Raw genomic sequence first — 57,671 nt, 5'->3', positions numbered from 1 at the left:
TAAACTCCAGATGGCCACCGTGCTGAAAAACAGCGCTGGCCGGGGAAAATAGGACTTAAACATAGACACTCCGCTGTTATCAGATCCCTTTATACCGTTTAGGGGCCTTAACTGTCTGTAGGCTGTTGTATCAGACCATGACAATGTCGCGCCTGCGGTGTAAAGCCGCTGCGCAAAATGTTAATTATTTTGTGCGATTTTGTGTCCTTACGCTAAATCTTTGTCAGCAACGGTGTTACACTGCGGCGCAATGTTACCGGTAACGGTGGCGCTGTATCCTTAAGCCCGCACATAAAAATCATTACAACGCAATCAGTTAACCTTTCATGCCACATTATATGCGGCACTGAGGCAATGTCATGTCAGAACACAAAAATGGTCACACACGCAGGGATTTTCTGCTGAGAACCATCACCCTGGCGCCAGCCATGGCGGTGGGTTCCACGGCGATGGGTGCACTGGTTGCGCCAATGGCTGCCGGAGCAGCAGAACAAAGTGGCGGGCCACAAAAAGCCCGCGACTATCAGCCGACCTGGTTTACGGCTGAAGAGTTCGCCTTTATCACCGCTGCGGTGGCACGTTTGATCCCCAACGATGAACGCGGTCCTGGCGCACTGGAAGCCGGGGTACCGGAGTTTATCGATCGCCAGATGAACACCCCGTACGCCCTCGGCAGCAACTGGTACATGCAGGGGCCGTTCAATCCCGATCTGCCGAAAGAACTGGGTTATCAGCTGCCGCTGGTGCCGCAGCAGATCTACCGCCTGGGCCTCGCTGATGCTGATAGCTGGAGCAAAAAGCAGCACGGCAAAGTGTTTGCTGAGCTGAGCGGCGAACAGCAGGATGCCCTGCTGAGCGACTTCGAAAGCGGTAAAGCGGAGTTCACCCAACTCCCGGCCAAAACCTTCTTCTCCTTCCTGCTGCAAAACACCCGCGAGGGTTACTTCAGCGATCCGATCCACGGTGGCAATCAGGGCATGGTGGGCTGGAAGCTGATTGGCTTCCCCGGCGCACGCGCTGATTACATGGATTGGGTGGAACGCGGTGAACGCTATCCGTTCCCGTCAGTGGATATTCGCGGGGAGAGGGCGTAACCGTGGCAAATGAATTGAAGAAAGTGGATGCGGTGGTAGTGGGTTTCGGCTGGGCGGGAGCCATCATGGCAAAAGAGCTGACCGAAGCCGGGCTGAATGTGGTGGCGCTGGAGCGCGGTCCGCATCGTGACACCTACCCGGATGGCGCGTATCCGCAATCCATTGATGAACTGACCTACAACATCCGTAAAAAGCTGTTCCAGGATCTGTCAAAAAGCACCGTCACCATTCGTCACGACGCGTCACAGACGGCGGTGCCTTATCGTCAGCTGGCGGCGTTTCTGCCCGGCACCGGCACCGGCGGCGCGGGTCTGCACTGGTCGGGCGTACATTTCCGTGTCGATCCGGTCGAGCTGAATCTGCGCAGTCATTATGAAGCGCGTTACGGCAAAAACTTTATCCCGGAAGGCATGACGATTCAGGATTTCGGCGTCAGCTATAACGAACTGGAACCCTTCTTCGATCAGGCGGAGAAAGTCTTTGGTACCTCGGGCAGTGCCTGGACCATCAAAGGCAAGATGATCGGCAAGGAGAAAGGCGGCAACTTTTACGCGCCGGACCGCTCCAGCGATTTCCCGCTGCCCGCACAGAAGCGTACTTACTCGGCGCAGCTGTTTGCCCAGGCGGCAGAGTCGGTGGGCTATCACCCGTACGATATGCCATCGGCCAACACCTCAGGTCCGTACACCAACACCTACGGTGCACAGATGGGCCCGTGCAACTTCTGCGGCTATTGCAGCGGTTACGCCTGCTACATGTATTCCAAAGCCTCGCCTAACGTGAACATCCTGCCCGCGCTGCGTCAGGAGCCGAAGTTTGAGCTGCGTAACAACGCCTATGTGTTGCGCGTCAATCTGACCGGCGACAAAAAACGCGCCACCGGCGTGACCTATCTCGATGGTCAGGGCCGTGAAGTGGTGCAGCCTGCGGATCTGGTGATCCTGTCGGCGTTCCAGTTCCACAACGTGCATTTGATGCTGCTGTCCGGTATCGGCCAGCCGTATAACCCGATCACTAACGAAGGTGTGGTCGGCCGTAACTTCGCTTATCAGAACATCTCGACGCTGAAAGCGCTGTTCGACAAAAACACCACCACCAACCCGTTTATCGGTGCGGGTGGCGCTGGGGTAGCGGTGGATGATTTCAACGCCGATAACTTCGACCACGGTCCGTACGGTTTTGTCGGTGGCTCGCCATTCTGGGTGAACCAGGCGGGTACCAAACCGGTTTCCGGTCTGCCGACCCCCAAAGGCACACCGAACTGGGGCAGCCAGTGGAAAGCGGCGGTAGCAGATACCTACAACCACCATATTTCGATGGATGCCCACGGTGCGCACCAGTCATACCGCGCTAACTACCTCGATCTCGATCCGAACTACAAAAATGTCTACGGCCAGCCGCTGCTGCGTATGACCTTTGACTGGCAGGACAACGACATCAAGATGGCGCAGTTCATGGTCGGCAAGATGCGCAAAATCACCGAGGCCATGAATCCGAAGATGATCATCGGCGGCGCTAAGGGACCAGGCACCCACTTCGATACCACCGTGTATCAAACCACGCATATGAGCGGCGGGGCGATCATGGGTGAAGATCCGAAAACCAGCGCAGTGAACCGTTATTTGCAGAGCTGGGATGTGCCGAACGTGTTTGTGCCGGGGGCGTCTGCGTTCCCGCAGGGTCTGGGCTACAACCCGACCGGCATGGTGGCGGCACTGACCTACTGGTCGGCGAAAGCCATCCGTGAACAGTATCTGAAGAACCCTGGTCCACTGGTGCAGGCATAAGGAAAACGGCGATGATGAAAAGCATTCTGGCCCTGGTTTTGGGCACGCTGTCGTTCGCCGCGCTGGCGGACGATCAGGCAAATGATGCCCTGGTAAAACGGGGTGAATATCTGGCGCGCGCCGGTGACTGCGTGGCCTGCCACAGCGTCAAAGGTGGGCAGCCTTTTGCCGGTGGTTTGCCGATGGCGACGCCAATTGGCACCATCTATTCCACCAACATCACCCCGGATAAAACCACCGGGATTGGCGACTACAGCTACGACGACTTTCAGAAAGCAGTGCGTCATGGCGTGGCGAAAAACGGTGACACGCTGTATCCGGCGATGCCGTATCCGTCTTACGCGGTGGTGAGCGACGAGGACATGAAGGCGCTGTACGCGTACTTTATGCACGGCGTGGCACCGGTGGCGCAGGCCAACAAAGATAGCGATATTCCGTGGCCGCTGTCGATGCGCTGGCCGCTGGCAATCTGGCGCGGCATGTTTGCGCCGGACGTGAAAGCGTTCCAGCCTGCTGCCCAGGAAGATCCAGTGCTGGCACGGGGTCGTTATCTGGTGGAAGGTCTGGGTCACTGTGGCGCCTGCCATACGCCGCGCAGTATCACCATGCAGGAGAAAGCGCTCAGCAATGATGGCGCGCATGATTACCTCTCCGGCAGCAGCGCACCGATTGATGGCTGGACCGCAAGCAACCTGCGTGGCGACAACCGTGACGGCCTGGGACGCTGGAGCGAGGACGATCTGCGCCAGTTCCTGCGCTATGGCCGTAACGATCACACCGCCGCGTTCGGTGGTATGACCGATGTGGTGGAGCACAGCCTGCAACACCTGAGCGATGACGATATCACGGCAATTGCCCGTTACCTGAAGTCGCTGGGGGCGAAAGACGCCAGCCAGACGGTGTTTACCCAGGATGACACGGTGGCGAAGGCGCTGTGGAAAGGTGATGACAGCCAGACTGGCGCGTCGGTGTATGTCGATAGCTGTGCTGCCTGCCATAAAACCGACGGCAGCGGTTATCAGCGCTTCTTCCCAGCGCTGCGTGGCAACCCGGTGGTGCTGGCAGACGATCCGACGTCGCTGATCCACATCGTGCTGACTGGCGGAACGCTGCCAGGCGTGCAGGGTGCACCTACGGCGATCACCATGCCGGCATTCGGCTGGCGTCTGAATGATCAGCAGGTGGCAGATGTGGTGAACTTTATTCGCGGCAGCTGGGGCAACGGTGCTAAAGCCACGGTGACGGCGAAAGATGTCGCCTCCTTACGTAAGGATGAAACCGTGCAGGCGCATCAGGGCAACGCGGATATTAAGGTGCTGGAACAGCAGTGATAAAACAGGGGCCAGATAATGGCCCCTGTTTTTGCACCTGTAGCGGCGCAATTTATTGCGCTGTTTTTTGCCGACACCACGCCATTGCTAAAATCTGCGCGATAAATCGCGCCGCTACAGATGATCGCACCTGGCGTAGCGGCGCAATTTATTGCGCAAAATCAGGCACTAAATATTCTCCAAATCAATGCCACGCGTCTTCGGACCGTAAATCCCCACCGACAGCATCACCATCAACATACTCAGCACGATAAAGGCAATCACCCCCTGGCTACCGGCATATTGCAGAATCAGGCCGATGAGAATGCTGCTGAACGCCGTTGACAGGCGGCTGAACGAATAACAAAAACCAACGGCGCGCGCACGAATGTGCGTCGGGAAAATCTCGGTCTGATACGCGTGGTAGCTGAAGGTCAGCCAGGCGTTGCTGTAGGTAATCAGGAAGCCACAGATAATCATCAGCACCGGGCTGGTCATAAAGGCGAACAGCGTGCCGAACACCACCGTCATCAGCGATGACAGAACGATCTGCCACTTGTTCTCGATCTTATCGGCGTAGCGGCTGCAAATCAGCGAACCCAGCGGGTAGGCCAGCGTAATGAAAAACGCGTACAGCAGGCTATGCGTCACCGTTGCACCTTTACCTGACAGCAGGGCGGGCAGCCAGTTACCAAAACCGAAGAAACCAATCGCCTGGAAGAAGTTCATCACCACCAGCATCAGGGTGCGTTTGCGATATGCCGGTGCCCAGATCTCGCTGAAGCGGCCTTTTTTCGGCAGCTGTGCGGCGGCGTCGCGGTCGGAAAAGTCTTCGCCCGGCGCGATACCGCAGCGTTTTTCCATCTCGCTCAGGACGCGATGCGCCTCCTGATGACGGCCTTGCTGCGCCAGCCAGCGTGCCGATTCCGGCAGGTTCTTACGAATAAACCAGATCACCAGCGAGCAGAGCGCACCGGCAATCACCACCCAGCGCCAGCCTTCAAGGCCGAGGATGGTTTGCGGCACCAGCCACCAGGACATCAGCGCCACAGCGGGCACTGACAGAAACTGAATAAAAAACGAGAAGGCAAAAGCGCGGCTACGCAGATGAGTCGGCACCCACTCGGAAAGATAGGTATCAATGGTTACCAGCTCGATACCGAGGCCAATTCCCACCAGAAAGCGGCACAGGATAATCATCTCGGCACTTTGCTGAAACGCCATCAGTAACGAGAACACGCCGTACCACGCCAGCGCGCACATAAAGGTCAGGCGACGACCAAAACGGTCCGCATAGGGAGCCAACAGGCTGGCACCGACAAACAAGCCAAGAAAGGTGGCGGAGGCAAAAGCGGCCTGATCGGCAATGCCGAACACGCCCGCGCTGCCGGTGTGGAACACACCCGCCGCCAGTAGCCCGGAACTGATATAGCCGGTTTCAAACAGATCGTAGAGTTCAAAAAAACCGCCCAGTGCCAGCAGCGTGATAAAACGCCACAGGCCAGCGGAAGAAGGAAGCGCGTCGATGCGCCCGGCTAAGGTACGGCGATCCGCAGCGATAATATCGCCAGCCACCCCGGTTGTGCAGGCAGTTGTCATTGTTGTATGAACCTCGGTATGACGGTGTTTGCAAAACTCACCAACGGCAGAGATTGGTTTTAAAAATAATTAACCGTTAGCAAGCGAAGGAACAGCAGAATAATCAATTACGGCGGGGATGCCGAGAGGTGAAGCGGTGAGATTTTAGCAATGTACGTTGCAATTCGCGTAAGTGTGATCGCCGTCCCTGGCGATGCGGTTAATGCAGGTTGGGATAAACCCCCGGGCCGATGGGTAAACCGAGCGCGTACCAGGCAACCAGCAGCACAATCCAGGTGACAAAGAACACCACCGGATAGGGGAAGATCAGCACATAATAGGTGCCAAGTTGCGCATCTTTCTGGTATCGCTGGAGGAAACCGAGGAACAATGGCAGGAACGGCGACATCGGTGCCAGCGGCAGCACCGACGAGTCAGCGATACGGAAGATCATCTGGGCAAACGCCGGATGGAAGCCGAGCAGCATAAACATCGGCACAAATACCGGGGCGAGAATCGACCAGATAGCGGAGCCGCTGGCGATAAACATGCACAGAAATGCCGAGAGGAACATCAGGCCGAGAAACGCCGGTGCGCCGCTGATGCCTGCACTCTCCAGCATATCGGTCAGACCAATCGCCATAAACTTGCCCATGTTGCTCCAGTTGAAGAAGGCCACGAACTGCGACAGCGGGAACACCATCACAATAAAGCCCGCCATACTCTTCATCGGATCAACCAGCAGCTGCGGAATGTCATCCGGGCGACGAATTTGCTTCGTCACTGCGCCATAGGCAATTGCCACCACAAAGAAGAACAGGATGATGATCGGCACAATGCCCTGAATAAACGGCGACGGGATGATGCCACCGGTTTTCGGGTTGCGCAGCGGCGCATGCTCCGGCACCACCAGCAGTGCCATCAGCGCGATAAACACCAGTGCGGCGATACCTGCGGCTTTCAGACCGCGGTTTTCCTGCACGGTGAGCGGTGGCAGGCGATCCTGATGGCCGCCGTTCCAGGCGGGCAGGCGCGGCTCGATAAACTTATCAGTCAGCAGCGCACCGGCAATGGTCAGCACCACCACGGAGGTCGCCATAAAGAACCAGTTATCGATCACGCTAACGTGTACCGTGTCGCTCACCGCTTTCGCCGCTTCGGTGCTGATACCTGACAGCAACACATCGGTAGTGACAATCAGCAGATTAGCGGTAAACCCGGATGCTACACCGGCAATCGCCGCCAGCAGACCCGCCACCGGATGACGTCCCACGGCGAGGAAGATCAGCGCGCCGAGCGGTGGCATCACCACCAGCGCCGCATCAGAGGAGATGTGGCTGAAGAAGGCGATAAACAGCACCATATAGCTGGCGTAGCGACGGCTGACGCGGGATGCCATCTTCACCATCAGCGATTGCAGCAGGCCGACTTTTTCCGCCAGACCGGCACCAATCACCAGCGCCAGAATCGATCCCAGCGGCGTGAAGCTGCTGAAGTTTTTGATGATGTTGGGCAGAATCCACTGTAACCCGGCGACGCTCAGCAGGTTATTCACCCGCACCAGCTCGCCATTGGTCGGATTCTTCACCGCCACGTCAAAACTGCTGAGAATGGCGGTGGCGACCATCAGTACCACGATTAAATACACGAACAGTAAAAAAGGGTTTGGGACTTTATTCCCGACCCGCTCAATCCAGCCAAACAGCTTCCCTGGGCTGCGATTCTCCGTGGTGGCTTCCATCGGCATTTCCTCGTCTCGTTATGTTGTGTTTGCGTATAACTTTTATTTTTTTATTGGCTACAGCATCCCGCGCCTGCGTGGGCGCGGGTTTATTATCAGGACGTCAGCTTTGAGGGCTGCACGCCGGGTGGAATCGGACACTGATACGGTTGTTCGCTGCGCACGCGGGTAAACTCCTCGCGGCAGCGTGCCAGGGCGTCGCTATCGTTGAGCAGGGTGAGGGCGGTGGCGGCCAGCACTTTCGCCGCCAGGCACATCCCTTTATGGGCGATGGCGGTGCGGCCCTGTGCCACCAGCTGCCAGGTATGCAGCGGCGTGCCGAAGGCAAAGCAGGGGGTGAAGCACTGCGCGGTCGGCGTCACCCAGCTGACATCGCCGACATCGGTGGAGCCATACAGCAACTCACGCGTCACCGCATAAGGGGCCACTTCATCCATCAGCACTTTATCACCCAGCGCTTCAGTCCAGGCCACGCCGGCCTCACCGCCGGTACGCGCCGCATTCAGCCGCGCATTGCGCAGATCGTCTTTGGATAGCGTAGCGCGGATCTGTGCGGCAAATGCGCGCTCCTCCGCGCTGTATTCTGGCAGGCCAAACTGGCGCAGATAACCGTCCATCACCGCTTCGAGCGCGCGGTTGGGGACATAGTTGGAACAGGCTTTATCGAAACGCACCGTCATTTGCGTGTCGGTCATCAGCGCGGCACCTTTGGCGATATTGATAACCCGTTGATAAATATCCTGTGCCTGGTCGAGCTGCGGGGCGCGAATCAGATACAACACTTCGGCATCGGCCTGCACCACGTTGGGCGACACGCCGCCAGCGTTGGTCACCGCATAATGAAGGCGCGCTTCCTGCACGATATGTTCGCGCAGAAAGTTGGCCCCGGTGTTCATCAGCGTTACGGCATCGAGGGCACTGCGTCCCAGATGCGGTGAATTCGCCGCGTGCGCCGCCACCCCTTTGAAGTGGAAAGCCGCCTGGATATTGGCGAGGGTGCTGAGGTTAAACATGCCGCTAAAACCTTCCGGGTGCCAGGTCACGGCGGCATCGACATCATCAAACAACCCTTCGCGCACCATATAGGTTTTGCCGGAACCGCCTTCTTCGCCGGGGCAGCCGTAAAAACGCAGCGTGCCGTGCTGACCCTGCTGTGCCCACCAGGCTTTGATGGCAAACGCTGCCGCGAGGCCCGCGGTGCCCAGCAGGTTATGACCACAACCATGGCCGTTACCGTTTTCCACCAGCGGCTGCGGCTCGGCGCAGGCGGCTTGCTGGCTCAGCCCGGCCAGAGCATCAAACTCGCCGAGAATGGCGATCACCGGCTTACCGCTGCCGATGCTGGCGATAAAGGCGGTGTCGATACCGCCGACGCCACGCTCAACGGCGAAACCCTCCTGCTCCAGCGCGTCGGCCAGCAGGGCGGAAGACTTCGTCTCTTCGAAGCGGGTTTCTGGCACATCCCAGATGGCGTCGCTGATGGCGCTGAAACGTGCCTGATGCTGGTTAATATAGTTATCGATAAAGTCGTGATGACTCATTGCTGGCCCCCGAACTGCGCCTGATTGAGCGCCAGTGTCGCCAGGGTTTGTACCGCCGTTGCCATAATCGCTTCGTCGAAATCAAACTTCGCGTTGTGATGGCCTGCTGCCAGCTCACAACCAAAAATCACATAGGATGCCTGGCCGCCGCGCTGCTGTACGCGCTCCAGCATATAGGTGGCATCTTCGGAACCGGCTGCCTGTTGTTTGGTATCGACGACCGAGTTGAACAGGCCCAGCGCGTTGGCCTGCTGGTGGATAAATGCCACCCACGGCTGGCTTGGCGTGCAGCTGCGCGCGCCCCCCATCAGTTTTACCTCAGATTCAACGCCGTACATCGCCGCTGCCCCGGCAATCACGCGCAGCGCCTGCTGATAAATATCGTCGTTCACCTGGTTGCTGACACCACGCGTTTCCACCTTCATCAGCGCGGTATCGGCCACCACGTTGCGCCCGGTGCCCGCCTGCAATACGCCAACGTTAACGCGCGCCACGCCACCGCTATGCTGCGGCAGATTATGCAGTGCCAGCGTTGCCTGGGCGGCCGCCAGTAACGCGTTGCGGCCCTCTTCAGGACGGCCACCGGCATGGGCACCGACACCGGTAAACTGCACATCAAGCTTGGTGGTGGCGAGGAAGCTGTCGCTGCCGCAAACGATTTCGCCGGCGGGCACGCCAGTGCCGAGGTGGATAGCAGTAAACAGATCCACATCATCAACCACGCCCGCCGCCACCATGGCTTTTGCGCCGCGCACGCCTTCTTCAGCAGGCTGGAAAATCAGTTTGATGGTGCCGCTCAGTTGATCTTTCATCGCCATCAATACTCTGGCGAGGCCGAGGCCAATGGTAGTGTGACCGTCGTGACCACAGGCGTGCATCATGCCCGCATTGCAGGAGGCAAAACCTTCGCGTTGTGGCAGATGATCCGCCGCGCTGCTTTCATTCAAATCAAGCGCGTCCATATCGACGCGAAATCCCATCACCGGACCCGGGCGACCGGTTTCCAGCGTGGCAACAATGCCGCAAAAACCGCCGGAGAAGTGGCTGAGCCACTGCGGTAATGCGCCCTGTTCCAGTGCGCGCGCTTCCTGTGCCGCCAGCACTGCGTCAGAGGGCAGTCCCATGCGTGCATCGGCATCAATCACTTCCCGGCCCAGTTTCAGCGGATAACCCAGACGATGTAGTTCCTCGGCCACCAGGGTGGCGGTTCGAAATTCCAGCCAGCCTGATTCGGCAAACTGGTGCAGGTCGCGTCGCCAGGTTTGCATCTGTGGCACCAGTGCGCTGACGTGGTCGGAAAGGGTTTTCATCGGCATATCCTTCATGTTGGTTTTTTATGCATTCTCCCGAATCTACACAATGGTATTGGCGCGCATAAGATGGGAATATCTTATGCCTGATAAACAACAGTTATCACCGGGTCACTATGTCCGCTAATTTAAAACTGCATCAGCTGCGCGCCTTTGTCGATGTGGCCCGCCAGGGGAGCATCCGCGCCGCCAGCCGTCTGTCAGGGGTTTCACAGCCTGCACTGACCAAGGCGATCCAGGAACTGGAGTTATCACTCGGCGCGCGTTTATTTGAGCGGCGGCATCAGGGCGTGACCCTGACCGATATCGGTGATAACTTTTTCCGTCATGCCAGCCTGGTGCTGGAGGAGCTGCGCGTGGCGCAGGAAGATATTCAGCAGCGGCTAGGTCTGGCGGGCGGCAGGGTGAACATTGGTGTCGGCGGCAGCATTGCGCGCACCGTGATGCCGCAGGTGATTAACCATTTTCACCGTGAATATCCGCTGGTGAAAGTGCGTATCGTGGAAGGACAGCTGGTGGCGATGGTGCACGAGCTGCGCCAGGGCGCGCTGGATTTCACCATCAATACCTATGATCAAAGCCACCTCGACCAGGAGCTGACCTTCGAAAGGTTAATGGAGCGTGATTATCAGGTGGTGGTACGTAAAGGGCATCCGATGGCCCATGCGCGCTCGCTGGCGGAATTGCAGCATTGCGACTGGACCATGCCAACGCCGCAGGGAAGTTATTATCGTCTGCTGCACGATATGTTCGGTGAGCGTGGCATGGCACCGAAAATCGTGGTCACCTGCGAAACCTTTATGGCCTGTACCAGCCTGGTGGCAAAGACCGATTTTGTCAGCATCATCTCACGCGATGTGATTGAAGATCCGACACACGGCGGCCAACTGCTGGCGCTGGAGCTGGACGATCCGCTGCCCAAAGCAACCTTCTACCTGATTCAGCGCAAGGACACCGCGCTGACGCCGATGAGCGCCTATATGGCGCAGCTGTTCCGCCGCTATTGTCAACAAAGGTAAGAGTGCGGCCCGGCTCGCGTCCTGTTTTCCTGCCACGCACTACACTTGGCATCGGGCGTTTATTGTGGAGAACAGACCATGCAAATTACCCCTTATTTGTTTTATGACGGCCGCTGCGAAGAGGCCATCGCATTTTACCTTGACGCTACTGACGGCGAATTGTTGTTTAAAATGACCTTTGGCGATATGCCGGAGAGCGAATCAATGGAGGGTTGCCCGTCCGGGATGACGTTTCCCCCGGAGCACATCATGCATGCGCATCTGCGCATCGGACAGGGCGAAATCATGCTAAGCGACGGCAATCGCGAGACGCATTACAGCGGGTTTGCGGTGAGCCTTTCCACCCCGGATGAAGTGCAGGGCAAACGCTGGTTCGATGCGTTGTCGGCTGGGGGACAGGTGACAAAAAACTGGGAGCCAACGTTCTGGGCGAACGGCTTTGGCATGTTTACCGATAAGTTCGGCGTGCCCTGGATGGTCAATGCGTATAAACCGCGAATTTAAAAGCATTAACCCCGTCACGGCGCGATGAATCGCGCCGTGACGGGAAATGAACTGACTTAGAAGTTATAACCCACTACCAGGTAGTAACCCCAGCCGGTAGATTTCACTTCAAACGGACCGTTGCCGAAGTTCAGCTCCTGGCCATCCGCCCATTGCCCGCCGTTATGGAACCAACGCGCCACGGTTGAAACGTGCCAGTGGTCATAATTCAGCGACAGGATATGGCTGGAGGCAATTGAGTTGCTGGTACGTGATGGTCCGGTCTCGTCGCGCAGATCAGAACCCCAGTCAAAGTTGGTGAAGCCGATGTAGCTCAGCTTACCGCCCCACAGGTCGGTAATCGGCACAAAGTATTTCACTTTGAAGCGATAGCCATCCCAGCTGTTTTCGTTCGCCGCACCATAGTTCTGCCACTGATATTTGGCGTACACGTTCAGCGACAGACCAACGTCAGAGTGGGTATCGATATCGGTACCCAGACCCATATACCAGGTGTTCTGACGCTGTGACGCGTTACGACCCATGTCATAGATGTAGTTGTTGGCGAAGTACCACTCTTTAAACGGACCAAAAGCCAGGCTGGTGCCGGTCAGTTTATCGATAGAGAAACGTGGCTCAATTTCCATGAACATCGGCGAACCGTGGTCGAAAATGCCGTTGGCATTGCTGTTGCCCAGACCGAAGAAGTTGGTCAGGTCAAGGTAGCCGTAGAAATCAAACCAGTCCTTTTTCGCAAAGGCTTCGTATTCCAGATACACGTCATTATTAAACTGTGGTCCGAAACGGGTGTGGTAACTGCCCACTACGTTAACGCTCTGATGCCACCAATCTGAAAGGTATTGCGGGTTGCTGTCTGCCGCTTGTGTCGCGCCGGTCCAGCTGCTGGCCAGTAAGGCCCCTGCTATCAATGCTTTATATTTCATTATTGTTAACCACATGCTCGTGATCGCGATAAAAGTGCGCGATCGGTGTCAGTCGATCCCAGGGGTGGGCGGTAAATTGTTTAAGCCGGTCTGAGCCGCCGGTTTCTAAAGCTCGCGTAGGGTGCCTGTATCAGTCGGATAGAAAATAGATTTTGATCACGTTTGTCAAAAAGTGTTGCAATTCCATTCACCAAAAATGTGAGTTATGTCACATTATTGTCATGAAACGAACGGAACCCCGCAACCGTTTACGTTGTCGCGAAGTGTCGTGAAATGCTGATGGGGGAACGGATGTAGCGACGCGATTTATCACGCATCTTTTTGCCAGGATGGGCACGGTAACAAAAAAACAGCGCGATAAATCGCGCCGTTACGGGAAGGCGAGGGGGGTTACGGTAAGGTCACACGCACCTGCAAGCCGCAGATCTTGCCCTGCGGATTCAGGCAGTTCGACAGTGCCACCTGCATACGATGTTTTTGCGCCACGCTGCGCACAATCGACAGACCCAGGCCGCTGCCCTGTGCCTGCACATCGGGCGAGCGGGTGAAGCGGTCAAACGCGCGTTCGATAAAGGCTTCCGGCATACCGGGACCGTTATCGACGATATCCACCACGGTATGGTTGCCGACGCGATGCAGCAACACATCCACCAGGCTACCTTCGGGGGTGTGCAGCATGGCATTGCCGATCAGGTTATCGAACAGGCTGCGTAAATCGGAGCGGCTGGCCTGGATACGATAATGGGCGGTGCCGTTAAAGCCGATATCAATACCCCGCTTATCCGCCACCACCATTAGCTGTTCGATGCTCTCTTTCAGCAGGTCTTCCAGCTCAATATTCTCGATCGTCACCACCACCGACTGATCTTCCTGGCGGGAGATATTCAGCAGCTGCGTCACCAGATGGCGCGTGCGCGTGACGCCCGCTTCCAGTTGATCAAACTGGCGGCTGGCCTCACCCGGCTGGATATGCTGACGCAGGTTTTCCAGTTGCAGCGTCACCGCCGTCACCGGGGTGCGCAGCTCATGGGCGGCATCTTCAAGGAACTGGCGCTGTGACGACCAGGCAGCACGCAGTTTATCAAGCAGAGAATTGTAGGCATCGACCAGCGGCAGGATCTCGTCTGGCAGGCCATCCTGCGGTACGCTGTCGGGATGCAGCATCTCCTGTGCGGCAATCTGACGGGATGCCACGCGTAAATCACGCGTAATGGCGCGCACCACCAGCCAGATCACCAGCAGGGAGAGCGGCATCATTAAAATCAGTGGGATGATGGCCGACATGGCGCGCTTCACCATCACGCTTTTCATATAGCCGATGTTGTAGAGCACCTGAATGTTGGCGATATCGCTGCCCGGTTCGCCAGGACGATTAAACACCCGCCAGTTGCAATCCTCACAATCGCCGATTTTTACATCGTTCCAGCCCTTTTTATTTTGCAACGGCGCGCGCAGCTCCGGCCATGAACTGGCACGCAGCTCGTTATTGGCATCCCACAGTTGCACCACGTAGGCGCTTTTCAGTTTGTCGGCGTTGAGCATCAGTGGCATCAGCGCTGGAATGCGTTTGCTGCTGGCCCAGGCATCGGCAATTTTCGCCAGCTGATCGTCTTTCATCGTACCGATCATGTCGCCGTAGCAGCTGTAAAAATAAGAGGTCACGCCGCCGATCATCGCTAAATGCATCAGCAGCAGGGTGGTGAGCAGTTTATTACGCAGCGAGCGCATAAAAGTGAAGGGTTTCATATTGCAGGAACTCGCCAGCCAAGACCGCGCACGTTGCGAATCACTTCGTTATCCAGCTTACGACGCATGCCGTGAATCAATACATCAACGGCGTTGCTGGTAACTTCTTCACCCCAGCCGTAGATGCGGTTTTCCAGTTGTTCGCGCGACAGAATCGCCCCCGGGCGCTCCAGCAACGCATAGAGCAGGGCATATTCACGAGCGGTAAGTTGCTCACGCTGGCCTTTGTACAGCACTTCACGCGTCATCATATCGAGCTGCACGTCGCCACTGCCTAACAGGGAATCCGCCGCACCGTGGCGGCGTCGGGTAATCGCTCGCATTCGCGCCAGCACCTCTTGCAGATCAAAGGGTTTCAACAGGTAATCATCGGCACCACTGTCGAGGCCCTGGATGCGTTGCGCGACGGTATCACGTGCGGTCAGCACCAGCACCGGCGTCATATCACCGCGCGTGCGTGCGCGACGCAGCACATGGATACCATCTTCGCGTGGCAAACCGAGATCCAGCAGTACGCAGCTGTAGCCGCCTTCGGCCCAGGCGTTGCTGGCAAAGACGCCATCCCGCACCCAATCCACCGACCAGCCAGCCGCCTCCAGCGCCTGCTGTAGGTTAGCGCCAATCATTTCATCATCTTCAACCAGCAGCACGCGCATGGTATGAGGTCCTCTAAAATCAATACAAACAGTGTAGCGCTGCAAAATTAGCGCAGAATTACACCCGTTTTCCCCCTTGCTAATTCTGCGCTAATTTTCTGCTAATTAAGGGATAAATTTAACGCGCTAAAGTGGCTTCACTGGACATCACGTCGTATCTGGAGGAGCCATGAATCAGAGTCAATTTATCCGCAGTTTGCTGGACTGGATAGAAGACAACTTAGGACACGATTTACATCTGGATGAAGTAGCACGCCGTTCGGGTTATTCCCGCTGGCACCTGCAACGTCTGTTTCGTCAGCACACCGGATTTTCACTGGCCGAGTACATTCGCCAGCGCCGGTTGACGGAGTCGGCGCTGACGCTGCTTAACAGTGATGAGGCGATCCTGCAGGTGGCGATGAGCTACGGCTTTGACACCCAGCAGGCGTATACCCGCACCTTTAAAAACTACTTCCGCGTGACACCGGGCCAGCTGCGTCGTCAGCGCCGCGTGGAACCGGATCGTCTGCTGTTTCCGCTGGCGGTGGCCAGTTGAGTCGCTAGCCTGATTTCCCGTTGTTACGTCGTCGCGGGAAATCAGGTGCTATTGTGCACCAATCCTTTTAAGCTGCTGTTTTCCCCTCCTCTGTCGGTTATGGACAATGGACAACAGCGACAATCTCACCGCCATGATGCTGTTTGCGCGCGTGGTGGAACGGCAAAGTTTCAGCGAAGCTGCCCGCACTCTCGGCGTTTCAAAATCCTATGTCAGCCGCGAAATCGCCCGGCTGGAAATCCGCCTCGGGATCAAATTGTTGCAGCGTACCACGCGTAAGGTGGCGCTGACGGAACTGGGGCAGGCGTACTACCCGTTTTGTACCCGCTTACTCGACGAGATGCATCGTGCTGATGCTTTTGTGCAGCAGGTCCACCAGCTGCCCGCCGGTAACGTGCGTTTACAGGCCCCGGTGACGTTCGGTTGCCAATGCGTGGTGCCAACGCTGAATCGCTTTATCCGCCGTCATATTCATATTAACGTCGACCTGGAACTGACGGACCGCATCAACGAGGACCCGCAAAGCAGCGCCGATGTGGCGATTGTGATCCGTCAGCGTGCCCCGGAAGTGCCTGACTATCGTGAGTTGAATACCATCGACTGGGGATTGTATGCGGCACCGGATTACCTGACGGCGCATCCGCCTATCGACCATCCCGAACGCTTAACTCGCCATGATCTGCTATTGTTTCACGGCCCGGCCCATACGGCAGCTCTGCCGTTCCGGCGCGATAAACAGCGTCTGGCGCTGGATGTGCGCAGCCGTTTTCGCGCCAATAACAGTATGGCGTTGTTGAATGCGGCGCTGGCCGGAACCGGTATCGCCTACCTGCCCGCCTATATGACCCAGGAGTCGCTGGCGCGGGGTGAGATTGTGCAAGTGCTGCCGGAGTGGCAGATGGATCGCCTGCACAGTTACCTGCTGCTAAAAAACCAGCCCGAGCCATCTTCGCCCGTCACCCTGTTGTGCGATGCGTTAATCACCGCATTAGGCGATGGCTGATTGTTGCTTTTTGGCAACAATAGCAACCTGCGTGGCAAATATTCCCGCCTGTCTGTTATCGATGCTGAACCGCTGTTAGCCTGAGTATCAGTTCAAAACAGGGATATCATCATGCAGCAACCTCCAACGGCGTTAGCGCCTGAGCAGCAACACTGGAAGCGCAATCTGTTCGTTTGCGTACTCGGCTCCTTCAGCACCATTGTGGCGATGACGCTGCTGCTGCCGTTTCTGCCGTTATATGTGCAGCAGCTCGGTGTGCAGGAACCGGCAGCGATTGCGCGCTGGTCGGGAGTGGCTTACGGCGCAACCTTTTTCAGCGCCGCGCTCACCGCGCCGCTGTGGGGCAAACTGGCGGATCGCTATGGTCGCAAGCTGATGCTGATCCGCGCCAGCCTCGGGATGGCGATTGCCATGTCGCTGATTGGCATGGCAACCGCACCCTGGCAACTGGTGGCGCTGCGTTTGCTGGCAGGGCTGTTGGGAGGCTATGCCTCGGGATCGACCATTCTGGTGGCAGCGCAAACGCCAAAAGAGCAGACCGGCTGGGCGCTCGGCGTGCTGTCTTCCGGCATTATGGCAGGCAATGTGGTGGGGCCGTTGCTGGGCGGGGTGCTGCCGCCATTGATTGGTATTCGTCACACCTTCTGGCTGACCGGCGCGGTGATTTTTCTCGCTTTCCTTGCCACCACCTTTTTACTGAAAGAAGCACCTCGTCAGGCTAAAAAGGCCGCGCAAAGCAGCAGTATCGAGGAGAAACCGGTAAATCTGCCGGTGGTACGGTTGATGTGGTTGTCGGGGATGTTGCTGATTTTCGCCAATATGTCGATTGAACCGATTATCACGCTGTATGTCGGGCAGTTTGTCACTGGCGATCACGCGATTACCGTCACGGCGGGCCTGGTGATGGCGGCGGCGGCACTGGGCAGCATTCTTTCTGCTCCACGCCTTGGACGGCTGGCGGATCGCATCGGTCATGGCCGGGTGCTGGTGTATGGCCTGATTGCCTGTGCGTTGCTGCTGATTCCGCAAGCCTTTATCACCGCGGCCTGGCAATTGGTTGTGTTGCGTTTCCTGATGGGGATGGCGCTGGGTGGGTTGATGCCGTGCGTAACTGCCCTGATTCGCCACAATGTCCCGCAGGCACAAGTGGGAAAAATGCTGGGATATTCGACTTCAGCGCAGTATGTCGGTCAGGTGAGTGGGCCGTTATTTGGCGGTTTTGTCGGCGGGGCTTTTGGTATGCGCCCGGTGTTTTTGGCGACCTGCGTGATTATGGCGTTGTGCGCCTTATTGAATGCGCGGGTGTTGCGGAGGAATTGATCCGTAGCGGCGCGATTTATCGCGCGGTTTTTTTTAAAAAAAAGGCGGACCGAAGTCCGCCTGATTTACTTATAGCTATTTCTCATCCGGCAGTGCATAGGCAATAACATAATCGCCCAGCTTGGTACCAAACGAACCGTGACCACCTGCAGCGATAACAACGTACTGCTTGCCATCCACTTCATAGGTCATCGGCGTTGCCTGACCGCCAGCTGGCAGACGTGCCTGCCACAGCATTTCACCGGTATTGGTGCTGAAGGCACGCAGGTAGTTATCTGCGGTCGCACCGATGAAGAACACGTTACCGGCTGTGGTGATCGGACCGCCGAGCATCGGCATACCCATCTTGAACGGCAGCGGAACCGGTGCGCTATCGCGAACCGTACCAATGCGTTTTTTCCACACGGTTTCGTTGGTTTTCAGGTCAACAGCTGAGACATAGCCCCATGCCGGTTGTTTACACGGCAGACCAAACGGTGACAGGAACGCGTTCAGTTCCACGCCATACGGCACGCCGTACTGTGGCTGAACACCGCTTTCGGTACCCGAACCGCCTTCCGCACCTTTCGGTGGCTCGATCGGGTTGCCCGGACCGCGCGGAATCAGTTTGGAAACGAACGGCAGGGCCATCGGGTTAGCGATAGCGATCTGACGATGCGGATCGACCGCAATGCCACCCCATTCGAACATACCGAGGTTACCCGGGAACACCAGCGTACCCTGCTCAGACGGCGGCGTGAACGGACCGTCATAGCGCAGGCGCTTGAAGATCACGCGGCACACCAGCTGGTCGTACATGGTCGCGCCCCACATATCCTTATCAGTCAGATTCTGCTTCGGACGGAAGGTCAGTTCTGAGTAAGGCTGGGTCGGTGATACGTGGTCACCTTTAGCAGCACCCTGCGGAACCGGAGTTTCCGGGGCAGGCACGACAGGTTTACCGGTGCGGCGATCCAGTACAAAGATGTTACCGGTTTTCGCCGGAGCATAAATCACCGGTACGGTGTTGCCATCTTTGTCAGTGATATCGGCCAGCGTCGGCTGAGACGGCAGGTCCATATCCCACAGATCGTGATGCACAGTCTGATACGACCACACCAGCTTACCGGTGGTGGCGTTCAGCGCCAGTACGCTACTCGCATAGCGCTCCTGGTCTGGCGTACGGTTGCCACCCCAGATATCCGGAGTTGACACGCCCATCGGCAGGTAAACGATATCCAGTTTCGGATCGTACACCGCCGGTGCCCAGGAGTTCGGCGAGTTCATGGTAAAGGTGTGTTCATCGTCAGGAATCGCGTTAGGATCTTTCGCGCCCGGATCGAAGACCCACAGCAGTTTACCGGTGTTGACGTCAAAGCCACGAATGACCCCTGACGGCTCACGGGTGGAGTAGTTATCCGTCACCGCACCGGCAATAATGATGGTGGTATCGGTGATGATCGGTGGTGAAGTCGGCTCATACTGGCCCGGCGTCAGCACTGGCTGTTTGTGTTGCAGATCCAGCTCGCCGTTGTTGCCAAAAGAGGCACAACGCTCGCCAGTTTCTGCATCCAGCGCGAACAGACGACCGTCGTTTACCGGCAGGTAAATACGGCGTGAGCACAGCGCAGGCTGGGTGTTGGACGCATCAGCAGCGGCCGGAACTTCGTGGTAAGACACGCCACGGCAGGTTACGTGCTGGAAAGTCGGGTTAGGCTTAAGGCCCGGATCGAATTTCCACTTCTGCTTACCGGTTTTCGCATCCAGTGCAAACAGGATTTGGTGCGGTGAGCAGAGATACAGCGTGTCGCGGATTTTAATCGGGGTCACTTCATCAGTGATTTCACCCGGATCGTTCGGGGTCTTCAGGTCGCCAGTCTGGAACTGCCAGGCTACCTGCAGATTTTTCACGTTATCCGCATCGATTTGCTTAAGCGGTGAGAAGCGGGTGCCTTGCTGATCACGCGCATACGCTGGCCAGTCGCCATCGGCGATGTTGCTCAGCGGCTGTGCCTGAGGTGCGTTGGCCGCCGCGTCCGGCAGGGTGCCATTCAGCTCCTGCGGATCGTGGAAGACGGCCCACGCCAGCACCAGGGCGCTGGCGATCAGGGCAATACCCATCGCGCTCAGTGCACCTTTACTGGCGTTGTTGAGTTTGCGATAGACAAACGGCAACACCAGCCAGATACCAAAAATCACCAGTACGTCGGTACGCGGTGCCAGCGCCCAGAAGTCGAAACCGACTTCCCACACGCCCCACACCAGCGTGGCCAGCAGCAGCAGGGCATACAACACCAATGCTGAACTGCTACGACGCCACAACAAAATAGCGGTGATTAACATAACCACACCGCCAATTACGTAGTACCAGGAACCTCCAATGGCGGCTAACCAAATGCCACCAACCAGCATAAACGCCCCTGTCAGCAGTGCGAACAGCACTGTCAGGAAGCGAATTACGCCAAAAGATGAGGAAGCTTTCCCCATAATATTGACCTCTTTTTTCGCCATAAATCTAAAAGGAAACAACGCGTTGCGTAGTTTCCCCATATAAGGTACGAGGTGATGAAAATGTTTGCTGTTGAACTCTTCCGTTAAGTCAGATGATCCTTGTGCGTTAAATTTTATCTTAAAAACGTTAACAGGTTTGACTTTTTTAGTGCTTTAAAGCACTGGAATGGTAGTAGTGCGACATTTTATGAGGAGATTCTGGGAATAGGCCCGGGGATATCGGGCCGTAAGGGGAAAATGCGCTATTTTGTGTAACCGTTTACACTTCGAATAAATTGCTGCTGGTTCGCTGTTCCTGCCAGCCGCTGATATGCAATCGAGTATAGCTTTCTTCAGGCAAAACCAGACGTGAAGAACGTAATATCACCTCTGCTTCTCTTTCGCGGAAGGAAGAGAGCATAAATGGAAAGCTGAACTTGAGATAATTTTCGCTGAAAAACTCGTCAGTCAGAACAATGCCGCTTAAGGGAAAGTTCTCAATATTTTGCCAGCGCGTACCGGGCGATGCCACGTCATAGAGCCAGAAGCGGAAATCCGACGCTCGTGACTGCAACTCAGGCCCGGCCTGTTGTAACGCATCATAGTTGATGGCCAGCCGGACATTGTCGGATTGCAAAAAGGAATAATTATCCGTTTCCTGTAAAAACTGCGTAAGCATATTTCCCTGTAAAGGGATAATTATTAATTCTGGCATAGTCGGCAGATGGTTTTGCAAAGTAATTATGTTGCATTCATTAAGTAATGTATGGCTACCTTGCTCACAACGCATAAAGGGTGCTGAATAACAGATACCCGTCAGCGCGCCATCAAAGCGGCGGATACGCTCAGTAACATAAGGGTTATATGTGTTATTTTTCATTTATCTCTATGAATAAATTAATTATCTGGAAGGATAGAGTTATTATAATGATGGTCGATCTACTGCCATAATCTGTTTGCTAATATAAAACGTTTCCTTTGCAAAGATCATCTTTTTTATCTGTTTCTGCTAAAGAGATATTAGGCGGTATTACCGCAGTAATTAACGCTTTATTGTAACGTTCTGGAAGTCGCGCTATTTTCAACATAAAAAAATAAGCCTGCTAATATTCAGAACTCTACCTTTAGACTTTTCCCCCATAAGCGACTGTTTTTAAAGCGCACGGCTTGCCGTTGCCTGGCACGGTAAAATCCCGCACTCTGTGGCCTGAAAAAAAGATAAGGAAAACCGTATTGCGGTTTTTCATCAGGCCAGGTCCATGACGGCCTGGCGGCAACAGAATTCAGGATGGGATAAATATGGGTTTACTGGCAACAGCTGCGGATGACTCGCTGCTGCGACACAGGTCGTTTGTCGCCTTCTGGCTGGCGCGGACCTGTTCTTCGTTTGGTTTTCAGATGTTCTCGGTTGCCGTCAGCTGGCAGATCTACTCGCTGACCAACAGCGCGATGGCGTTGGGGATGATTGGTCTGATGCAGTTTCTGCCCTCGGTGCTGCTGGCGCTGCCCGCCGGGCATCTGGCAGATCAGTTTGATCGTCGCCGGATTGTGTTGTTTGGTCAGCTGGTGGAGTGGGGATCGTTGCTGGCGCTGGTGGCGCTGACGCTATTCCACTGGGCGGATAAAACCGCCATCTGGAGCCTGGTGTTTTTAATTGCGGTGGCAAAGGCCCTGGAATGGCCCGCGTTGTCATCGATGTTACCGGCGCTGGTGCCGCCAGAAATTCTGGCGCGCGCGACAGCAGCGAATGCGGTGGGTGGTCAGGCGGCGGTGATCATTGGTCCCACGCTGGGTGGGTTGCTGTATGTCGCCGGGCCGGATGTGGTGTACGGCGTAGCCGCCTTGTTCTATTTATTCTCGCTGCTGCTGGTCAGCCGTATCCGTTATGAGCGCCCGCCACAGACGCGCCTGCCGATGAACATCACCAACCTGTTTGCCGGTGTCCATTTCATCCGCGAACGCAAAGATGTACTCGGGGTGATTTCGCTCGATTTATTCGCGGTGCTGCTCGGCGGTGCGACGGCATTGCTGCCGATTTTTGCCAAAGATATTCTGCATACCGGTCCCTGGGGGCTGGGCATGTTGCGCGGCGCGCCGTCGGTGGGGGCATTGCTGGTTGGGGTATGGCTCAGCCGTCACAAGCTGGAAAAGCATGTCGGGATGATCATGTTTGGCGCGGTGGCAGGTTTTGGTGTGGCAACGCTGATTTTTGCGCTCTCCAGTCAGCTGTGGTTGTCGTTGCTGGCGCTGGCGGCGTTAGGTGCCTTTGATATGGTCAGCATGGTGATTCGTGGCTCGCTGGTGCAGCTGGATACACCGGATGATATGCGCGGACGCGTCAACGCGGTCAACGCCATCTTTATTAATACATCTAATCAGCTGGGCGAGTTTGAGTCCGGGATGCTGGCGGCGTGGCTCGGTGCGGTGCCCGCTGCGGCGCTGGGCGGCATCGGTACGCTGGTGGTGGTGGCTCTGTGGATGACGCTGTTCCCGCATCTGCGTAAGCGGCAGAAGCTGGAAAACGAACCTGCCGTGGTGCCGCCAACAAAAACCGGCCAACAGGCCGGTTAAGGGTATTGCCAGTCTGCACTGCCATGACAAAGCTCGCGATCAGGGGGCAGGGATCGCGAGCGGTGACCGTTTAAACGGCCGCTGTTTTCCCCAGGCTGGCGTCAAATTGTTTCCAGCTTTCTGTCATATCCACCACGGTTTTCGATTTTCGCGCTTCGTCGATTTTAATCGCGGTGAGCCCGGCTTCCAGTGCGTCCACCACCGTCACTTTCAGCGGCGTTCCCTGTTTAATGTGTTTCACAATCTCTTCGGCCATCAGCGCATCAGCGCCATAGTGGCCATCGTAAGCGTTGCCGCTGTAAGTGGTGTCCACTTCTCGCTCACCGGTCCGGGCGTTATGCACGCGGAAGTAGTTGCGCACAAAGTCGCCTTCCGCCATGCCGTCCGTTCCCATCACGCAGAAGCGGCGGAATTCATCCGGCACGTTGAGGTTGGCATGGAAGGCCAGAGTGGCGCCACCGGCGTATTCAATGATGGCCGTCTGGTAATCGACGATATCGGCATCGCTATCAAACACCGCGTCGGTGCTTGACCAGCCGCTCGGTTTGACGTGATACAACTCGGAAGCGGGGGTGATGGCACCCTGTGGCGCGTGCTGCGGCGTAAAGGATTTGCGGCCACCAAAGCTGGCGACGCGCACCGGGCGTTCGCCCATCAATCCCTGATAGAGATCGATATCGTGGCAGCATTTTTCCAGCATGTACGGACCGGCGTATTTCTCCAGACGACGCCAGTCGCGCTGGAAGAAAGCACCGTGGTACGGCTTGATATGTTCGGTTGCTTCGATTGAGGTGATCTCGCCAAGGCGTTTATCATCGCGCGCTGCCAGCAGGTCGTGATACAGCGGTGAATAACGCAGCACCAGACCGACCAGAATGCGCTCGTGGCCATACTGCTGTACCAGCTGCGCCATCGCCATGGTCTGTTCTTCATTGATCACCACTGGCTTCTCGGTGAAAACGGTATAACCCGCAGCCAGCCCCTGACGAATATGGTCGAGGTGCATAAAGTTCGGTGAACCGACCAGCAGCAGATCAAAGCCGCCGTGATTCAGTAGTGCGTCGATACTGTCAAACGCCTGACCAGGATCGATACCAAAGGTGTGGAGATTGGGTAAACCCGCTGGAGCCGGATCGACATAACCCACGACGGAGAACTCTGTATCGGCTTTGCTGAACTCTTTCACCACATGGGAAAGACGAAAGCCAAGACCAATAATGCCCACTTTCATGTTATACCCCTGAAGCCCGTTGCCTGTTAGCTGCCCGACCCATCAGGCTGCTGATAATCTGACCGCTAACTTATTACGGCAGAAAAACTAATGTCAATGAATATCCTGGGTGTAAAAATCCTATAATCTGTTATTTATATGATTTTAATCATTTTTATTTGATGTTGTGGTTTCCATATTTATTTGTTATTGCGATTTAAGTTTTTTTACCCTATCTTTCGCACATCTATAAAGAGTCATTCCGAGCGGTGCAGGGCAGGAGGAAGCGCGTGCAGTCACTTATGCTAGGTATCGATGGGGGTGGTACGCACTGTCGCGGACGCCTCACCGACGCTCAGGGGCAACTGCTGGCGGAAGCGCGCGGCGGGCCAGCCAACGTCTGGTCGCAGTTTGAAGCGGCGATTGACGCCATCGATCGGGTGATTGACGATCTCTTCACTCAGGCGGCATTACCGGCGGCGGCACGAGCGCAAACCGTGCTGGTGGCGGGGCTGGCGGGAGCGAATGTCGCTTCGGTCAAAGCCCGTCTGGATAGCTGGCAGCCCGTTTGCCAGGCGCGCTATGTTTTTACCGATGTCGAAATTGCCTGCGCTGGTGCGCACCATGGCGCGCCCGGAGCGGTGTTTATTACCGGTACCGGCAGCCAGGGTGCTGCCTGGGATGGTGAACGCTTTACGTTGCTGGGTGGCTGGGGCTTTGCACTCTCCGATGCCGGTTCTGGCGCGGTGCTCGGTCAGCGGGCATTGCGGCTGGCGCTGCTGGCCCATGAAGGCATTGTTCCGTCCTCGGCGCTGACGCAGCGTATCATGGCGCATTACCACGACAGCCCGGAACAGATGCTAATCTGGTCACGTCAGGCGACACCCGCTGACTGGGGCCGGATTGTGCCGGACGTGTTCGCCGCCGCACAGGCGGGGGATGAGCATGGCACTGCCTTAATTGCACAAACCGCGGCGGATATCGCGCAAATGGTCCAGCCACTGCTGGCGCGCAGCCACGGTAAGCTGGCGTTGATGGGCGGCTTAGCCACGCCGATTCAGCCCTGGCTCCCGGCGGATATCGCCGCGCTGCTGGTGCCGCCACAGGGCGATGCGCTGAGTGGCGCACTCCGGCTCGCCAGTCAGTTCAGCCTGAGTCAACTCGCGTAACCTTTTCATTCTGCTGATAAAGAGAACCATGACCGCTCCGAACGTAACCGCCCGCATTCTGCGGCTGATTGTCGAAAACGCGCCAATAAGCCAGTCCGATCTCAAAGTGCGCAGCGGCCTGAGCATGTCAACGGTTTCGCAGGCCACCAATCGCCTGCTGACTGGCGGCATCGTGCAGGAGCTGGGGCTACGCCGGGTCTCGATGGGGCGTCCCAAAACCCTGCTCGGCCTCAATCCTGATCACGCCAGTGTGGTTGGCATCCAACTCAATGCGGAACGCAACCTGATTGTGCTGACCGACCTCGGTGGAAATATCATCGGCGAGCAGCAAATGCCTTCCGGTGCGATGAGCCCGAAACAGCTGGGTGACGCGCTGGCGAAGTTTCTGCGCGGCGTAGAAGGCAAGAAAGTCGGTGCTATTGGTCTGGCGCTATCCGGTCTGGTGGATGCCAGCAATGGCTATTGCGTGCGCTCACGCGTGCTGGACTGGGATAACGTGCCCATCGCCCGCCTGCTGGAAGAGCGTTTTTCTTTACCGGTATTTATCGAAAACGACGCTAACGCGCTGGCGATGGCGGCGCTGGTGTTTGGTCAGCTCGGTCATGCACAATCGGCGATTATCGCCACCTTCGGCAAAGGGATTGGCGCGGGTATTTTGCTGGATCGTCAGCTTTATCGCGGACGTCATGGCAAAGCGGGAGAGATTGGTAATGCCCTGCTGGGTGATGGTTCTGAGCGCCTGCTGGAAGATGTCGCCTCATCGCAGGCGATTCTGCACCGGGTGGCGGAGACGCTGAAAGAGGATGCACCGCCGACGTTGCGCGATCTGGATTTGCGTCCCACACCGGAGGTGTTAAGCGCGCTGGCGGAAGCCGGGCATCAGCTGGGCATGTCGCTGGCGAACCTGTCGATTGCCTATGATCCGGATGTGGTTTATCTGGCGATGGAACCGCAAATGGCGTCACGCATTCTGCTGGATAATATCACCCAGAGTTTCCAGAACTATCGTCTGAAGCTGACACCGCATATGACGCCGTTGCAGTTTATTACCGAGTCGAATCGGATGTGGGCGCAGGGCGCGGCGGGGTTTGCGGTGAATAAGTTGCTGGATTTGCTGGCGGCGCAGGCCGATGAAGAGATTGCGTCTTAAGTCGCGTGGTTTCGTTTGCTTCCGCGGGGATTTCGTTCGCCTCGGGCTGAGGTAGTTTCAGTTCGCCGGTGCGGCGACCGAGCAAAGGGGACCTGGCCGTCCCCTTTGCATTCCCCGGCCTTGCGCCGCCTGCCTCGCCGTTTCGCGGATTTTTTGCGCGATAAATCGCGCCGCTACAACTTCCGACGGACCGGCGTCGATTCGCTCCTGCTCAACGCCGCCTTTCGCCGCATCCATGCGGCTCATCCTGGAATCGTTCCCGCGCTCAGCGAGTCCGGATGGCGCCCATCCGCCGCTGCCACATCAATGCTTTCCTGTGTTTTTTCTTTTGCGGTTTGTTTTTTCTTCGGGCTTGCAAACGGGGGGGGGGGGTGGGCGGCATTCGCAGCGCCGAGTGCAGAGGGAAGGCCAGGACGAGCCGCCTGCACAGGCGATCCTGAAACTGCCTAAAGCCTGGCGGGCGGAACCTTCTCATAGCCACCCGCTGCCAGGCCCTTTACCGCATCCGCAGGCCCTGCTCATCAAACAACAAACAACTCCCCGTATCTAATTGGTAACGCATCGGCTCACCGATCTGATGGCTTGCCACATTCCGCTCCTCAATCACCAGCAGCCGCTCCTGGCCCACATCCAGATAAAGATAATTGGTATGCCCCAGCATCTCGCTGAACGACAGGGGGGCGCTAAAGCTCAGCGGCGCGTTGGCAGCCGTGGCGAGCTGGAAATGCTCAGGACGTACGCCCAGCGTCACCTTTTGCCCCTCGTGACAGGTGGCCGCCATGTCTAGCGTTAATGAGTGAATACCCAGCGACGGCACGCGCAGCTGCACCTGGCCGGGTGCCAACGCCGCCACCTCGGCGGGTAAGAAATTCATCTTCGGCGAACCAATAAACCCGGCGACAAACAGGTTATCCGGGTCGCGATACAACTCCAGCGGCGCACCGACCTGTTCAATACGCCCCTGACGCAGCACCACGATCCGGTCGGCCAGCGTCATCGCTTCCAGCTGGTCATGGGTGACGTAAATCATGGTGTTGCCCAGCGAGGCGTGCAGCCGGGCAATTTCGATACGCATCTGCAAACGCAGCTCAGCGTCCAGGTTCGACAGGGGTTCATCGAACAGGAAAATACGTGGATGGCGAATAATGGCGCGGCCAATCGCCACACGCTGCCGCTGTCCGCCCGACAAGGCACGCGGCAGGCGATCGAGCAACTCGGTAAGGTGCAGGCGCGCTGCGGTCTGCGCAATCGCCTGTTCAATCTCGGCTTTCGGCCGCTTCATCACCTCCAGCGGATAAGCGAGGTTGCCACGTACCGTCATATTCGGGTAAAGCGCGTAGGACTGAAACACCATCGCGATACCGCGCTCGGTGGCGGGCTGCTGGGTCATATCCGCACCCTCAATCAGCAGCTTGCCATCACTGATCTCCTCCAGCCCGGCAATCATGCGTAACAGCGTCGATTTTCCGCAGCCCGAGGGGCCAACAAACACCACAAATTCACCGCTGTTAATGGTGAGATCGATACCGTGGATCACGTTCACTTGCTCGTAGGACTTCTTAACGCTTTGCAGATGCAGGCTGGTCATGCTGTGTCTCGCTTAAAGTAACTGGCCCAGATAAATGGCGTTGCTGCGCACGATGGGCGTGAAGCCAAGGCGCTGATAAAAACCGCAAACCTGCTCGTTTTGCAGGCTAACGCCGAGATGCACGCCAGGCACACCGGCCTGGCGCAGCAGAGTCAGCAGGTGCTCAATCAGCTTGCGCCCCCAACCACCCTGCTGAGCGGGCGGCAGCAGATTAATGTGCAGATGCGCGGGCCACTGGCTCACCAGTTGATCGGCGGCGGCATCCGGCTGGAGGATGGCATCCAGCACTTTGCTGTCGAGCGGGGCGCTGGCCGGGTAGTCGCGATATTGCGCCTGCAACAGCGGCCACCACTGCTGATTCAGCACGGCTTCGAAGGCACGGGTATCCGGTACCGCGACCGCATAGCCGATGACCTCTCCCTGTTGTTCCAGAACCAGCGCGAAATCAGGTACGAAACGGGCGTAGGGAATCACAAAGCGCAGGCCCGGCAGGGCGGGGTCCGAATAAAGCGCGGTCGCATCTTTCCCTGCATTGGCGGTTTCTAAACAAATACGCGAGAGCGCGGGAAAGTCCGCCTCGGTGGCGTGACGAATAACACCTTCAGCCGTCATGGTGGAGCCTCTGTGGTCAGGAGATGAACAGTTTTTACGGTAATGAAAGCGTACTTAGTTTTCAAGGTGTAATAATTGCGTCATCCCACAAAGCGCAGGCGAAACATAACCGCAGCGCATGACCGCCAGCGCGGCAAGGCTGTGGTGATGCGCTGGCAAGCCCTTAATCCGCAGGCTTTTTCATGTTTTCTTTGTCAGTATCATCCATAACTATACGATTTTCATATGCTCTATCAGTAAGTTAATGCGCTTTAAAATCATGAGTGATTTATGCTGGGCATGGCTTGAAGTGGGCTGTTTGCAGCGGCCTGGTGGCTGATTAAGCAGCATCCTCTGCTGATCACCGCGCCTTTCTTCTCACTTTTTGCACTGCATCACAGAGCAAAAATTCCGCACGGCACAGGTTTGACTTTCTTTTGTGCATAAAGTAAGTATGGATAAGTGCGTTATTTCTGCTGAATCAGCCTGCGGGAACTGCGGGTGTCGAGATGAAGGGATGCCAGTCATCTGTTGGAGAAACCGAGCATTATGTGTGATTCAACCGTACGTTCGCAGTACTTCCATCGCCCTCTGCGTACCCTGTCTCGTCTGGTTTCCGCTGGGGTGCTGCTCGGCGCAGCGATGACCTCGGCCCAGGCGGTGACCCTGAATGAGTGGGATATTTATAACTATCCACAGCAGACCGCAGCGGTGGATGAAGCGATTAAAGTGTTCCAGCAACAGAATCCCGGCATTGTCATCCAGCGTTCTGTGCACTCCTTCGAAGACACCCGCATCCCGCTCAAACTGGCGCTGACAGCCGGTGATGGCCCGCAGATTGCTCAGGTGAATCAGGGGGGTGGCGATATGGGTTCGCTGGTGAAAGACAAGCTGCTGTGGCCGCTGGATGATTACGCCAAAACCTATGGCTGGACCACGCGTTTCCCGGATTCGATCCTGAAACGTAATCGCTGGTCCGATAATCAGGACTTTGGCAGCGGCAAATTGTATGGCGTTGCCAGCCTCGGTGAAATGGTCGGCCTGTATTACAACAAAGCGCTGCTGGATAAAGCCGGTATCGCGGTGCCAAAAACCCTCGCCGAGCTGGAACAGGCGATGGAAAAACTGAAAGCGCAGGGCACCGCACCCATGATGCTGGGGCTGCTGGACGGCAACATGGGCCAGCAACTGCTCAGTACCATTTGGGAAGCGCAGATTGAAAGCAGCGACCGTAAAAAACTCGATGACCTGATTTACGACGTAGGTGGCACCTTTAAAGATGACAAGCTGGTAAAAGCCGCCAACATGATGAAAAGCTGGAACGACAAAGGCTATTTTTTCCCCGGCTTCCAGGGGATTGGTCATGACGATGCTGCGACCTTGTTCCAGAACGGTCAGGCCGCCTTCCTGGTGAGCGGCACCTGGTATCTGGGGCAGTTCAAAGACAACAAAGATATCCACTTTGCCGCGATGCCGATGGGCGCGGGTGTGCAGCATGCGCTGATGGTGGGCGGGACTGACCTGGCGTTCTCCATCACCAGCACGGCGAAAACTAAAGAACAGCAGGATGCCGCCGCGAAGTTCATCGATTATATCGTGTCGGATGAGATGGCGAACCGCTGGCTGAAAGTAGGCTTCCTGCCGGCCAGCGCCAGCAAAAATGCGCAGATCCCGGCCGATAATCCGCTGCTGGCTGAGGCCTACCAGGTATGGGTGACGCTGAACCAGCATGATGGCCTCGGTCATTACGTGGACTGGGCGACACCGACCATGAACGCCGAGCTGAATCAGAACGTACAGCTGCTGCTGGCCGGACGGCAAACTGCCGACCAGATGGCCACTAACTTCGACAACAACTATCAACGTTACCTGAAAACCCTGAAGCACTGATAAATCCGGCCCGGCATCGTGCCGGGCTGCTGACAGGTCCGCAAGCGAGCAAGGTTATGCTGAACAAATCTGCCTGGCGCAATGCGCTCTATCTCCTGCCCGCGGTGCTGGTGTACGCGGTCTTTCTGTTGCTGCCGCTGCTGGCGTCGCTGGGCATCAGTTTTACCGAGTGGGATGGCATCTCGATGCCGATTTTTACCGGCATCAGCAACTATATGCGTATGTTCAGTGACCCGGTGTTCTGGGTGGCACTGGGCAACAACGCATTGCTGATGTTGTTCTACACCTTGTTGCCGATTGGTGTTGGCTTGCTGCTGTGCAGCTTCCTGTACGAAACGCGTAACAACAAAGAACGCAGCCTGCTGCGTATCCTTTTCTTTCTGCCTTACATCATGCCGATGGCGGTGCTTGGGGTGGTGTGGCGCTGGCTGTACAACCCGGCATTCGGCCCGATTGACCAGTTCCTGCGTGCCATCGGTCTGCCGCAGCTGGCGCTGTCATGGCTGGGTGACTTTACCTGGGCGCTACCTGCCGTGGGCTTTGTCGCTACCTGGTACTTCTTTGGTTTTTGTCTGGTGTTGTTTATGGCGGGATTGCAGCGCATGGACCCGTCGCTGTTGGAAGCGGCCGATCTGGATGGCTCCTCGCGGCGGCAAAAATTTATGCGCATCACGCTACCATCGCTGCGCCCGGAGCTGCGAATTGCGCTGTTGCTGACGGTGATCGCCAGCCTGAAAGCCTTTGATCTGGTCTACGTGATGACACAGGGCGGGCCGGGCACCTCCACCATGGTGACCAATATCTTTATGTATAAGCAAGGCTTTGACCTGCACTACTTCGGCTATGCGTCGGCGGTAGCGGTGTTCAGTATGATGATTGTGTTGATGATCAACGCGTTAATCCACTTTGCAATTCGGGAGCGTCATTGATGCGTGGCACGCCAGTCGTTTCTCGTGCGCTTATCTGGATTGTGGCGCTGATGACCATTATGCCGTTTCTGATGGCGTTGATGACCTCATTCAAAACCCAGATGGAGCTGTTCCAGGGCGTCTTTACCTTACCTTCGTCGCTCAACTTCAAAAACTACGCCACCGCCTGGCAGCAGGGCCATTTTAACGTTTATTTTATGAACTCGGTGCTGGTGGTGTTCCCGGTGGTGATTTGCAGCATTCTGCTTGGGATTCTGGCCGGTTTTGGTTTTGCCTGGCTGAAGATCCCCGGTAAAAAACTGGTGGCGGCGATGCTCGCCCTTGGCATGGTGTTGCCGAGTGAAGCCTTTATTATCCCGCTGTATCACGAGCTGCGCTGGATGGGGCTGACCAACACCTACCTGGCGTTGATTTTGCCGCAGATTGCGCTGTCATTGCCGTTCACCACGCTGATGATTGCCACCGCACTGCAACAGGTGCCGCGCGAGCTGGTGGAAGCCTCGGTGATGGATGGCGCATCACGACGTAAAATTCTGTGGGGCATTCTGGTGCCCGCCATCTGGCCCACGTTATCAACGCTGGCGCTGCTATTGTTTATCTGGACCTGGAACGAATTTCTCATCCCACTGATTCTGGTGAACAAAGATGAGTTGCGTACCCTGCCCATCGGCATGATGTTTTTCCAGAACAAAAACACCATTGATATCCCGGTGCTGATGGCGGGGGCGATGATCGTCATTTTGCCGCTGGTGGCGGTGTTCCTGGTGTTCCAGCGCAAATTTATCAGTGGTGTGACCGAAGGCGCAGTGAAATAGGAGAACCGCATGCACCTCTCTCTGGCCGATTTTCATCCCGCCGCCGACGGGGAAACGCTCGATACCGCCTGCTTTCAGCACGCGCTGGATCAGCTGGCGCAGCAGGGGGGCGGTACGCTCACGATACCAGCAGGCCGTTACCGGCTGGGCACCGTCACGCTGGGTTCGAATCTCCATCTGCATCTGGCGGCGGGGGCCACGTTGTTGGCGAGCCAGCGGGTTGAGGATTATCATCGTTGCCTGGCGCAGAGCCAGGCTGAGCTGTCGCAGCATGTGCTGCTGTACGCGGTGGGCCAGCGCAATATCACCCTGAGCGGCAAAGGGGTGATTGACGGGGATGGCGAAGCCTGGTTTGCCGCTGAAAAGGATGATCAGGGCTATCGCCTGCCGCGCCCGTTTCGCCCACGCATCATCGTGTTTGAAGATTGCCAGCAGGTCACGCTACAGGAGTTCAGTATCGTGCAGGCACCGATGTGGACCGTGCATCTGGTGAGTTGCCGCCATGTCCATATTGATCATCTGACGATTGATAATTCCATGACCATGCCGAATACCGATGCGCTGGATATCGACAGCTGCGAAGCGGTGTTTGTCAGCAACAGTTACCTGAGCGCGGCGGATGACGCGATTTGTATTAAAACCACCGACAAACCGGCTCCTCTCAGGCGCGCGGCGCGGCAGATTATGATCAGCAACTGTCTGCTGCGCTCGTACAGCTGCGCCTTCAAAATCGGTACCGAAACCTTTGATGACGTGGAAGATGTTACTGTCACCGGCTGTACCATTTTCGATTCCAACCGGGCGATTGGCCTGCTGTCGCGCGACGGTGGCTGTTTCCGTCGTCTGCATTTCAGCAACCTGACGCTGGCCTGCCACCATGCGCCGCCGTGCCACTGGGGCAAAGCCGATGCGTTGTTTGTTTCGGTTCGCGCGCGCGATCCGGCGATTGCGCCGGGTCATATCGAACAGCTGCAATTCACTAACGTCAGCGGAGTGATGGAAGGGGCGATTAACCTGCATACCGAGGCAGCGGGGCAGATCCGTGAGGTGATGATCAGCAATGTGCAACTACGGCAGGTGGTGGCGACCACGGCGGAGCAGGGGCACTACGATGTGCGCCCGCCCTGTAATCCCGCATCACCCACCGGAATGGGGCTGGATAACGCCTATAAAATGGATAGCCTCACCGGGTTGGCCTATGGTGTGGCGGCCTACCCGGATGGCCTGCCGGGCGTGTTTGCGCGCGGCGTGGAGAACCTGCAACTGCACAACGTCACCATTGTGCGCCCGCAGCCGTTGCCAGCGGGCTGGCATACGGCAACGGTGCAGATTCTGCCGTAGCGACGCGATTTATCGCGCGGTTTTTTATTACAACGCCGCCGCGATGGCCGCCCCCAGCTCCTCAGTTGAGGCTTTGCCGCCGAGGTCGCGCGTCAGGCTGTTACCCGCCGCCAGCGTGCGTTCGATGGCATCCAGCACCGCCGCGCCAGCTTCGGCAAAGCCGAGGTGTTCCAGCATCATCGCACCACACCAGATCTGACCGATCGGGTTCGCGATTCCCAGACCTGCGATATCCGGCGCGGAGCCGTGTACCGGTTCGAACAGGCTGGGGAATTTGCCTTCCGGGTTGATATTGGCCGATGGCGCAATACCGATGGTGCCGGTACAGGCCGGGCCGAGATCCGACAGGATATCGCCAAACAGGTTGCTGGCCACCACCACATCAAACCAGTCCGGGTGCAGCACGAAGTTGGCGGTGAGAATATCGATATGATACTTATCGACCTTTACCTCCGGGTAGTGGGTGGACATGGCTTCTACCCGACTATCCCAGTACGGCATGGTAATGGCGATACCGTTGGATTTGGTGGCGGAGGTCAGGTGTTTTTTCGGGCGCTTCTGTGCCAGTTCGTAGGCAAATTTCAGGATGCGATCGACGCCGGTACGCGTCATCACCGTTTCCTGAATCACCACTTCACGCTCGGTGCCGGGGAACATGGTGCCACCCACGCTGGAGTACTCCCCTTCGGTGTTTTCTCGCACCACGTAGAAATCGATATCACCCGGCTGACGATTCGCCAGCGGTGCTTTGACACCCGGCATCAGGCGTACCGGACGCAGATTGACGTATTGGTCGAACTCACGACGGAACTGCAACAACGATCCCCACAGTGACACATGATCCGGCACCACATCCGGCCAGCCTACGGCACCGAAGTAGATCGCATCAAAGGTTTGCAGGGAAGCGAACCAGTCATCCGGTAGCATTTTGCCGTGCTGCTGCCAGTATTCGGCGCTGGCATAGTCAAACCATTGCCACTCCAGTGGGATATTGAATTTTTTCGCTGCCGCATCCATCACGCGGATGCCTTCTGGCATCACTTCTTTACCAATGCCATCGCCAGGGATGACGGCGATTTTAAATGTTTTGCCGCTCATAGGGTCTCTCGCAGGTTGCTGTTGATGTTCTGCCCGCAGTATAACTTTGCATCATGGGGAAATAATTAGCCTGAACAGCAAGCCAATGTTGAATAAAAGTAGAGAATCCCGTACCTCCACTGACGATCTGGCCTTTTTCGTGCGTATCGCCACCCTCGGTAGCCTGACGGCGGCAGCACGCGAGCTGGGGCTATCGTTACCGGCGGTAAGTAAACGGCTGAGCCAGCTGGAATTGCGTCTTGGCGTGCAGCTGCTGCGTCGAACTACGCGTCGGCTGGAGCTGACGCCTGAGGGCAAACGTTACCTGGAAGGGGCACGCCCGCTGCTGGATCAGCTGGCGGAGCTGGAGGAGTCGGTCAGCAGCCAGACCGCCATGCTGCGCGGCACGCTGAATATCAATGCCTCGTTTGGTTTTGGCCGTCGTCATGTCGCGCCGCTGGTGTCGCGTTTTGCCGCGTTGCACCCGGAGCTGTCACTCAGCCTGCAACTGAGCAGCCAGCCGCTCAGTTTCCTTGATGCACATATCGATATTGATATTCGCGTCGGTGAGCCGCCGGATGCACGGCTGATGGCACGCAAGCTGCGTACCAATCCGCGTGTACTGTGTTGCGCACCAGCCTATGCCGAACGTTGTGGCCTGCCGGAGAGCGTCGCGGCGCTGGCGCAGCACAACTGCATTTTGCTGCGGCAGTATGAAAGCGATTTTGCCCTGTGGCGGCTGAGTAATGGCGAGCAGCAGTTAACGCAAAAGGTCCGGGGGACGTTGATTACCAATGACGGCGAGGTGGCGATGCAGCTGGCGCAGGATGGGCATGGCATTCTGTTGCGGTCGTGGTGGGACGCGCAACACAGCATTCACAGTGGCGAGCTGCTGCATGTGCTGCCAGCCTGGACGGCACCAGACGGCGATATCTTTGCCGTCTGGCAACCGCAGCGCCAGCTTCCGGCGCGCATCAGCGCCTTTGTCGAGTTTTTGCAGCAGGCGCTGTAACAGTTTACTCCTCCGCCGTCTGCTGGCGGCGCTGCTGCACCGGATAAAACTCCCCGGCTTTCAGCGAGGTTTCAATTTCCTCCAGCGAGCGGCCTTTGGTTTCCGGCATCAGGAAAAAGACAAACACAAAGCCGAGCAGATTCAGCAGCGCGTAGAACCACATGGCACCGCCAATGCCGAGAAGGTTGACCATCGATAAAGCCGTGGCAGTCAGCAGCAGGTTGGAACCCCACAGCATCCCGGCATGCAGACTGGTGGCTTTCTCACGGATACCCAGCGGATAGAGCTCCGACCCCATCAGCCAGCCAATCACCTGAATACCGCCGGAGTTAAACACCATAAAGCCAAACAGGCAGAGCACGATCAACAAACTGTGCCCACCGCCCTGTGCATCGAGACGGAATACCGTGCCCAACAGCAGCAGGCTGACGATCGCACCTGGCATCATCCACAGGGTTAAGGCACGGCGTCCAACATGATCGACCAGCAGCTTGCCGATGATGGTTAGCGTCAGATAAATCACCGCCACGCCCAGCGCTGAATACAGTGCCGCATCACGACTGAATCCGGCGTTGGTGAGAAAGGTGGGCGTGTAGTAAATCATCATTTCAATGCCGGAAAGCTGCGTAAAAGCGGCGATCCCCAGCCCGACCAGCAGCGCCGGGCGCAGCCAGGGCTGTTTCAGATCGCTCCAGCTGGCGACCGCCTTGCGTTCTACTTTGGCGTGCACACGCTGGATATCGCGAATCTCCTGACGCACCTGTTTTTCCGTGTCGCGCACGGCATCCAGCGCCAGATGGGCCTCTTTCAGCCGTTTCTGACCGACCAGCCAGCGTGGACTTTCCGGCAGTGGCAGCATCCCCAGCAGCAGGATCACCGCCGGAATGGCGGCGACGGCAAACATGGTGCGCCAGCTCCAGATATCCTGCATAAAGGTGCCGACCAGCGCGGCAGTCACAATGCCGACGCCAATTGAGATGTTGAAGAAGGTCACCAGACGGCCACGGCGGTCCGGGGGAGCCAGCTCGGCGATATACACCGGGACGATTTGCGAGGCACCACCGACGGCAAAGCCCAGAACCAGGCGTGCGACGCCGAGCCAGACGGCATTGGGTGACAGGCCTGAACCGATTACGCCGACCGCAAAAATCGCTGCCACAATCATCACCGTGTAGCGACGGCCCAGCTGACTGGAGAGACGTCCACAGCTGAGGGCACCCACCACAGCGCCGACGAGGATCGCGCTGGTCACCAGCTCCTGAGCATGCGAGGAAAGGTGGAAATCATGGGTAATCTGCAACAGTGCACCGGAGATAATGCCGGTGTCGTAGCCATAGAGAAAGCCAGCAATGGCGGCGATGGCGGTCGCTGTCAATAAAAAGGCATCTGCGCTGAGAAAGCGGCTGTTTTCTTCGGTTGCGCTTGCGGATAACTTTTCATTGTCAGCCTGAGCAGACGGGGTTTCGGGCGAATATCGCCAGGTTTTATTTTCTGATCCAGGCATAGTATTCCTTGCAGGTGAGTGAGTTTATTTTTATGCAGGGGTACAGTGCGGCCGAAATAATCGGCTTATGCTCCTTGATATTATTTTTATGAGATAAAGATATAGCATTGTTTGTGATTTGTGTCACATTTTGCTGTGGATGGATGGCGAATTATAGCTGTTGTTCTGCGAATTTTATAAAAATAAAGTGACATAATTAATTGATGTAAATGACTTTTATTTTATAAAATTTATTATGTTCTGAATTTCTCTTCTCAACTATGAAATTTTGAATTAAATAAAATTTCATCAGTCCGATTCGGACAAAATAATATTTCACTATCCATGCGCTCACCAGGAAATATCACTGCATACACCGGTGTGCTGTGCATAAATATCAAAACCTCTTCTTTTTCCCGCGCAGGTGCGCTGGTCATGCTATGGAATGATGATTTGATTATTTGTAATCAATGTTGAGTGTTTGTGAGCATGATCAAACAAATTTATCCGACCATCGCCTATAAAGTAGCCCTGTCAGTGCGTAATTTTGCTCCTGATTGAGCGATTTAAATCATTTTTACCCTGGTGGCGATACCCGGTGCCCAGACACCCGTCAAAATAACAGACGCCACCCTTAATAACGGCGCGCGTGAAGCCCAGCGCGTGCTACGACCCTACGTTATCGATGAGGCTGAAATGAAACAATTCTCTACAGAAGGGATGGTGATTATTGTCGGGATAGTGATTGCTTATATCCTGTTTACCACCTGGCTGACCTGGCGTTTGCGCAGTAAAAATACCGGCGACTTTATGGCGGGATCGCGCGTCATGCCGGCGTTTATTGTCGGGGTGATGCTGATGTCAGAATATATCGGGGCCAAATCCACCATTGGCACTGCGCAGGCGGCATTTGAAGATGGTTTTGCGGCGTCCTGGTCTGTGATTGGTGCGGCCATTGGCTTTCCGTTATTTGGTATTTTGCTGGTCAAACGTATCTATAACACCGGGAAAATCACCATTTCTGGCGCGATTGCCGAGCGTTACGGTAACTCAACCAAAAACATCATTTCGCTGATCATGATCTATGCGCTGCTGCTGGTGAACGTCGGTAACTATGTCAGCGGCGCAGCGGCCATCTCCACGGTGCTGAACCTCAACCTCACCACGGCAGCCTTTATCACCGCCATCGTCAGTACCTTCTATTTTATGTTCGGCGGAATGAAGGGCATCGCCTGGGTGACGCTGCTGCACAGCGGACTGAAATATATCGGGATTATGATTATTCTCGGTGTGGCGCTGCATATGACCGGTGGCGTGAGTCCGATGATCAGGCAGATGCCGCATTTCTACTGGACCTGGGATGGCAACGTCGGCGGCAGCACCATTTTTGCCTGGCTGATTGGCACCATCGGTTCGATCTTCTGTACTCAGTTCGTGATTCAGGCGATTGCTTCAACCAAAAGCGCCGCTTCGGCAAAACGCGCCACCTGGGTCGCCTTCTTCTTCTGTATGCCGATTGCTATCGCCATCGCGCTGATTGGCGTGGCGGCGAAATTCCTCCATCCTGATATCAAAAGCCTGTATGCGCTGCCGGTGTTTTTACAGGATATGAGCCCGTGGCTGGCGGGGATTGTGACGACCTCGCTGGTAGCGTCGATTTTTGTCAGCGTCAGCACCGTGGCGCTCGCCATTGCCTCGCTGGTGGTGAAGGATTTTTATGTGCCGTACCGCAATCCCACGCCGGAGCGGGAATTCCGCATGACGCGCTGGCTGTCGCTGGTGATTGGCTTCCTGCCGTTGATTTTCGTGTTGTTCGTGCCTGAAGTGCTGAAGCTGTCGTTCTTTACCCGCGCTATCCGCCTGTCGATTTCGGTGGTGGCGATCATCGCCTTCTACCTGCCGTTCTTTAAAAGCACGCGCGGTGCCAATGCCGGGCTGATCGCCGCCTGCGTGGTGACCTCGCTGTGGTATTTGCTGGGCGATCCTTTTGGTATCAACAATATGTATGTGGCTCTGGTGACACCGGCGATTGTGATGGTGATTGACCGACTGATACCGTCGCGCCAGGCGCAGGATAAAAAAGCCCCGAAACAAACCATGCAAAACAGTGGAGCCTGATATGACCGATTTAACCGTGACCGTTGATCGCAACGGTAACCTTCATCCCCACGCGCAGGACGCGCAGCAGCTCACCACGATGCTGCCTTCGGTCTGCCCGCAAAACCACGCCGCCAATTTGCTGCCCTTGCCGAATGGCGACCTGCTGTGCGTCTGGTTCGGTGGTACCCAGGAAGGGATCGCCGATATCTCGATCTGGTGCTCGCGGCTGGAAAAAGGCCGCGAGCAATGGAGTGATGCGCAAAAGTTATCGGACGATCCGACGCGATCGGAACAAAACCCGGTGCTGTTCCTCGATCCGGATCAGGTGCTGTGGCTGCTGTGGACCGCGCAGAAATCCGGTAACCAGGACACCGCGATTGTGCGTTATCGCCAGTCGCGTGATTTTGGCCGCAGCTGGAGCGCCATCGACACGCTGCTTGATCAACCCGGCACTTTTATCCGCCAGCCGCTGGTGGTGCTGCCAAATGGCAACTGGCTGCTGCCGGTGTTCTATTGTCGCACCCAGCCGGGGGTGAAATGGGTCGGTAACGACGATGTCAGCGCGGTGAAAATCTCCAGCGACAAAGGCAAAAGCTGGCGTGATGTGACGGTGCCGGATAGCCTTGGCTGCGTACATATGAATATCACTTTGTTGCACGATGGCAGCCTGCTGGCGCTGTATCGCAGCCGTTGGGCGGATTTTATCTACCAAAGCCGTTCCCATGACGGTGGCGAAAGCTGGAGCGCACCACAGGCGACCACCTTGCCCAACAACAACTCATCGATTCAGGTGACGACGTTGCACAACGGCCATCTGGCGCTGGTGTTTAACGCCATGAGCGCCCGCGATGCCAGCGAGCGTCGTGTGTCGCTGTATGACGAGATCGAAGATGAAGACGAGGGCGATGTGGCGGTTGCGGCGGAGCCGGTGGTGCAGAGCGGACGTACCGCGTTCTGGGGCGCACCACGCGCGCCGATGACGCTGGCGATTTCTGCTGATGGTGGGCACAGCTGGCCGTGGCAGCGCAATCTCGACGAAGGTGACGGCTACTGCATGACCAACAACTCGCAGCAGAAGCTGAATCGTGAATTCTCCTATCCCAGTATCAAACAGGGCGAGGATGGCGCGCTGCACATTGCCTATACGTATTTCCGTCAGGCGATAAAGTATGTGCGTGTTGATGAATCCTGGGTGATCTCATGAGCAGGCATGCGCTGGTGACAGGTGTCAGTTCCGGTATCGGTGCGGCGATTGCCGATGAGCTGTTGCAGCAGGGCTGGCAGGTGACGGGCTTCAGCCGCACGCGGGTGAAAAAAGATCATCCGCGTTTTACCTCGGTCAGCGTGGATCTGTTTGATGCGGCGTTACTGAAACAGGCGCTGGGCGTGCTGCCGAAAGTGGATGCGCTGGTTCATGCTGCCGGGATGATGGCCGCCGCGCCGCTCGGCGATCTGGATGAGGAAGCCAGCCACCGCTTGTGGTATCTGCATGTGCAGGCCGCGCAGATTATGGCCAATGCTCTGCAACCGCAGATGCAGCAGGGCGACCGTATTTTGCTGATTGGCAGCCGTACCTCGCGTGGCGCGGCGGGTCGCAGCCAGTATGTCAGCACCAAAGCGGCGATGGTGGGGATGGCGCGTAGCTGGGCTGCCGAGCTGGCACCGCAAGGGATCACGGTGAATGTGATAGCGCCAGGAGCCACGGAAACGCCAATGCTGCTGCAACCGGGGCGTGCCAGCTCGCCACCGCAACTGCCGCCTATCGGGCGTTATATCAAACCGGAGGAGGTGGCGGCACTGGCGGCTTTTGTGCTGTCGCCTGCCGCAGATGCCATCACCGGGCAGGAGCTGGTGATATGCGGTGGGGCGTCGTTGGCGTAGCGGCGCAATTTATTGCGCGGGGTTTCACCCCCGCCGTATTGCCGCCACATCCACCTGCCACTGATTAAGCTTGTTATATAACGCGGTACGCGAAATCCCCAGCAGCTGTGCCGACTGGCGCAGATTGCCTTTCTGCTCAGCCACCACCTGCAACACATGCTGACGTTCATTTTCCTGCAACGAGGGCAACGCGATCAGCGGTTGATGGCTGTGCACCATCTCATCCGGCAGATCCTGCCTGCCAATCTCCAGCCCTTCGCACAGGTTCACCATGCGCTCGACCAGATTCTCCAGTTCGCGCACGTTGCCCGGCCAGTGCCACGCCTGTAAGCAATGCATCGCCTCCGGTGAGACCTGCGGCGCAATACGTTTTAGCCGGGCACAGAGCGCCAGAATAAAAGTATTCACCAGACCGGGGATATCTTCCTGGCGTTCGCGCAGCGGTGGGATTGCCAGTGACACCACATTCAGCCGATAGTAAAGATCGCGTCTGAACGCCCCTTTCTCCACGGCATCCAGCAGGTTGCAATGGGTGGCGGCGATGATGCGTACATTGACCTTCAGCGGATTAGCCGCGCCGATGCGCACCACCTCGCTCTCCTGCAACACGCGCAGCAGGCTGGTCTGTGCTTCCAGCGGCATCTCACCAATCTCATCAAGAAACAACGTACCGCCATCGGCCAGCTCGAATTTGCCTGGCGATCCTCCGCGACGTGAGCCGGTGAACGCGCCATCGACATAACCAAACAGCTCGCTCTGCACCAAATCGCGCGGCAGTGCGCCGCAGTTTAGCGCGATAAAGGCTTCCTGCTGACGCGGGCTGGCGTTATGGATCGCCTGGGCAAACAACTCCTTACCGGTGCCACTTTCGCCGGTCAGCAGCACGGTGCTATCGGTGCGGCTGCTGGCACGCGCTTTCTGAATCGCCTGCTGTACCCGTGGCGCATGGCCGCGAATCATCTCAAAGGTGTAGCTGGCGCTGACGCCCATCACCCGACGGGTGATGGCACGGATACGCTGGTTCTCGCGCAGCGAAAGCACGCGTCCGCCGTCGGGGGCGGGCATCAGCGAAATCAGGCAGGGGATTGGCTGCACGCCGTCCGGCATAAATTGCAGCTCGCGGTCGTTGCAGAATGGCATGGTCAGTAGCGATCCCCCCTGTGGCTGCAACAACACATCGATCGGTCCGGCATCGGGATCCAGCCCGCTGAAGATCTGGCGCGCGTAACGATTCAGGGTTTTGATCCGGCCGTGGCGATCACAGACGATCACCCCTTCATTGAGGGTTTCAAGGATCGATTGCTGCTCCGCCAGCAGTCGGCGCAGCATCAGCTGCTGGCCTACCGCTTCAGCCGCCGCCTGCACGGTGCCCAGCGTGTGCGCATTGAAGTTATCGGGGGTGGCGGTGAGGGTCAGTACACCGATCAGCTGGCCGCTGGCATCACGTACCGGGGCGGCGGCGCACTGGCGATGACGTTTGCGCAGATCGAATTTCCAGTTCTCACCACTCAGCACATACACCAGCCGCTGCTCAATCAGGCAGCGTGCGGTGCAGTTGGTGCCAAGCACTTCTTCGCGCAGGATACTGCCGACTGGCGTCATATCCGCGCCACAGTAATGTAGCGTCACTCCCTGGGCATCGGTCAGGTTGATATGCCCATCCGGGTTGTAGGCGAGCAGATTCTCCATAATGCTGCGCGCCACCAGGATCAACCCGGCGTTGTGTTCAAGGATCGCAGCCAGTTCATCGGCGGGCGGGGAGATATAGGTAAAATCGCTGGGATCGGTGCCACGCTGCTGCGATCGTTGCCACGACTGCAAAATGCTACGCCGCATCCAGCCCGGCTGTTCACCGCGTTGAAAACTATGCCAGCCCTGCCACAGCAAATTATCCCACTCGGCAACCTCCGCGCCGCCCGGCAGGCTAAAGATAGGGTCGCTTTCATCTTTAAACGGCAACCGCTCACTGAGAGATCGCATGACGCACTCCGGCGATGGATGGAATGTCCATTTTATTTACATGTGAAGTTGACATGTAAATTTTGTGGCCAGTTTGTGAACTGTATCTGTGTGGCGTCTCACAAATTCCGGCGATTTTTACCTGGCATCGGCTTTGCAATAACCCCGTTATCTGCCGCATCCCGCGTGATGCTTCGTCAATAACAAGGAGTTAGCAATGATTCAACCTGTACGCGTTGGCCTGATTGGGGCCGGTCGCATGGGCAGCTTCCATGCGGAAAATCTCGCCTGGCGGGTGCCGGGCGCAACGCTGGCCGCCGTGGCCGATCCGCTGCCGGGTGCAGCAGAAAAACTGGCACAGCAGCTCGGGGTAGCGAAAGCCTATAACGATTTGCACGCGCTGCTGCAGGACGCGGAAATCGATGCTGTCGTCATTGCCGCTCCGGCACGTACCCATGCTGAATGGGTGATTGCTGCTGCGCAGGCGGGAAAACATGTGTTCTGTGAAAAACCAATGGCGGTGACGCTGGACGAAGCCGATCGCGCCATTCAGGCGGCGAAAACCGCCGGTGTGGTGTTGCAGGTGGGGTTCAACCGGCGCTTTGACAGCGGTTTTGCCGCTGCGATTGCCACTGTTAAAGCCGGGGAGAATGGCACCACGCAGTTAAGCCGTTCCGTCACCCGTGACCCGGCGCTGCGCGATCCGGCACCGATCCCGCCGTGGACCATCTTCCTCGAAACCCTGATCCACGACTTCGATACCCTGCTGCACTTCAATCCTGGTGCCAGGCCGGTAGAAGTGTACGCGCTGGCTGATGCGCTGGTACGCCCGGATTTTAAAGACAAAGGCCTGCTGGATACCTCGGTAGTGACCATTCGTTTCGACAATGGCGCGATTGCCACTGCCGAAGCCAATTTCCAGGCTGTCTATGGCTATGACGTACGCGGCGAAGTGTTTGGCAGCAAAGGCATGTTGCAGGCCGGGCATATTAACGCCAACCACTGCGTGCGTTACCACGCGGGCGGCATCGCGATGGATACCTCGCGCCTCGATTCGGATCTGCTGCGAGACGCCTATGTGGCGGAGATGACTGAGTTTGCCCGCTGCATCCGTACCGGCGAGACGCCACGCGCCAGCGGCGAAGATGCCCGTAATGCGCTGGAAATTGCGCTGGCCTGTATTGAATCCGTCAAACAACACCAACCGATCACGCTGGGAGGCCGCTAATGACTGGGTATCAACTTTCCGTCTGTGCCGAAATGGTGTTTCTCGATCTGCCATTTATCGATCGCGTCAGACGTATTCATGAGCTGGGCTTCGGCGTCGAAATCTGGGGCTGGGCCAATAAGGATATTGCGGCGCTAGCGGCGACAGGCGCGCGCTTCACCTCCATGACCGGCTATCTGAGCGGCAACCTGACCGATGATGACCAGATAGCCCAATTGCTCCAGAGTGCGGAAACCTCGCTGGCGGTGGCGGCACAACTGAATTGTCCGGCCCTCAATTTGCACGGCACCGGGCTGGATGACAAAGGTCTGCCGGTGAAACCGGTGGAGGTAGTGACCGGTGCGATGTGGCTGAAGGCCGCCGATACGCTACGCAAAGTGGCACAACTCGGTGAGCGCGCTGGGCGGGTATTCACGCTGGAAAACCTCAATTTGCCGGTTGACCATCCGGGCACACCTTTTGCGCTGGCTGCCGATACGCTGGCACTGGTGGAGGCGGTCAACAGCCCGGCCCTGAAGATGAATCTCGACCTGTACCACGCGCAGATCGGGGAAGGCAATTTGATCGAACTGATCCGTCGTGCCGGCCCGGCGATTGGTGAGATCCAGGTGGCAGATGTGCCCGGACGTCAGCAGCCAGGCACCGGGGAAATCAACTATCGCGCCATCGCCCGTGCGCTGCATGACATTGGTTATCAGGGCACGGTGGCGATGGAGGGCTGGGCCAGCGGCGACAGCACGGCTGCGCTACAGCAGTTCCGCGATCACTTCAGTTTATAAGCGTTATCCCGCCGGGTATTTGCCTGTTGCCCGGCGTTAAAACACAACAATAAAATCGCAACCCTACAGGAAACATATCATGAAAATCAGAACCTTATTTCTCCTGCTCTGTTCGTTGTTGTTCAGCCTGAGCGTCAGCGCCAAAACCTTCACCGTTGGTGTGGCGCTGGCGAATTTTGACCTCAACTTTGTGTCGATTTTGCGTACCCAGATGGAAGCTGAGCTGAAGGCCAATCAACTCAAAGGACAGTTTGTTGATGCCAAAGGCGATGTAGCGCTTCAGGTGCAGCAGGTGGACGATTTTATCAACCAGGGCGTGGACGCCATTATCCTCAACCCGGTGGATACCCAGGGGGTGCTGCCGATGATCACCGCCGCGAAGAATGCCGGGATTCCGCTGATCTTTGTTAACCGTAAACCGGAAGTGAAGCTACCGGCAGATATGGCTTATGTCGGCTCGGATTCGGCGCTGGGCGGCGAAATGCAGATGGAAGCGCTGGCGAAAAAGATGAATTACAAAGGCAACGTCGCCATCCTGATGGGGGCTTTGTCCAACGAAGAAGCCCGCGAGCGTACCCGTGCGGTAGAGGCGGTGATCGCCAAATATAAAGATATGAAGGTGGTGGAGAAGCAAAGCGCGAAGTGGCAGCGCAACGAAGCGGTGGATGTGGTATCGGGCTGGCTGCTGAATCAGCGTCCGATTGATGCCATCGCCGCCAATAACGATGAGATGGCGATTGGCGCGATTATGGCGCTGAACCAGGCGAAGAACGAAAAGATCCTGGTGGCGGGCATTGATGGCACGCCGGACGGCCAGCAGTTTGTGAAGAGTGGCAAAATGGTGCTGACGATTTTCCAGGATGCCAAAGGCCAGGCGACCGGGGCGGTGCAGGTGACCAAAGAACTGCTGAATAAACAGCAGGTCCAGGTTTACAACTGGGTGCCGTATAAAACCATTACGCCGGAGAATTACACCCAGTTTGTGGCGGCGAATTAAGGTTGTAGCTGGCATTGCGCGATAAATCGCGCCGCTACAGGTACACACAGGCCCGTAGCGGCGCGATTCATTGCGCCTTACGCCACGCCCTGCACCAGCAACACGCGATATTTTGCGCCCTTCAGACGATGCGTTTTGGCTTCCTGATAGGCCGGGCTGTAATACCAGCCTTTCGCGGCATTGATATCCGGGAACTCCAGTACCACCACACCTTCTGCTTCCGGGCCTTCCAGCGTTTCCAGCTCGCCGTAAAAGGCCAGCGGGGTGATCGGATGATCGCCGCGCGCTTCACCGGCTTTCTCTGCGTAGATCGCCATTTCGTTGCCGTTCAGCGTTTCATCGCGGATAAACACCACATATGCGCTCATTATTTTTCTCCCCGCGTCTGGCGCTTATCTTCGGTGTTGGTCTCAAAATCGGACGCATCATGACGTTCCAGCAACTGGTCTTCCGGTGCGGCACCGAAGGCACGGTTCACCTTGCGGCCACGGATCACTGCCGGACGCTGGGCAATCTCTTTCGCCCAGCGCACCACATGTTTATACGACTGCACATCAAGGAACTCGGCACCGCCGTATTGATCGTTTAGCACCAGGTTGCCATACCACGGCCAGGTGGCGATATCGGCAATGCTGTATTCATCGCCGCCGAGATAGCGGTGATTTGCCAGCTGGCGATCCAGCACATCCAGCTGACGCTTCGCTTCCAGCGTGAAGCGGTTGATAGCGTACTCGATTTTTTCCGGCGCGTAGTGATAGAAATGACCGAAACCACCACCGAGATAAGGGGCAGAACCCTGCAACCAGAACAGCCAGTTGAGCGCTTCAGTGCGACCGGCAATGTCTTTCGGCAGGAAGTGGCCGAATTTGTCCGCCAGGTACAGCAGGATGTTGCCGGATTCAAACACGCGCAGTGGCGGATTGACTGAGTGGTCGCTCAGCGCCGGGATTTTGGAGTTCGGGTTAACGTCAACGAAACCGCTGGAGAACTGGTCGCCCTCACCGATGCGAATCAGCCAGGCATCGTATTCGGCGGCAGTGACGCCGAGTGCCAGCAACTCTTCCAGCAGAATGGTAATTTTCTGGCCGTTGGGGGTGCCCAGTGAGTACAGCTGGAGCGGGTGTTTGCCGACCGGCAGTGTTTTCTCGTGAGTGGGTCCGGCAGTCGGACGGTTGGTCTTAGCGCCGTTGCCTTTGGCTTCCGGGTCCCAGGTCCAGACTTTTGCGGGCTGATACTGATGTTCCGACATAGTGATTTCGCCTTGTTGTGGTTGCGTTTTTAGCTGCCACTGAGTGTAGCAGTCGCAGTCAACGGCGATTTAACCGCGCTGGCGATGAGATGCAAAGTGCGGTTATGCAAAGTTCTCTTGCGTAAAAAGCATAAAGTCCACTTTGCCTGCCTGCCAGGTATCCGGCTGCTCACCTTCTTCCAGGTAGCGCAGCAGCAGCGTCAGAGCCAGCTGGGCATGGCGCTGGGTATTTTGATCGAGCGTCAGCGTCAGTACTTGTTTTTCCAGCAGCATGCGCGTGGTGTTGTACAGCTCATGGGTGACGTACACCACTTTGCCGCTCAGGCGGTGGCGCGCCAGCGCTTCATAAATCTGCGTATTGCCCATCCCGGTGTTATACAGGCCGACAATCTGTTTTGAATTCGCCAGCGCTTTTTCCAGCAGGCGGCTGATGCGTTCGCGCTCATCCTGCCCGGCGAGAATGGCGTTGAGATGGAGCTGCGGGAAGCGTTCGGCCAGCACTGCCTGACATCCTTCAATGCGCTGGCGGTGGGCGCGGTAATCAGTCCGGCCACTCACCAGCACCACCTCACCCGGCTGAGACACCATGCTGCCCAGCATCAACCCGGCGGTGCGTCCGGCTTTGTACTGATCGATACCGACGTGGCACAGGCGCGCTGCATCGGGCAGATCGGTCACCAGCGTAATCACCGGCACCGCGCGTGCCTGACATGTCGCCAGTGCCTGATAAATCAGTGGGTTTTCATGGGCGAAGACAATCAGCGCATCCATTTTCTTGCTGCTGGCTTCGATGTGTGCCGCCAGCTTCTCTGGCGCGTTTTCCGGGATCAGGGTGCGATGCAGTCGCAGGCGGCGATAGCCCAGTTCATCCGCCAGGGTAGCGAAATCCTGTGCCAGCTGCTGAAAGAAGAACGAACCGTTGCCACTCAGCAGCACTTCAATCTGCCATGGATGACGATGCACCTCCGGCAAAATGCGTTTTAGCCCGGCATCACGTGCAATTTGCAGCACTTTTTTGGTCATCAATGGTGAGACGCCGCCCCGGTCATTCAGCACCCGGTCCACCGTCGCCACGCCTACGCCTGCCCGTTTGGCCAGTTCTGCCAGCGTCATTGCCTTCATCTGAGTGAATTCCATCAAAAACCGCGTTCAGCCAGCCTGCCAGAAGCGGCTATTTTGACAAGCAACAGACCTCTGAAGTGTGAACAAACAGGAGCTTTATCATGCGGTCACCGCAACGTTTTGCCTTGATTGGTAGTGGTTTTATCGGCCAGGTGCATGCCGCGAATCTGGCGGTTCATCCTGGCGTGGAACTGGCGCTGGTGTGTGATATCGATGCCGCCCGCGCGGAAGCGGTGGCACAGCGCTACGGCGCACAAGCAGCCAGCGTGCAGCAGGCTCTCGCCAGTGATGCAATCGATGGGGTGCTGATCGCCAGCGCCACGCCGACTCATGCCGATCTGCTGGAGCAGGCGGTGACGGCAGGCAAGGCAGTGTATTGCGAAAAGCCGATTGATTTGTCGCTGGAGCGTGCGCGTGAGGTGGTGGAAAAAATTTCGCCGGTGCAGGTACCGATCACCGTCGGTTTTAACCGCCGTTTTGACCGCAGCCATCAGCAACTGAAAGCGCAGCTGCGGCAGGGGGTAGTTGGCCGGACGGAGCTGATCCAGATGGTGTGCCGGGCGTCTGAGTTGCCGCCGCTGAGCTACCTGCAATCATCAGGTGGGCAGATGCGCGATCAGGCGATTCATTTCTTCGATCTGCTGCGCTGGCTGACGGACGATGAAGTCACCACCGTCGGGGCGATGGGGGCGGCGCTGGCGATGCCGGAAATCCGTGATTTTGATGTTGATACTTCGGTGCTGATTATGCGGATGCAGCAGGGGGCACTGGCTCAGCTGGATAATACCCGCCGCACCGCTTACGGCTACGACGAACGCATTAGCGTGATGGGCAGTGCCGGGATGCTGGCATCAGAAAGTCAGTCGGTGCGCGGTGCCACCTTGTATCAGGCGCAGGGGATTATCCAGCCGGGTTTGTATGCCGACTGGTTCAGCCGGGTGCGCGAAACTTATTACACCCATCTGGATGCGTTTCTGCGCCATATCGCTGGCGAAACGGTGGCGGACCTGCCGGGATTGCAGGACGGCTTGCGCGCGCAGGCGATTGCTGAAGCGGCACAGCTGTCTTTAACCCGTGGTGAGTTTGTTGAGGTATAACCCGCCCGGTTTTGCGCGATGAATCGCGCCGCTACGGATATCTGCATGTATTTGTAGCGGCGCGATTTATCGCGCTTTTACATCAACTCGCGTTCAATCAGTTCGCGGGTTTCCACTGCCTGATACTTCATTTTCTCGGGATAGCCAAACAGCGCCGCCGAGATGATTGATTCGCCGCCCACTTTAAAGCTGCGGTTGGCAAAATCCATCTCGCGCAGCGCTTCGAACAAGGCATCAAAATTAACCTCCCCTTCGCCGACCCCCACATGCTGATGAATGGTGGCATCCACGCCCGGTGGGTTAACGATATAGCGGCAATGTTTGGTGTGGTTCATGGTATCGGCAATCAGCATATGCGACAGGTCATCCCCGGCGTATTGCAGCATGCTTTTCACATCGCCTTTGCCTTTGTCATAGAAGAAAGTGTGCGGCGCGCTGTAGATGTATTTCACATGATCGCTGCGGAATGACTTCACGATATCCGCTGTTTCGTTGCTCTCTTCGCAGAAGTCCCACGGATGCGCCTGAATTTCCACGCGGATACCTTCACGTTCGATAATCGGCAGCAGCTCTTCCATCGAACGATAGAACATCTCTTCACAGATCTCTGGCTCGTTCGGGTTGCCGGACAGCTCGGTATTGATCACCGGTACTCCCATTTCCACGGCGATTTCAATCATGCGTTTCCAGTTCTTCACTGCCGCCTGGCGACGTAATTCATCCGGACCGGACCAGCGATACACCACGATAAACGAGGAGATTTCCAGCCCGGTCGAACGCAGCGCGTTCTTGTATTCCGTCATGATTTCACGGCTGGCTTTCGGGTGTTTATAGAATGGGTTAATTTGCGGATGCGGCGACTGTTCAATGTACTTGTAGCCCCATTCCGCCACCTGATGCACCATGCGGGTGATACCAAGGTCACGGATGACATCTACGTCAAAAGCGATTTTCATTGTTTTCTCCTGCGCGTTAAGCCGGTCGCTCTTCATTGAAAACCACACCGATCTGGCGTCTCACTTCATCCATCGCGTTAAGCGTTGCCCGCGAGGTGGTAAGCGGACGAACCGGTGAGTCGATCAGGCCCTGATGGATGCACCAGGCGGTATGTTCGATTTCATGAGAAAGCTGGATATAGCGATTATTGGGTTCTTCCCAGCGCAGCGTGTGGCGGCCATCGCTGGAGGTCAGACGGAAGTTGCCGGGGGTGTAAAATTGCCCATCGAGATACAGAGTGGCATCGCGACCTGCAATCACCGCCGTGCCGGGCGTGTTACTGAACAAAGTGGTGTTGAGCACCGCCTGCATCCCGCCGGGATGGGTCAGCAGCATTGAGGTCTGGCCGTTGACGCCGCCAGGCGCAGGCTGACCCACGGCGATAATGCTGTCCGGTGCCCCTGCCACCAGCACGCTGAAACTTATCAGGTAGCTGCCGAGATCCAGCATCGGACCCCCTGCCAGATCGGCGTTGAAAATGCGGTGATCCTGAGTGAAATACTCACCATGATCGGCAATCAGGGTATGAACCTCACCGAGTGCGCCATCTGCCAGCAGCTGGCGGATCACATCGTATTTTGGCGCGTAGTCGCACCACATGGCTTCAAGACACAGGCGCTGCTGTTGCTGCGCTTCCTGTTGTAACTGCAACGCCTGCTGTGCATTCAGCGCCAGCGGCTTTTCAATCAGCACATGCTTGCCAGCCTGCAATGCGCGTAAACCATCCGGGAAATGGTGGTTATGCGGCGTGGCGATATACACCACATCAATATCGTTGCGGTTCAGCAAGGCATCGATACCTGCACAGGCGTGGGGAATATCCCATTTGCTGGCAAACGCCTGCGCTTTTTCCATGCTGCGTGACGCGACCGCCACCAGCTGTTGTTGCGTGTGATGACGCAGCGCATTGGCAAAGTGGTCAGCAATCCAGCCGGGGCCGACAATGCCCCAGCGCAGCGCGGGAATCTGGTTAACAGGGTGACGACGGGGTACAGGTAAGGTTGAAGGGAACATATCATCTCCGTTTTTCTTCGATACGTAACACATCGGGCGACCAGGCAGGCCGTTAACCACTATAGAAAGGCGCAGCTGGCCGCTCTAACGCTTTGCTGATGCAAATCCATCAACCCGTTTTCAGGCGTCGTCAGTAAAAATAATTATCAAACATTTATTCCGAATGATATTGATGTGAAATTATTCATTTCATTTTTGCGAAGGGGATCAAAATTATGAGAGATTCTCTATCAGACATGGCGATTTCCAGCATGAAGCATTGGCACTTTTGATGTGGCTGAGGCATTATTTTTGATAAAATTTCTATCATTTAATCCTGGGAATCTGGCATGAGTAAAATCACCATGAATGCCATCGCCGCTGCTGCCGGTGTCGGTGTGGCAACCGTTGATCGCGTGCTTAATCGCCGTGCGCCGGTGCGCGCCGCCACCGAACAGAAGGTGCTGGAGGCGGCGAGCCGTATGGGCTATCGCGCTGATCTGATGCCTTTGCTGCACCCGGGGGAGCCTGTGTCCGCCGTCTCGCTGCGTATGGGTTTTATTCTGCTGGCAAAAAGCTATTCGTTTTATCAGTCGCTGACCGATGCCCTGCGCGCACAGGCGCAGCCGCTGCATCCGGCAGGCAGCGAACCGCAGTTTTTCTGGCATGACATTGATGATGTTGATGCGGTGGTGGCCTCGCTGCATACCCTGGCGCAACAGGTGGACGCAATTGGGTTGGTGGCGCTCGACCATCCGCTGATCCGCCGGGCAATTGAAAGCATATCGCGCCAGGGGGTGAAGGTTTATGCGCTGTTTTCCAATTTCTCCCCCTGTGGTCACGCAGGGTACTTCGGGCTGGATAACCAAAAAGCCGGGCGTACCGCTGGCTGGATGACAACGCATTTGCTGCATCAGCCAGGCCCGGTGGCTGTGCTGGTGGGCGACCACCGTTTTACCTGCCAGGAAAGCTGCGAAATCAGCTTCCGTTCTTACCTGCGCGAACAGGACAGCACACGCCGGGTGCTGGAACCGTTAAAAACCCATGAGTCGATCGAGGGGGGTTATCAGGCGACGCGCCGCCTGCTGGATGACCATGCCGATCTGGCTCTGATCTTCGCACCATGCGGTGGGGTTGAAGGGGTGATCCGTGCCCTGCGTGAACAGCCGCAACGGCGGGTGGCGCTGATTTGCCACGGCCCGGTCAGTGATGGTGATCTGGCCTTGATTGACGGTACCATCACGGTGATGCTGCGCCATCGCATTGAGGATCTGGCGCTGACGCTGGTACAAACGCTGCAACAGCAGCAGGCCGGGGGCCATGAGCATTTCACCCAGGTGACGTTGCCGTTCGATATTGTGACGCGCGAGAACCTCTAACGGCGTTTAAAAACCGCACAACAGCGTAACGGCGCGATTTATCGCGCTGTTTTTATATGAAATGATAGAAAATTATCATTTTTGTGATAATAAATAACATGATCGCTATCAAAAAATGAAAGTTTCATGATTGTTGAGGATGAAATTTTTATTTGATACTTGCCCCATCAATCACAGCAAGGAACGATCATGACTATTCATATCGCCAATGCGCCCTGTAGCTGGGGCGTTGATGATCCGAAAAATCCCTTCCTGCCACCGTGGCAAAAAGTCCTGAGTGAAGCGGCGCAGGCGGGTTACCGCAGCATTGAGCTTGGCCCCTGGAGCTATCTGCCGGTGGATGCCCGCGAACTGCGTCAGCAGCTGGAGTTGCACAACCTGTCGCTGGTGGCGGGTACCCTGTTTGACGACCTGGTGAGTGCGGCCAATTTCCCAGCGATGGTGGAGCTGACGCATAACATCTGCCGCAACCTGTCCCAGGTGCCGACAGCAGAGAAAACCCACGGCGTAAACCAACCGGCTCCCTACCTGGTGATTATCGATTTCGGTAATCCCGAACGGGCGAAATATGCCGGTCAGTCCGATAAAGCGCCGCGTCTGGCAACGGACGACTGGCAGCGCATGATGCAGCACATCACCACCCTGAGCGAGATTGCCTGGCAGGAATATGGCGTGCGTGCGGTGATCCATCCCCATGCTGGTGGCTGCATTGAATTCGCCGATGAACTGGAACAGCTGGTGCAGGATATCCCGCATGAGGTGGCTGGTTTGTGCCTCGATACCGGCCATCTCTACTACTCCGGCATGGACCCGATTACCTGGCTGAATCGCTACTGGGATCGCATCGATTATCTGCACTTCAAAGACGTTAACGAGGCGGTGTGGCGGGATGTGATCACCCGTGGCGTCGATTTCTTTGCCGCCTGTGCCGAAGGGGTGATGTGCCCGATAGGTAAAGGGGCGATTGATTACCCGGCGGTGCGCGCCTTCCTGGCGGAACGTAATTATCAGGGCTGGATCACCATCGAACAGGAGCGCGACCCGCGCAATGCTGACACCAGCCTGCGCGATGTCACTGCCAGCCTGCACTATCTGCAATCCGTCGGACTCTGAGGACAACATCATGATTAACGGCACTAAAGCTCTCGATCGTTCACTGCGTTGGGGTATGGTTGGCGGCGGTGGCACCAGCCAGATTGGTTACATTCATCGTTCCGCTGCCCTGCGTGACGGCAATTTTGTGTTGCAGGCCGGAGCGTTCGATATCGACGCTGAACGTGGCCGGGCCTTTGGCGTGGCGCTGGGCGTGGCGCCAGATCGCTGCTATCCCGATTATGAAACCCTGTTTGCCGCTGAAGCGGCACGCGCCGACGGTATCGAGGCGGTCTCCATCGCTACCCCCAACAACACCCATTTCGCCATTTGCCGTGCCGCGTTAAACGCCGGGCTGCATGTGGTCTGTGAAAAACCGCTGTGCTTCACCGTTGCTGAGGCTGATGAGCTGGAAAAACTCTGTGCAGAGAAGAAAAAAATCATCGGGGTGACTTACGGTTATGCCGGTCATCAGTTGATTCATCAGGCACGGGAGATGATCGCCGAAGGCCTGCTGGGGGAAATTCGCATTATCAATATGCAGTTTGCCCACGGTTTCCATAACGAGGCGGTGGAACTGCAAAACCCCAGCACCAAATGGCGGGTCGATCCGCGCTTTGTTGGCCCCAGTTATGTGCTGGGGGATCTCGCTACCCATCCGCTGTTTATCGCTGAAACGATGGTGCCGAAGCTGAAGGTCAAACGTCTGTTGTGCAGTCGCCAGAGCTTCGTCAAAAGCCGCGCACCGCTGGAGGATAACGCCTTTGTGATGATGGAGTATGACAACGGCGCGGTGGGTACCATGTGGGCCTCGGCGGTGAATTGTGGTTCGATGCACGGCCAAAAGGTACGGGTAATCGGCGAGAAGGCCAGTCTGGAATGGTGGGATGAACAGCCGAATCAGCTGCGTTACGAAGTGCAGGGCGAACCGGTGCAGATTCTGGAACGCGGCATGGGGTATTTGTACGGGCGTGCGTTAGAGGAGGATCGTATTGGCGGCGGTCACCCTGAAGGGCTGTTCGAAGCATGGTCAAATCTCTATCGTCGTTTTGCGCTGGCGATGGATGCCACCGACCGTGCTGATCAGGCTTTCCTGGAGAACTTCTGGTATCCCGATGTGCACGCAGGACTGATGGGGGTGCGCTGGGTCGGGCAGTGCGTGCAGTCGGCTGATGCCGGTGCGGTGTGGGTTGATTGCTGAATCGAACATTCGTACGCGCAATAAATTGCGCCGCTACAAACCGTATATGCAGAACCGTAGCGGCGCGATTTATCGAGTGGTTTTTAGGTTACAGATAAATAATTTCCACATTTGCAGGAATAATCTCCGGGTTAATCAGTAGCGTGAAGGTGGCCCCTTCACCAATACGTATACGACAGGGTTGCCCATGCGTTTTAAGGGCATTAAGGACAGAGCCACTTTCAAGGGTAATACAGGGAATAAAATCCCCTCTGGCTTCTTCCTGGGACGGTAAGCAGACCTGATCAACAACTGAATTTTCCCGCATCGTTAGCGTTTGCCCCAGCAGTTTCAGTGAACCATTGATGGTTGAAGACAGAATTTCATTATTCTGACCACCCAGGATAGCCCCCTGTCTGATGACGGAATGGTTATGAATACGTGTGTCACTCTTCTCAGTATAAATAAAATCCAGCGCGGAATTATTTATCTCCGTCACTCCCGCCAGGGTGTAAACGGTTTTAGCACTGGCTTGTTCCAGCAGGGTATCACCAGCGCGGTTGATAATACTTCCTGTTATCGAAGATTTTATTATATTAATGGTGTGTTTATAATCCTCAATGTAATGAAGATGATTAATGATATCCCCGTATATTTTACATCCATCGCAGCATTCAATATTACTTTCATCAGATAAGATGGCAAGGTGCGTTAAACTATCGAAATCAATATTAGCTTCAGGTGCCAGCATTGATTTATAATAATCAACATCAGTAAGGTTAAATTGATAAATGGCATCATCGCTATCTTTGATATCATTTATCCATGCACCAAATCCAGGTTGCGATGTACCTTCGATCTTTATATAGTCCTGACTTCTGATTTCCGTTGTGGTAAGTAAGATGGGGGCGATAGAACCGGATATTTTTCCGATAATTAAGCTATCTTTCGCCCTGGTGTAACCATTGGGCGTATTCACCACACCCTTAATGGTGCAATTATTCATCTCCACATCGCCCTGATATGAGTAAACGGCTTCATCCGATGATGGCGCAGTATGTTTGACGCCGACATAGCAATTAAACAGGGTGATGCTGCTAGTGCAATCAATATCATAATTGATAATGTTTCTGCCTAAACGAATATAACTGGTTTCATATCTTGAATCCGCAAATCCCCAGCCACCGACAGAGTCTCTGGCTACGGCGCCGGGTGAGGCCGAAATAGAACTTATGCTCATCATCATTCCCTTATATTAATAGCGACTGGTCGCCATTGATGACGACCAGAGCATAAAGTTAAATAAAATGAATTTCCACATTGGCAGGGATGGGTTCCCCAGTATTCAGGGGGGTAAAGACAGCATCTTTTCCAATAAATAAGCGACACCGCTGTCCTTCAGTTTCGATAGCATGAAGCGTGGAGCCACTGTTAAGTCTGATCTCAGTAAAATCGAACTCTCCTCTGACTTCATGGGGTTGCGGTAAACAAACCTTATCAATGATGGAGTGGTCTTCGATAGTCAGAGTTTGTCCCTTCAGCTGCACGGAGCCATGGAGAGTTGAGGATGAAATCCTGTTCATCATGCCTCCCAGCATTGCGCCATGTTTGATGACAGAATGGTTATTAATATGCGTATCACTGTTTACGCTATAAATAAAACCGACATCTGAGTTATTTACCTCGGTTTTTTGTGTATTACTATAAACGGCTTTTGCACTGCTTCTTTCCAGCAATGTGCTGCCGGTGCGGTTTACAATGCTCCCGGCGATCATTGAATCAAAAACCTTAATATCTCTGGTCGGGTTTTCAATATCCAGGACGTCGTTAATTATATCACCATATATTTTGCATTGTTGCCGGCATTCGATATCGTTATCGTCGGTCGAAATTGCAATGTGATATAATCCGTAACGTTCAGTATTCATTTCCAGCAGGTTGCTGTAACGTTCGATGTCAGTGGTAGTAAACTGATAAATTTCATCATCATGATCTTTGAGAGCGTTTATCCACTCGCCAAATCCTGATTCAGGTACCGTTGCGTATTTTGTGTAATCCGGGCTTCTGATTTCCGTGGTTATTAAGGTGACAGGCGCGCTTCTGCCATCAACTTTCCCCTGAATTAAACATTTTTCGATCTCGGTATCACCATTGGGGGCGTAGACGATGCCTTTAATCGTGCATTCATTCAGTTTCACCCGGCCATCAGATGAGAAAATCACTTCCCATTTTTCTGGTTCTCTATTCTTAATCC

49 protein-coding genes (2 of these 49 running past the window's edge) are annotated in these 57,671 nt (G+C 56.2%); 26 read left to right on the top strand and 23 right to left on the bottom strand.

What is annotated here, in order from left to right:
• Nucleotides 1-63, bottom strand: partial view of a peptide antibiotic transporter SbmA gene (sbmA, locus tag RCF31_RS11090; RefSeq protein WP_084871877.1) — the 5' end (the start) only. Its footprint begins 1,173 nt before the window's first position; 63 of the gene's 1,236 nt are visible here — the first part of the coding sequence; its start codon is at nucleotides 61-63; the stop codon falls past the left edge of the window.
• Between the two features lie 296 nt (nucleotides 64-359).
• Here sbmA and RCF31_RS11085 point away from each other — a divergent pair, with 296 nt between their 5' ends.
• Genes RCF31_RS11085 through RCF31_RS11075 form a run of 3 tightly spaced genes read left to right on the top strand, consistent with a single transcriptional unit; the run spans nucleotide 360 to nucleotide 4,212 of the window.
• A complete protein-coding gene (locus RCF31_RS11085) occupies nucleotides 360-1,094 on the top strand; it encodes a gluconate 2-dehydrogenase subunit 3 family protein (RefSeq protein ID WP_313683160.1) in 735 nt (244 codons plus the stop codon).
• Nucleotides 1,095-1,096: 2 nt separating this feature from the next.
• Complete coding sequence (locus tag RCF31_RS11080; RefSeq protein ID WP_299458169.1) at nucleotides 1,097-2,881, top strand: GMC family oxidoreductase; 1,785 nt, start codon at nucleotides 1,097-1,099, stop codon at nucleotides 2,879-2,881.
• Between the two features lie 11 nt (nucleotides 2,882-2,892).
• Complete coding sequence (locus RCF31_RS11075) at nucleotides 2,893-4,212, top strand: c-type cytochrome (RefSeq protein ID WP_416410446.1); 1,320 nt, start codon at nucleotides 2,893-2,895, stop codon at nucleotides 4,210-4,212.
• Nucleotides 4,213-4,380: 168 nt separating this feature from the next.
• Here the strand turns inward: RCF31_RS11075 and RCF31_RS11070 are convergent, their stop codons facing one another.
• From RCF31_RS11070 to RCF31_RS11055, 4 genes are all read right to left on the bottom strand, one after another.
• The gene (locus RCF31_RS11070; protein ID WP_299458165.1) at nucleotides 4,381-5,790 is read right to left on the bottom strand and encodes an MFS transporter; all 1,410 of its coding nucleotides are present in this window, start codon (nucleotides 5,788-5,790) and stop codon (nucleotides 4,381-4,383) included.
• Nucleotides 5,791-5,989: 199 nt separating this feature from the next.
• On the bottom strand, nucleotides 5,990-7,510 hold the full coding sequence (abgT, locus tag RCF31_RS11065; protein WP_416410444.1) for a p-aminobenzoyl-glutamate transporter: 1,521 nt from the start codon (nucleotides 7,508-7,510) through the stop codon (nucleotides 5,990-5,992).
• A 95-nt stretch (nucleotides 7,511-7,605) separates the two neighbouring features.
• Nucleotides 7,606-9,051, bottom strand: a complete 1,446-nt coding sequence (locus tag RCF31_RS11060; protein WP_416410442.1) for a M20 family metallopeptidase — start codon at nucleotides 9,049-9,051, stop codon at nucleotides 7,606-7,608.
• A complete protein-coding gene (locus tag RCF31_RS11055; protein WP_416410440.1) occupies nucleotides 9,048-10,361 on the bottom strand; it encodes an amidohydrolase in 1,314 nt (437 codons plus the stop codon). The genes RCF31_RS11060 and RCF31_RS11055 overlap by 4 nt, the downstream gene beginning before the upstream one ends.
• Before the next feature lie 116 nt (nucleotides 10,362-10,477).
• Here RCF31_RS11055 and RCF31_RS11050 point away from each other — a divergent pair, with 116 nt between their 5' ends.
• Nucleotides 10,478-11,380, top strand: coding sequence for a LysR family transcriptional regulator (locus tag RCF31_RS11050; RefSeq protein ID WP_299458156.1), 903 nt, complete (start codon nucleotides 10,478-10,480; stop codon nucleotides 11,378-11,380).
• Nucleotides 11,381-11,458: 78 nt separating this feature from the next.
• Entirely contained in the window at nucleotides 11,459-11,884 is a 426-nt protein-coding gene (gene yjdN / locus RCF31_RS11045; RefSeq protein ID WP_416410438.1) for a VOC family metalloprotein YjdN, read from the top strand.
• Nucleotides 11,885-11,940: 56 nt separating this feature from the next.
• Here the strand turns inward: yjdN and RCF31_RS11040 are convergent, their stop codons facing one another.
• The 3 genes from RCF31_RS11040 to RCF31_RS11030 all read right to left on the bottom strand — a co-directional run bounded on the left by RCF31_RS11040 (nucleotide 11,941) and on the right by RCF31_RS11030 (nucleotide 15,209).
• Nucleotides 11,941-12,807, bottom strand: coding sequence for a nucleoside-specific channel-forming protein Tsx (locus RCF31_RS11040; RefSeq protein WP_313688638.1), 867 nt, complete (start codon nucleotides 12,805-12,807; stop codon nucleotides 11,941-11,943).
• 390 nt (nucleotides 12,808-13,197) lie between these two features.
• Nucleotides 13,198-14,553 carry a sensor histidine kinase gene (locus RCF31_RS11035; RefSeq protein ID WP_416410435.1) on the bottom strand — a complete coding sequence of 452 codons (1,356 nt, stop codon included), beginning with the start codon at nucleotides 14,551-14,553 and terminating at the stop codon, nucleotides 13,198-13,200.
• Complete coding sequence (locus tag RCF31_RS11030; RefSeq protein ID WP_084871889.1) at nucleotides 14,550-15,209, bottom strand: response regulator; 660 nt, start codon at nucleotides 15,207-15,209, stop codon at nucleotides 14,550-14,552. Before RCF31_RS11030 ends, RCF31_RS11035 begins: the two co-directional genes overlap by 4 nt.
• Before the next feature lie 169 nt (nucleotides 15,210-15,378).
• Between RCF31_RS11030 and RCF31_RS11025 the strand changes: the two genes are divergently transcribed.
• The 3 genes from RCF31_RS11025 (at nucleotide 15,379) to RCF31_RS11015 (ending at nucleotide 18,070) form a co-directional block, all read left to right on the top strand.
• Nucleotides 15,379-15,747: a helix-turn-helix domain-containing protein gene (locus RCF31_RS11025; RefSeq protein WP_013507554.1), complete on the top strand. Its 369-nt coding sequence runs from the start codon at nucleotides 15,379-15,381 to the stop codon at nucleotides 15,745-15,747.
• Between the two features lie 106 nt (nucleotides 15,748-15,853).
• Nucleotides 15,854-16,750: a LysR family transcriptional regulator gene (locus RCF31_RS11020; protein ID WP_416410432.1), complete on the top strand. Its 897-nt coding sequence runs from the start codon at nucleotides 15,854-15,856 to the stop codon at nucleotides 16,748-16,750.
• A gap of 111 nt (nucleotides 16,751-16,861) precedes the next feature.
• A complete protein-coding gene (locus RCF31_RS11015; protein ID WP_416410430.1) occupies nucleotides 16,862-18,070 on the top strand; it encodes an MFS transporter in 1,209 nt (402 codons plus the stop codon).
• Nucleotides 18,071-18,145: 75 nt separating this feature from the next.
• Here the strand turns inward: RCF31_RS11015 and RCF31_RS11010 are convergent, their stop codons facing one another.
• Together RCF31_RS11010 and RCF31_RS11005 are read right to left on the bottom strand one after the other, a co-directional pair.
• The gene (locus tag RCF31_RS11010) at nucleotides 18,146-20,536 is read right to left on the bottom strand and encodes a glucose/quinate/shikimate family membrane-bound PQQ-dependent dehydrogenase (RefSeq protein ID WP_416410428.1); all 2,391 of its coding nucleotides are present in this window, start codon (nucleotides 20,534-20,536) and stop codon (nucleotides 18,146-18,148) included.
• Nucleotides 20,537-20,819: 283 nt separating this feature from the next.
• A complete protein-coding gene (locus RCF31_RS11005) occupies nucleotides 20,820-21,329 on the bottom strand; it encodes a hypothetical protein (protein WP_416410426.1) in 510 nt (169 codons plus the stop codon).
• A gap of 509 nt (nucleotides 21,330-21,838) precedes the next feature.
• Between RCF31_RS11005 and RCF31_RS11000 the strand changes: the two genes are divergently transcribed.
• Nucleotides 21,839-23,110, top strand: a complete 1,272-nt coding sequence (locus tag RCF31_RS11000; RefSeq protein WP_416410424.1) for an MFS transporter — start codon at nucleotides 21,839-21,841, stop codon at nucleotides 23,108-23,110.
• 70 nt (nucleotides 23,111-23,180) lie between these two features.
• Here RCF31_RS11000 and RCF31_RS10995 read toward each other — a convergent pair whose 3' ends face one another.
• Nucleotides 23,181-24,341 (bottom strand): Gfo/Idh/MocA family protein, encoded by a 1,161-nt coding sequence (locus tag RCF31_RS10995; protein ID WP_416410422.1) that lies wholly within the window; start codon nucleotides 24,339-24,341, stop codon nucleotides 23,181-23,183.
• Nucleotides 24,342-24,622: 281 nt separating this feature from the next.
• Here RCF31_RS10995 and RCF31_RS10990 point away from each other — a divergent pair, with 281 nt between their 5' ends.
• On the top strand, nucleotides 24,623-25,489 hold the full coding sequence (locus RCF31_RS10990; RefSeq protein WP_416413243.1) for a BadF/BadG/BcrA/BcrD ATPase family protein: 867 nt from the start codon (nucleotides 24,623-24,625) through the stop codon (nucleotides 25,487-25,489).
• A 28-nt stretch (nucleotides 25,490-25,517) separates the two neighbouring features.
• The gene (locus tag RCF31_RS10985; RefSeq protein WP_416410417.1) at nucleotides 25,518-26,639 is read left to right on the top strand and encodes an ROK family transcriptional regulator; all 1,122 of its coding nucleotides are present in this window, start codon (nucleotides 25,518-25,520) and stop codon (nucleotides 26,637-26,639) included.
• 496 nt (nucleotides 26,640-27,135) lie between these two features.
• On the opposite strand, the gene RCF31_RS10980 is transcribed toward RCF31_RS10985, so the two are convergent.
• Nucleotides 27,136-28,227 carry an ABC transporter ATP-binding protein gene (locus tag RCF31_RS10980; RefSeq protein WP_416410415.1) on the bottom strand — a complete coding sequence of 364 codons (1,092 nt, stop codon included), beginning with the start codon at nucleotides 28,225-28,227 and terminating at the stop codon, nucleotides 27,136-27,138.
• 12 nt (nucleotides 28,228-28,239) lie between these two features.
• Nucleotides 28,240-28,839 carry a GNAT family N-acetyltransferase gene (locus RCF31_RS10975; protein ID WP_416410413.1) on the bottom strand — a complete coding sequence of 200 codons (600 nt, stop codon included), beginning with the start codon at nucleotides 28,837-28,839 and terminating at the stop codon, nucleotides 28,240-28,242.
• A 528-nt stretch (nucleotides 28,840-29,367) separates the two neighbouring features.
• Between RCF31_RS10975 and RCF31_RS10970 the strand changes: the two genes are divergently transcribed.
• From RCF31_RS10970 to RCF31_RS10955, 4 genes are read left to right on the top strand one after another with little or no spacing between them, the layout of a single operon-like run.
• Nucleotides 29,368-30,708, top strand: a complete 1,341-nt coding sequence (locus RCF31_RS10970; RefSeq protein ID WP_416410411.1) for an ABC transporter substrate-binding protein — start codon at nucleotides 29,368-29,370, stop codon at nucleotides 30,706-30,708.
• Between the two features lie 56 nt (nucleotides 30,709-30,764).
• Nucleotides 30,765-31,637 (top strand): carbohydrate ABC transporter permease, encoded by an 873-nt coding sequence (locus RCF31_RS10965; protein WP_416410409.1) that lies wholly within the window; start codon nucleotides 30,765-30,767, stop codon nucleotides 31,635-31,637.
• A complete protein-coding gene (locus RCF31_RS10960; protein ID WP_416410407.1) occupies nucleotides 31,637-32,452 on the top strand; it encodes a carbohydrate ABC transporter permease in 816 nt (271 codons plus the stop codon). Before RCF31_RS10965 ends, RCF31_RS10960 begins: the two co-directional genes overlap by 1 nt.
• 9 nt (nucleotides 32,453-32,461) lie before the next feature.
• Nucleotides 32,462-33,793: a glycoside hydrolase family 28 protein gene (locus RCF31_RS10955; protein ID WP_416410405.1), complete on the top strand. Its 1,332-nt coding sequence runs from the start codon at nucleotides 32,462-32,464 to the stop codon at nucleotides 33,791-33,793.
• Between the two features lie 27 nt (nucleotides 33,794-33,820).
• Here the strand turns inward: RCF31_RS10955 and RCF31_RS10950 are convergent, their stop codons facing one another.
• The gene (locus tag RCF31_RS10950) at nucleotides 33,821-34,891 is read right to left on the bottom strand and encodes a tartrate dehydrogenase (protein WP_299458100.1); all 1,071 of its coding nucleotides are present in this window, start codon (nucleotides 34,889-34,891) and stop codon (nucleotides 33,821-33,823) included.
• 85 nt (nucleotides 34,892-34,976) lie between these two features.
• On the opposite strand from RCF31_RS10950, the gene RCF31_RS10945 reads away from it, so the two are divergent.
• On the top strand, nucleotides 34,977-35,882 hold the full coding sequence (locus tag RCF31_RS10945) for a LysR family transcriptional regulator (RefSeq protein ID WP_416410402.1): 906 nt from the start codon (nucleotides 34,977-34,979) through the stop codon (nucleotides 35,880-35,882).
• 4 nt (nucleotides 35,883-35,886) lie between these two features.
• Here RCF31_RS10945 and RCF31_RS10940 read toward each other — a convergent pair whose 3' ends face one another.
• Complete coding sequence (locus tag RCF31_RS10940; RefSeq protein WP_416410400.1) at nucleotides 35,887-37,386, bottom strand: sugar porter family MFS transporter; 1,500 nt, start codon at nucleotides 37,384-37,386, stop codon at nucleotides 35,887-35,889.
• Nucleotides 37,387-38,061: 675 nt separating this feature from the next.
• Between RCF31_RS10940 and RCF31_RS10935 the strand changes: the two genes are divergently transcribed.
• The 3 genes from RCF31_RS10935 to RCF31_RS10925 are packed head-to-tail and all read left to right on the top strand — an operon-like array spanning nucleotide 38,062 to nucleotide 41,346.
• Nucleotides 38,062-39,483, top strand: coding sequence for a sodium:solute symporter family protein (locus RCF31_RS10935; RefSeq protein ID WP_416410398.1), 1,422 nt, complete (start codon nucleotides 38,062-38,064; stop codon nucleotides 39,481-39,483).
• 1 nt (nucleotide 39,484) lies between these two features.
• Nucleotides 39,485-40,669 carry a sialidase family protein gene (locus RCF31_RS10930; protein ID WP_416410396.1) on the top strand — a complete coding sequence of 395 codons (1,185 nt, stop codon included), beginning with the start codon at nucleotides 39,485-39,487 and terminating at the stop codon, nucleotides 40,667-40,669.
• Nucleotides 40,666-41,346, top strand: a complete 681-nt coding sequence (locus RCF31_RS10925; protein WP_416410394.1) for an SDR family NAD(P)-dependent oxidoreductase — start codon at nucleotides 40,666-40,668, stop codon at nucleotides 41,344-41,346. Before RCF31_RS10930 ends, RCF31_RS10925 begins: the two co-directional genes overlap by 4 nt.
• 24 nt (nucleotides 41,347-41,370) lie before the next feature.
• Here RCF31_RS10925 and RCF31_RS10920 read toward each other — a convergent pair whose 3' ends face one another.
• On the bottom strand, nucleotides 41,371-43,326 hold the full coding sequence (locus tag RCF31_RS10920) for a sigma-54-dependent Fis family transcriptional regulator (protein WP_416410392.1): 1,956 nt from the start codon (nucleotides 43,324-43,326) through the stop codon (nucleotides 41,371-41,373).
• 196 nt (nucleotides 43,327-43,522) lie between these two features.
• Here RCF31_RS10920 and RCF31_RS10915 point away from each other — a divergent pair, with 196 nt between their 5' ends.
• The 3 genes from RCF31_RS10915 (at nucleotide 43,523) to RCF31_RS10905 (ending at nucleotide 46,309) form a co-directional block, all read left to right on the top strand.
• Nucleotides 43,523-44,533 carry a Gfo/Idh/MocA family oxidoreductase gene (locus RCF31_RS10915; protein WP_416410390.1) on the top strand — a complete coding sequence of 337 codons (1,011 nt, stop codon included), beginning with the start codon at nucleotides 43,523-43,525 and terminating at the stop codon, nucleotides 44,531-44,533.
• Nucleotides 44,533-45,312: a TIM barrel protein gene (locus RCF31_RS10910; protein WP_416410388.1), complete on the top strand. Its 780-nt coding sequence runs from the start codon at nucleotides 44,533-44,535 to the stop codon at nucleotides 45,310-45,312. Before RCF31_RS10915 ends, RCF31_RS10910 begins: the two co-directional genes overlap by 1 nt.
• A 79-nt stretch (nucleotides 45,313-45,391) precedes the next feature.
• Nucleotides 45,392-46,309 (top strand): substrate-binding domain-containing protein, encoded by a 918-nt coding sequence (locus RCF31_RS10905; protein WP_084871915.1) that lies wholly within the window; start codon nucleotides 45,392-45,394, stop codon nucleotides 46,307-46,309.
• Between the two features lie 77 nt (nucleotides 46,310-46,386).
• On the opposite strand, the gene RCF31_RS10900 is transcribed toward RCF31_RS10905, so the two are convergent.
• From RCF31_RS10900 to RCF31_RS10890, 3 genes are all read right to left on the bottom strand, one after another.
• On the bottom strand, nucleotides 46,387-46,677 hold the full coding sequence (locus tag RCF31_RS10900) for a DUF1330 domain-containing protein (RefSeq protein WP_416410385.1): 291 nt from the start codon (nucleotides 46,675-46,677) through the stop codon (nucleotides 46,387-46,389).
• A complete protein-coding gene (gene yghU / locus RCF31_RS10895) occupies nucleotides 46,677-47,558 on the bottom strand; it encodes a glutathione-dependent disulfide-bond oxidoreductase (protein ID WP_416410383.1) in 882 nt (293 codons plus the stop codon). The genes RCF31_RS10900 and yghU overlap by 1 nt, the downstream gene beginning before the upstream one ends.
• A 102-nt stretch (nucleotides 47,559-47,660) precedes the next feature.
• Nucleotides 47,661-48,680, bottom strand: a complete 1,020-nt coding sequence (locus RCF31_RS10890; protein ID WP_416410381.1) for a LacI family DNA-binding transcriptional regulator — start codon at nucleotides 48,678-48,680, stop codon at nucleotides 47,661-47,663.
• A 101-nt stretch (nucleotides 48,681-48,781) separates the two neighbouring features.
• Between RCF31_RS10890 and RCF31_RS10885 the strand changes: the two genes are divergently transcribed.
• Nucleotides 48,782-49,777, top strand: a complete 996-nt coding sequence (locus RCF31_RS10885) for a Gfo/Idh/MocA family oxidoreductase (RefSeq protein WP_416410379.1) — start codon at nucleotides 48,782-48,784, stop codon at nucleotides 49,775-49,777.
• 77 nt (nucleotides 49,778-49,854) lie between these two features.
• Here the strand turns inward: RCF31_RS10885 and RCF31_RS10880 are convergent, their stop codons facing one another.
• The gene (locus tag RCF31_RS10880) at nucleotides 49,855-50,733 is read right to left on the bottom strand and encodes a sugar phosphate isomerase/epimerase family protein (RefSeq protein ID WP_416410377.1); all 879 of its coding nucleotides are present in this window, start codon (nucleotides 50,731-50,733) and stop codon (nucleotides 49,855-49,857) included.
• 16 nt (nucleotides 50,734-50,749) lie between these two features.
• Nucleotides 50,750-51,787 carry a Gfo/Idh/MocA family protein gene (locus tag RCF31_RS10875; RefSeq protein WP_416410375.1) on the bottom strand — a complete coding sequence of 346 codons (1,038 nt, stop codon included), beginning with the start codon at nucleotides 51,785-51,787 and terminating at the stop codon, nucleotides 50,750-50,752.
• Between the two features lie 329 nt (nucleotides 51,788-52,116).
• Here RCF31_RS10875 and RCF31_RS10870 point away from each other — a divergent pair, with 329 nt between their 5' ends.
• The 3 genes from RCF31_RS10870 to RCF31_RS10860 all read left to right on the top strand — a co-directional run bounded on the left by RCF31_RS10870 (nucleotide 52,117) and on the right by RCF31_RS10860 (nucleotide 55,438).
• Nucleotides 52,117-53,145 (top strand): LacI family DNA-binding transcriptional regulator, encoded by a 1,029-nt coding sequence (locus tag RCF31_RS10870; RefSeq protein WP_416410373.1) that lies wholly within the window; start codon nucleotides 52,117-52,119, stop codon nucleotides 53,143-53,145.
• Between the two features lie 189 nt (nucleotides 53,146-53,334).
• Nucleotides 53,335-54,258: a TIM barrel protein gene (locus RCF31_RS10865; RefSeq protein WP_416410371.1), complete on the top strand. Its 924-nt coding sequence runs from the start codon at nucleotides 53,335-53,337 to the stop codon at nucleotides 54,256-54,258.
• A 10-nt stretch (nucleotides 54,259-54,268) separates the two neighbouring features.
• Nucleotides 54,269-55,438, top strand: coding sequence for a Gfo/Idh/MocA family protein (locus RCF31_RS10860; RefSeq protein ID WP_416410369.1), 1,170 nt, complete (start codon nucleotides 54,269-54,271; stop codon nucleotides 55,436-55,438).
• An 88-nt stretch (nucleotides 55,439-55,526) separates the two neighbouring features.
• Here the strand turns inward: RCF31_RS10860 and RCF31_RS10855 are convergent, their stop codons facing one another.
• Entirely contained in the window at nucleotides 55,527-56,657 is a 1,131-nt protein-coding gene (locus RCF31_RS10855; protein ID WP_416410367.1) for a hypothetical protein, read from the bottom strand.
• A 58-nt stretch (nucleotides 56,658-56,715) separates the two neighbouring features.
• Nucleotides 56,716-57,671: the 3' portion of a hypothetical protein gene (locus RCF31_RS10850; RefSeq protein WP_416410365.1), read on the bottom strand. 175 nt of this gene lie beyond the right edge of the window; only the last 956 of its 1,131 coding nucleotides appear in the window; its start codon lies beyond the right edge, outside the window; its stop codon occupies nucleotides 56,716-56,718.

The organism is Pantoea sp. App145, from assembly GCF_047947045.1.
In the GTDB taxonomy this organism is placed as follows: Bacteria; Pseudomonadota; Gammaproteobacteria; order Enterobacterales; family Enterobacteriaceae; genus Pantoea.
Note: the sequence above shows the minus strand (reverse complement) of the source record. Positions and strands in the feature narration are given on the sequence as shown.

Coding starts and splice junctions, on each gene's coding strand:
- RCF31_RS11085 (WP_313683160.1), top strand. CDS start 360: ATGTCAGAACACAAAAATGGTCACACACGCAGGGATTTTCTGCTGAGA.
- RCF31_RS11075 (WP_416410446.1), top strand. CDS start 2,893: ATGATGAAAAGCATTCTGGCCCTGGTTTTGGGCACGCTGTCGTTCGCC.
- RCF31_RS11070 (WP_299458165.1), bottom strand. CDS start 5,790: ATGACAACTGCCTGCACAACCGGGGTGGCTGGCGATATTATCGCTGCG.
- abgT (WP_416410444.1), bottom strand. CDS start 7,510: ATGGAAGCCACCACGGAGAATCGCAGCCCAGGGAAGCTGTTTGGCTGG.
- RCF31_RS11060 (WP_416410442.1), bottom strand. CDS start 9,051: ATGAGTCATCACGACTTTATCGATAACTATATTAACCAGCATCAGGCA.
- RCF31_RS11055 (WP_416410440.1), bottom strand. CDS start 10,361: ATGAAAACCCTTTCCGACCACGTCAGCGCACTGGTGCCACAGATGCAA.
- RCF31_RS11050 (WP_299458156.1), top strand. CDS start 10,478: ATGTCCGCTAATTTAAAACTGCATCAGCTGCGCGCCTTTGTCGATGTG.
- yjdN (WP_416410438.1), top strand. CDS start 11,459: ATGCAAATTACCCCTTATTTGTTTTATGACGGCCGCTGCGAAGAGGCC.
- RCF31_RS11040 (WP_313688638.1), bottom strand. CDS start 12,807: ATGAAATATAAAGCATTGATAGCAGGGGCCTTACTGGCCAGCAGCTGG.
- RCF31_RS11035 (WP_416410435.1), bottom strand. CDS start 14,553: ATGAAACCCTTCACTTTTATGCGCTCGCTGCGTAATAAACTGCTCACC.
- RCF31_RS11030 (WP_084871889.1), bottom strand. CDS start 15,209: ATGCGCGTGCTGCTGGTTGAAGATGATGAAATGATTGGCGCTAACCTA.
- RCF31_RS11025 (WP_013507554.1), top strand. CDS start 15,379: ATGAATCAGAGTCAATTTATCCGCAGTTTGCTGGACTGGATAGAAGAC.
- RCF31_RS11020 (WP_416410432.1), top strand. CDS start 15,854: ATGGACAACAGCGACAATCTCACCGCCATGATGCTGTTTGCGCGCGTG.
- RCF31_RS11015 (WP_416410430.1), top strand. CDS start 16,862: ATGCAGCAACCTCCAACGGCGTTAGCGCCTGAGCAGCAACACTGGAAG.
- RCF31_RS11010 (WP_416410428.1), bottom strand. CDS start 20,536: ATGGGGAAAGCTTCCTCATCTTTTGGCGTAATTCGCTTCCTGACAGTG.
- RCF31_RS11005 (WP_416410426.1), bottom strand. CDS start 21,329: ATGCGTTGTGAGCAAGGTAGCCATACATTACTTAATGAATGCAACATA.
- RCF31_RS11000 (WP_416410424.1), top strand. CDS start 21,839: ATGGGTTTACTGGCAACAGCTGCGGATGACTCGCTGCTGCGACACAGG.
- RCF31_RS10995 (WP_416410422.1), bottom strand. CDS start 24,341: ATGAAAGTGGGCATTATTGGTCTTGGCTTTCGTCTTTCCCATGTGGTG.
- RCF31_RS10990 (WP_416413243.1), top strand. CDS start 24,623: ATGCTAGGTATCGATGGGGGTGGTACGCACTGTCGCGGACGCCTCACC.
- RCF31_RS10985 (WP_416410417.1), top strand. CDS start 25,518: ATGACCGCTCCGAACGTAACCGCCCGCATTCTGCGGCTGATTGTCGAA.
- RCF31_RS10980 (WP_416410415.1), bottom strand. CDS start 28,227: ATGACCAGCCTGCATCTGCAAAGCGTTAAGAAGTCCTACGAGCAAGTG.
- RCF31_RS10975 (WP_416410413.1), bottom strand. CDS start 28,839: ATGACGGCTGAAGGTGTTATTCGTCACGCCACCGAGGCGGACTTTCCC.
- RCF31_RS10970 (WP_416410411.1), top strand. CDS start 29,368: ATGTGTGATTCAACCGTACGTTCGCAGTACTTCCATCGCCCTCTGCGT.
- RCF31_RS10965 (WP_416410409.1), top strand. CDS start 30,765: ATGCTGAACAAATCTGCCTGGCGCAATGCGCTCTATCTCCTGCCCGCG.
- RCF31_RS10960 (WP_416410407.1), top strand. CDS start 31,637: ATGCGTGGCACGCCAGTCGTTTCTCGTGCGCTTATCTGGATTGTGGCG.
- RCF31_RS10955 (WP_416410405.1), top strand. CDS start 32,462: ATGCACCTCTCTCTGGCCGATTTTCATCCCGCCGCCGACGGGGAAACG.
- RCF31_RS10950 (WP_299458100.1), bottom strand. CDS start 34,891: ATGAGCGGCAAAACATTTAAAATCGCCGTCATCCCTGGCGATGGCATT.
- RCF31_RS10945 (WP_416410402.1), top strand. CDS start 34,977: ATGTTGAATAAAAGTAGAGAATCCCGTACCTCCACTGACGATCTGGCC.
- RCF31_RS10940 (WP_416410400.1), bottom strand. CDS start 37,386: ATGCCTGGATCAGAAAATAAAACCTGGCGATATTCGCCCGAAACCCCG.
- RCF31_RS10935 (WP_416410398.1), top strand. CDS start 38,062: ATGAAACAATTCTCTACAGAAGGGATGGTGATTATTGTCGGGATAGTG.
- RCF31_RS10930 (WP_416410396.1), top strand. CDS start 39,485: ATGACCGATTTAACCGTGACCGTTGATCGCAACGGTAACCTTCATCCC.
- RCF31_RS10925 (WP_416410394.1), top strand. CDS start 40,666: ATGAGCAGGCATGCGCTGGTGACAGGTGTCAGTTCCGGTATCGGTGCG.
- RCF31_RS10920 (WP_416410392.1), bottom strand. CDS start 43,326: ATGCGATCTCTCAGTGAGCGGTTGCCGTTTAAAGATGAAAGCGACCCT.
- RCF31_RS10915 (WP_416410390.1), top strand. CDS start 43,523: ATGATTCAACCTGTACGCGTTGGCCTGATTGGGGCCGGTCGCATGGGC.
- RCF31_RS10910 (WP_416410388.1), top strand. CDS start 44,533: ATGACTGGGTATCAACTTTCCGTCTGTGCCGAAATGGTGTTTCTCGAT.
- RCF31_RS10905 (WP_084871915.1), top strand. CDS start 45,392: ATGAAAATCAGAACCTTATTTCTCCTGCTCTGTTCGTTGTTGTTCAGC.
- RCF31_RS10900 (WP_416410385.1), bottom strand. CDS start 46,677: ATGAGCGCATATGTGGTGTTTATCCGCGATGAAACGCTGAACGGCAAC.
- yghU (WP_416410383.1), bottom strand. CDS start 47,558: ATGTCGGAACATCAGTATCAGCCCGCAAAAGTCTGGACCTGGGACCCG.
- RCF31_RS10890 (WP_416410381.1), bottom strand. CDS start 48,680: ATGAAGGCAATGACGCTGGCAGAACTGGCCAAACGGGCAGGCGTAGGC.
- RCF31_RS10885 (WP_416410379.1), top strand. CDS start 48,782: ATGCGGTCACCGCAACGTTTTGCCTTGATTGGTAGTGGTTTTATCGGC.
- RCF31_RS10880 (WP_416410377.1), bottom strand. CDS start 50,733: ATGAAAATCGCTTTTGACGTAGATGTCATCCGTGACCTTGGTATCACC.
- RCF31_RS10875 (WP_416410375.1), bottom strand. CDS start 51,787: ATGTTCCCTTCAACCTTACCTGTACCCCGTCGTCACCCTGTTAACCAG.
- RCF31_RS10870 (WP_416410373.1), top strand. CDS start 52,117: ATGAGTAAAATCACCATGAATGCCATCGCCGCTGCTGCCGGTGTCGGT.
- RCF31_RS10865 (WP_416410371.1), top strand. CDS start 53,335: ATGACTATTCATATCGCCAATGCGCCCTGTAGCTGGGGCGTTGATGAT.
- RCF31_RS10860 (WP_416410369.1), top strand. CDS start 54,269: ATGATTAACGGCACTAAAGCTCTCGATCGTTCACTGCGTTGGGGTATG.
- RCF31_RS10855 (WP_416410367.1), bottom strand. CDS start 56,657: ATGAGCATAAGTTCTATTTCGGCCTCACCCGGCGCCGTAGCCAGAGAC.